General features: G+C 68.6%; 53 protein-coding genes (2 of these 53 running past the window's edge). 28 read left to right on the forward strand and 25 right to left on the reverse strand.

What is annotated here, in order from left to right:
- Positions 1-531 carry the 3' portion of a sulfotransferase family protein gene (locus tag ACSUZC_RS04435; RefSeq protein ID WP_439031697.1) on the forward strand. The gene continues 612 nt to the left of window position 1, outside the view, so only the last 531 of its 1143 coding nucleotides appear in the window; its start codon lies off the left edge, out of view; the stop codon is at positions 529-531.
- A 77-nt stretch (positions 532-608) separates the two neighbouring features.
- On the opposite strand, the gene ACSUZC_RS04440 is transcribed toward ACSUZC_RS04435, so the two are convergent.
- From ACSUZC_RS04440 to ACSUZC_RS04465, 6 genes are all read right to left on the reverse strand, one after another.
- The gene (locus ACSUZC_RS04440) at positions 609-1703 is read right to left on the reverse strand and encodes an acyl-CoA dehydrogenase family protein (RefSeq protein WP_439031698.1); all 1095 of its coding nucleotides are present in this window, start codon (positions 1701-1703) and stop codon (positions 609-611) included.
- Positions 1700-2668, reverse strand: a complete 969-nt coding sequence (locus tag ACSUZC_RS04445; protein WP_439031699.1) for an acyl-CoA dehydrogenase family protein — start codon at positions 2666-2668, stop codon at positions 1700-1702. Before ACSUZC_RS04445 ends, ACSUZC_RS04440 begins: the two co-directional genes overlap by 4 nt.
- Positions 2669-2673: 5 nt before the next feature.
- Positions 2674-3840, reverse strand: a complete 1167-nt coding sequence (locus tag ACSUZC_RS04450; RefSeq protein ID WP_439031700.1) for an acyl-CoA dehydrogenase family protein — start codon at positions 3838-3840, stop codon at positions 2674-2676.
- Position 3841: 1 nt separating this feature from the next.
- Entirely contained in the window at positions 3842-4759 is a 918-nt protein-coding gene (locus ACSUZC_RS04455; protein ID WP_439031701.1) for an enoyl-CoA hydratase, read from the reverse strand.
- Between the two features lie 110 nt (positions 4760-4869).
- Positions 4870-5343, reverse strand: a complete 474-nt coding sequence (locus ACSUZC_RS04460) for a hypothetical protein (RefSeq protein WP_439031702.1) — start codon at positions 5341-5343, stop codon at positions 4870-4872.
- 128 nt (positions 5344-5471) lie between these two features.
- Complete coding sequence (locus tag ACSUZC_RS04465) at positions 5472-6401, reverse strand: IclR family transcriptional regulator (protein WP_439031703.1); 930 nt, start codon at positions 6399-6401, stop codon at positions 5472-5474.
- 51 nt (positions 6402-6452) lie between these two features.
- Here ACSUZC_RS04465 and cysD point away from each other — a divergent pair, with 51 nt between their 5' ends.
- From cysD to ACSUZC_RS04480, 3 genes are read left to right on the forward strand one after another with little or no spacing between them, the layout of a single operon-like run.
- Complete coding sequence (cysD, locus tag ACSUZC_RS04470) at positions 6453-7400, forward strand: sulfate adenylyltransferase subunit CysD (RefSeq protein ID WP_439031704.1); 948 nt, start codon at positions 6453-6455, stop codon at positions 7398-7400.
- Positions 7400-9262 (forward strand): adenylyl-sulfate kinase, encoded by a 1863-nt coding sequence (gene cysC / locus ACSUZC_RS04475; RefSeq protein ID WP_439031705.1) that lies wholly within the window; start codon positions 7400-7402, stop codon positions 9260-9262. Before cysD ends, cysC begins: the two co-directional genes overlap by 1 nt.
- Positions 9263-9310: 48 nt before the next feature.
- On the forward strand, positions 9311-10090 hold the full coding sequence (locus tag ACSUZC_RS04480) for a 3'(2'),5'-bisphosphate nucleotidase CysQ (protein WP_439031706.1): 780 nt from the start codon (positions 9311-9313) through the stop codon (positions 10088-10090).
- A 6-nt stretch (positions 10091-10096) separates the two neighbouring features.
- On the opposite strand, the gene ACSUZC_RS04485 is transcribed toward ACSUZC_RS04480, so the two are convergent.
- The 3 genes from ACSUZC_RS04485 to eccA are packed head-to-tail and all read right to left on the reverse strand — an operon-like array spanning position 10097 to position 12889.
- On the reverse strand, positions 10097-10636 hold the full coding sequence (locus ACSUZC_RS04485; RefSeq protein WP_439031707.1) for a hypothetical protein: 540 nt from the start codon (positions 10634-10636) through the stop codon (positions 10097-10099).
- A 14-nt stretch (positions 10637-10650) separates the two neighbouring features.
- Positions 10651-11049, reverse strand: a complete 399-nt coding sequence (locus ACSUZC_RS04490) for a hypothetical protein (protein ID WP_439031708.1) — start codon at positions 11047-11049, stop codon at positions 10651-10653.
- A gap of 58 nt (positions 11050-11107) precedes the next feature.
- Entirely contained in the window at positions 11108-12889 is a 1782-nt protein-coding gene (gene eccA / locus ACSUZC_RS04495) for a type VII secretion AAA-ATPase EccA (RefSeq protein ID WP_439031709.1), read from the reverse strand.
- A gap of 257 nt (positions 12890-13146) precedes the next feature.
- On the opposite strand from eccA, the gene purL reads away from it, so the two are divergent.
- From purL to ACSUZC_RS04510, 3 genes are all read left to right on the forward strand, one after another.
- Entirely contained in the window at positions 13147-15477 is a 2331-nt protein-coding gene (purL, locus tag ACSUZC_RS04500; protein ID WP_439031710.1) for a phosphoribosylformylglycinamidine synthase subunit PurL, read from the forward strand.
- Between the two features lie 133 nt (positions 15478-15610).
- On the forward strand, positions 15611-15970 hold the full coding sequence (locus tag ACSUZC_RS04505; RefSeq protein WP_439031711.1) for a CD225/dispanin family protein: 360 nt from the start codon (positions 15611-15613) through the stop codon (positions 15968-15970).
- Positions 15971-16058: 88 nt separating this feature from the next.
- Positions 16059-16415: a DUF2752 domain-containing protein gene (locus ACSUZC_RS04510; RefSeq protein ID WP_439032988.1), complete on the forward strand. Its 357-nt coding sequence runs from the start codon at positions 16059-16061 to the stop codon at positions 16413-16415.
- On the opposite strand, the gene ACSUZC_RS04515 is transcribed toward ACSUZC_RS04510, so the two are convergent.
- Positions 16404-17336 carry a glycerophosphodiester phosphodiesterase gene (locus ACSUZC_RS04515; RefSeq protein ID WP_439031712.1) on the reverse strand — a complete coding sequence of 311 codons (933 nt, stop codon included), beginning with the start codon at positions 17334-17336 and terminating at the stop codon, positions 16404-16406. The two genes, ACSUZC_RS04510 and ACSUZC_RS04515, sit on opposite strands and share 12 nt — an antisense overlap.
- 95 nt (positions 17337-17431) lie before the next feature.
- On the opposite strand from ACSUZC_RS04515, the gene ACSUZC_RS04520 reads away from it, so the two are divergent.
- A complete protein-coding gene (locus ACSUZC_RS04520; RefSeq protein WP_439031713.1) occupies positions 17432-18511 on the forward strand; it encodes an NAD(P)H-dependent amine dehydrogenase family protein in 1080 nt (359 codons plus the stop codon).
- Positions 18512-18548: 37 nt separating this feature from the next.
- On the opposite strand, the gene ykgO is transcribed toward ACSUZC_RS04520, so the two are convergent.
- Both ykgO and ACSUZC_RS04530 read right to left on the reverse strand, forming a co-directional pair.
- Positions 18549-18671, reverse strand: a complete 123-nt coding sequence (gene ykgO, locus ACSUZC_RS04525; protein ID WP_238422245.1) for a type B 50S ribosomal protein L36 — start codon at positions 18669-18671, stop codon at positions 18549-18551.
- Positions 18672-18749: 78 nt separating this feature from the next.
- The gene (locus ACSUZC_RS04530) at positions 18750-20258 is read right to left on the reverse strand and encodes a glutamate--cysteine ligase (RefSeq protein ID WP_439031714.1); all 1509 of its coding nucleotides are present in this window, start codon (positions 20256-20258) and stop codon (positions 18750-18752) included.
- 46 nt (positions 20259-20304) lie between these two features.
- On the opposite strand from ACSUZC_RS04530, the gene ACSUZC_RS04535 reads away from it, so the two are divergent.
- From ACSUZC_RS04535 to purM, 3 genes are all read left to right on the forward strand, one after another.
- On the forward strand, positions 20305-20718 hold the full coding sequence (locus ACSUZC_RS04535; RefSeq protein WP_439031715.1) for a sterol carrier family protein: 414 nt from the start codon (positions 20305-20307) through the stop codon (positions 20716-20718).
- A gap of 161 nt (positions 20719-20879) precedes the next feature.
- Positions 20880-22490, forward strand: coding sequence for an amidophosphoribosyltransferase (purF, locus tag ACSUZC_RS04540; protein ID WP_439031716.1), 1611 nt, complete (start codon positions 20880-20882; stop codon positions 22488-22490).
- A gap of 96 nt (positions 22491-22586) precedes the next feature.
- Entirely contained in the window at positions 22587-23720 is a 1134-nt protein-coding gene (gene purM, locus ACSUZC_RS04545) for a phosphoribosylformylglycinamidine cyclo-ligase (protein ID WP_439031717.1), read from the forward strand.
- A gap of 363 nt (positions 23721-24083) precedes the next feature.
- Here the strand turns inward: purM and ACSUZC_RS04550 are convergent, their stop codons facing one another.
- From ACSUZC_RS04550 to ygfZ, 3 genes are all read right to left on the reverse strand, one after another.
- Complete coding sequence (locus ACSUZC_RS04550; protein WP_439031718.1) at positions 24084-24266, reverse strand: DUF3073 domain-containing protein; 183 nt, start codon at positions 24264-24266, stop codon at positions 24084-24086.
- Positions 24267-24359: 93 nt separating this feature from the next.
- Positions 24360-25037, reverse strand: a complete 678-nt coding sequence (locus tag ACSUZC_RS04555; RefSeq protein ID WP_439031719.1) for an MOSC domain-containing protein — start codon at positions 25035-25037, stop codon at positions 24360-24362.
- A gap of 3 nt (positions 25038-25040) precedes the next feature.
- Entirely contained in the window at positions 25041-26216 is a 1176-nt protein-coding gene (ygfZ, locus tag ACSUZC_RS04560) for a CAF17-like 4Fe-4S cluster assembly/insertion protein YgfZ (RefSeq protein ID WP_439031720.1), read from the reverse strand.
- A gap of 73 nt (positions 26217-26289) precedes the next feature.
- Here ygfZ and ACSUZC_RS04565 point away from each other — a divergent pair, with 73 nt between their 5' ends.
- From ACSUZC_RS04565 to cydC, 5 genes are all read left to right on the forward strand, one after another.
- Positions 26290-27156: an aminodeoxychorismate lyase gene (locus ACSUZC_RS04565; protein ID WP_439031721.1), complete on the forward strand. Its 867-nt coding sequence runs from the start codon at positions 26290-26292 to the stop codon at positions 27154-27156.
- A 216-nt stretch (positions 27157-27372) separates the two neighbouring features.
- Positions 27373-28953, forward strand: coding sequence for a cytochrome ubiquinol oxidase subunit I (locus ACSUZC_RS04570; protein WP_439031722.1), 1581 nt, complete (start codon positions 27373-27375; stop codon positions 28951-28953).
- 26 nt (positions 28954-28979) lie between these two features.
- Complete coding sequence (gene cydB, locus ACSUZC_RS04575) at positions 28980-30062, forward strand: cytochrome d ubiquinol oxidase subunit II (protein ID WP_439031723.1); 1083 nt, start codon at positions 28980-28982, stop codon at positions 30060-30062.
- Positions 30059-31759, forward strand: a complete 1701-nt coding sequence (gene cydD / locus ACSUZC_RS04580; RefSeq protein WP_439031724.1) for a thiol reductant ABC exporter subunit CydD — start codon at positions 30059-30061, stop codon at positions 31757-31759. Before cydB ends, cydD begins: the two co-directional genes overlap by 4 nt.
- Positions 31752-33461 carry a thiol reductant ABC exporter subunit CydC gene (gene cydC / locus ACSUZC_RS04585; protein WP_439031725.1) on the forward strand — a complete coding sequence of 570 codons (1710 nt, stop codon included), beginning with the start codon at positions 31752-31754 and terminating at the stop codon, positions 33459-33461. Before cydD ends, cydC begins: the two co-directional genes overlap by 8 nt.
- 99 nt (positions 33462-33560) lie before the next feature.
- Here cydC and ACSUZC_RS04590 read toward each other — a convergent pair whose 3' ends face one another.
- From ACSUZC_RS04590 to ACSUZC_RS04600, 3 genes are all read right to left on the reverse strand, one after another.
- Positions 33561-35060: an aldehyde dehydrogenase gene (locus ACSUZC_RS04590; protein ID WP_439031726.1), complete on the reverse strand. Its 1500-nt coding sequence runs from the start codon at positions 35058-35060 to the stop codon at positions 33561-33563.
- Between the two features lie 133 nt (positions 35061-35193).
- The gene (locus ACSUZC_RS04595; protein ID WP_439031727.1) at positions 35194-35829 is read right to left on the reverse strand and encodes an LON peptidase substrate-binding domain-containing protein; all 636 of its coding nucleotides are present in this window, start codon (positions 35827-35829) and stop codon (positions 35194-35196) included.
- A gap of 84 nt (positions 35830-35913) precedes the next feature.
- The gene (locus ACSUZC_RS04600) at positions 35914-36222 is read right to left on the reverse strand and encodes an antibiotic biosynthesis monooxygenase family protein (RefSeq protein WP_238422259.1); all 309 of its coding nucleotides are present in this window, start codon (positions 36220-36222) and stop codon (positions 35914-35916) included.
- Between the two features lie 109 nt (positions 36223-36331).
- On the opposite strand from ACSUZC_RS04600, the gene ACSUZC_RS04605 reads away from it, so the two are divergent.
- Positions 36332-37177 carry an alpha/beta fold hydrolase gene (locus ACSUZC_RS04605; protein ID WP_439031728.1) on the forward strand — a complete coding sequence of 282 codons (846 nt, stop codon included), beginning with the start codon at positions 36332-36334 and terminating at the stop codon, positions 37175-37177.
- A 92-nt stretch (positions 37178-37269) separates the two neighbouring features.
- On the opposite strand, the gene ACSUZC_RS04610 is transcribed toward ACSUZC_RS04605, so the two are convergent.
- A complete protein-coding gene (locus tag ACSUZC_RS04610; RefSeq protein ID WP_439031729.1) occupies positions 37270-38259 on the reverse strand; it encodes a hypothetical protein in 990 nt (329 codons plus the stop codon).
- Between the two features lie 143 nt (positions 38260-38402).
- Positions 38403-39302: an A/G-specific adenine glycosylase gene (locus tag ACSUZC_RS04615; protein ID WP_439031730.1), complete on the reverse strand. Its 900-nt coding sequence runs from the start codon at positions 39300-39302 to the stop codon at positions 38403-38405.
- On the opposite strand from ACSUZC_RS04615, the gene ACSUZC_RS04620 reads away from it, so the two are divergent.
- Positions 39301-39954 carry a carbonic anhydrase gene (locus tag ACSUZC_RS04620; protein WP_439031731.1) on the forward strand — a complete coding sequence of 218 codons (654 nt, stop codon included), beginning with the start codon at positions 39301-39303 and terminating at the stop codon, positions 39952-39954. The genes ACSUZC_RS04615 and ACSUZC_RS04620 overlap by 2 nt on opposite strands.
- A gap of 130 nt (positions 39955-40084) precedes the next feature.
- On the forward strand, positions 40085-40864 hold the full coding sequence (locus tag ACSUZC_RS04625; RefSeq protein ID WP_439031732.1) for a hypothetical protein: 780 nt from the start codon (positions 40085-40087) through the stop codon (positions 40862-40864).
- 44 nt (positions 40865-40908) lie between these two features.
- Here the strand turns inward: ACSUZC_RS04625 and disA are convergent, their stop codons facing one another.
- Complete coding sequence (gene disA / locus ACSUZC_RS04630) at positions 40909-41994, reverse strand: DNA integrity scanning diadenylate cyclase DisA (RefSeq protein ID WP_238422265.1); 1086 nt, start codon at positions 41992-41994, stop codon at positions 40909-40911.
- A gap of 139 nt (positions 41995-42133) precedes the next feature.
- On the opposite strand from disA, the gene ACSUZC_RS04635 reads away from it, so the two are divergent.
- On the forward strand, positions 42134-42664 hold the full coding sequence (locus ACSUZC_RS04635) for a PaaI family thioesterase (RefSeq protein ID WP_439032989.1): 531 nt from the start codon (positions 42134-42136) through the stop codon (positions 42662-42664).
- Between the two features lie 3 nt (positions 42665-42667).
- On the opposite strand, the gene radA is transcribed toward ACSUZC_RS04635, so the two are convergent.
- Positions 42668-44047 (reverse strand): DNA repair protein RadA, encoded by a 1380-nt coding sequence (radA, locus tag ACSUZC_RS04640; protein ID WP_439031733.1) that lies wholly within the window; start codon positions 44045-44047, stop codon positions 42668-42670.
- Positions 44048-44163: 116 nt separating this feature from the next.
- Entirely contained in the window at positions 44164-44868 is a 705-nt protein-coding gene (locus tag ACSUZC_RS04645) for a hypothetical protein (protein ID WP_439032990.1), read from the reverse strand.
- A 401-nt stretch (positions 44869-45269) separates the two neighbouring features.
- Between ACSUZC_RS04645 and ACSUZC_RS04650 the strand changes: the two genes are divergently transcribed.
- Genes ACSUZC_RS04650 through ispF form a run of 3 tightly spaced genes read left to right on the forward strand, consistent with a single transcriptional unit; the run spans position 45270 to position 46945 of the window.
- Positions 45270-45758 (forward strand): CarD family transcriptional regulator, encoded by a 489-nt coding sequence (locus ACSUZC_RS04650; RefSeq protein WP_074851259.1) that lies wholly within the window; start codon positions 45270-45272, stop codon positions 45756-45758.
- Between the two features lie 30 nt (positions 45759-45788).
- Positions 45789-46481: a 2-C-methyl-D-erythritol 4-phosphate cytidylyltransferase gene (gene ispD / locus ACSUZC_RS04655; RefSeq protein ID WP_439031734.1), complete on the forward strand. Its 693-nt coding sequence runs from the start codon at positions 45789-45791 to the stop codon at positions 46479-46481.
- Positions 46478-46945: a 2-C-methyl-D-erythritol 2,4-cyclodiphosphate synthase gene (ispF, locus tag ACSUZC_RS04660; protein ID WP_439031735.1), complete on the forward strand. Its 468-nt coding sequence runs from the start codon at positions 46478-46480 to the stop codon at positions 46943-46945. Before ispD ends, ispF begins: the two co-directional genes overlap by 4 nt.
- Here the strand turns inward: ispF and ACSUZC_RS04665 are convergent.
- On the reverse strand, positions 46942-48180 hold the full coding sequence (locus ACSUZC_RS04665) for a glycosyltransferase (RefSeq protein ID WP_439031736.1): 1239 nt from the start codon (positions 48178-48180) through the stop codon (positions 46942-46944). The genes ispF and ACSUZC_RS04665 overlap by 4 nt on opposite strands.
- Positions 48177-49535 carry a hypothetical protein gene (locus tag ACSUZC_RS04670; RefSeq protein ID WP_439031737.1) on the reverse strand — a complete coding sequence of 453 codons (1359 nt, stop codon included), beginning with the start codon at positions 49533-49535 and terminating at the stop codon, positions 48177-48179. The genes ACSUZC_RS04665 and ACSUZC_RS04670 overlap by 4 nt, the downstream gene beginning before the upstream one ends.
- A gap of 504 nt (positions 49536-50039) precedes the next feature.
- Here ACSUZC_RS04670 and ACSUZC_RS04675 point away from each other — a divergent pair.
- The 5 genes from ACSUZC_RS04675 to cysS form a co-directional block, all read left to right on the forward strand.
- Positions 50040-51068, forward strand: a complete 1029-nt coding sequence (locus ACSUZC_RS04675) for an alpha/beta hydrolase (RefSeq protein ID WP_439031738.1) — start codon at positions 50040-50042, stop codon at positions 51066-51068.
- A 113-nt stretch (positions 51069-51181) separates the two neighbouring features.
- Positions 51182-52693, forward strand: a complete 1512-nt coding sequence (locus ACSUZC_RS04680; protein ID WP_439031739.1) for a condensation domain-containing protein — start codon at positions 51182-51184, stop codon at positions 52691-52693.
- Positions 52693-54186, forward strand: coding sequence for a condensation domain-containing protein (locus ACSUZC_RS04685; RefSeq protein WP_439031740.1), 1494 nt, complete (start codon positions 52693-52695; stop codon positions 54184-54186). The genes ACSUZC_RS04680 and ACSUZC_RS04685 overlap by 1 nt, the downstream gene beginning before the upstream one ends.
- On the forward strand, positions 54183-55496 hold the full coding sequence (locus ACSUZC_RS04690; protein WP_439031741.1) for a condensation protein: 1314 nt from the start codon (positions 54183-54185) through the stop codon (positions 55494-55496). Before ACSUZC_RS04685 ends, ACSUZC_RS04690 begins: the two co-directional genes overlap by 4 nt.
- Positions 55497-55507: 11 nt before the next feature.
- Positions 55508-56766, forward strand: partial view of a cysteine--tRNA ligase gene (cysS, locus tag ACSUZC_RS04695; RefSeq protein ID WP_439031742.1) — the 5' portion only. Its footprint extends 133 nt past the window's final position; only the first 1259 of its 1392 coding nucleotides appear in the window; it begins with the start codon at positions 55508-55510; its stop codon lies off the right edge, out of view.

Consider the following 56766-nt stretch of genomic DNA (forward strand, 5'->3'; position numbering starts at 1 on the left):
GCCTACCTGCGCCACCGCCGGAACCTGCAGCTGATCGGTCTCAACGATCCGGGGAAGCGGTGGGTGCTCAAGAACCCCAGCCATCTGTTCGCGTTGGACGCGCTGATGGCCGCGTACCCCGACGCGCTCGTGATCCAGACCCACCGGCCACCGACCACGCTGATCGCCTCGATGTGCAGCCTGGCCGAGCACGCGACGTCCGGGTACTCCACGACTTTCACAGGGCCTCAGATCGGACAGGACCAACTCGAGCTGTGGTCACGCGGCCTCCGCGAGTTCTCCGCGGCGCGCAAGCGTTACGACCCGAGTCAGTTCCTCGACATCGACTTCACCGATCTGCGGAGCGATCCGATGGGCACCGTCGAGCGGGTGTACGCCGCGCTCGGAAGCCCGATGTTGGACGAGGCCCGCGCGGCGGTGACGGCGCTGGACGAGGAGAGCCAGTCGGGCGCCCGCAAACCCCAACACCGTTACCAGCTCTCCGATTACGGGCTGGACGAGGCGACGGTCGAGGCGGCATTCGCCGTCTGACCCCAGGGATTTCGTAGCGAGAATGCGGATATGGCGCGCATTGTCGCTACCGATTCCCGATCGGGCGGTTCAGCTGCCTAGCGGAGCCGGGCAGCGACGTCGGCGACCGCCGTGTGCGGCGCACCCAGCAGCTGCGAGGTGGCCTGCGCCCGTTTGAAGTACAGCTGGATGTCGTGCTCCCAGGTGATGCCGATCCCGCCGTGCAGTTGGATGGCCTCGCCGGCGACGGATCGGTACGCGTCGGAGCAGTGGACGTGAGCGGCCAGAGCCAGCTCGGCGGCCTCCGCGCTGTCGGTGGCGACCGCGAGGACCGCGGCACGGGAGATCGACCGTGCGGTCTCGACGAGCACGTACATGTCGGCCATCCGGTGCTTGAGGGCCTGGAACGAGCCGATCGTCCGCCCGAACTGCTTGCGCGACTTGGTGTAGTCGACGGTGAGATCGAGCGCCCGCTGTGCGCCGCCGACCTGTTCCGCCGACAGCAGGGCCCACCCGAGTGTCCGTAACCGTGCGGCGAGATCTCCCGGCGCCGGGATGACCGAGGCCGCCACCTCGTCGAACCGGACCGAGGACAGGCTCCGGGTGGGGTCCATCACGGGCATCGGCGACACCGACACGCCCTCGGCGTCCGCCGCGACCTCGTGCAGGGTGATGTGTTCACCCGGCCCGGACGCCAGCACCAGCAGCGTGTCGGCGGTTTCGGCGTCGATGACGTAATGCGCGGTGCCGGAGAGGAGCCCGGCGTCGGCGTGCGCGCCCGGCGTGTCCCATCCGCGGACGCCCGCCCAGCACACCGCGCCGACACGTTCACCGGAGGCCAGGCCGGGCAGCAGACGGTTAGACGCCTCGTCGTCACCGGCGAGGAGAACCGCCCCGGTGGCCAGCCCGGCGGAACCGAAGGCGGGCACCGGGCTCAGCGCGGCGCCGAGTTCTTCCAGCACCGCCGCCGTCTCGGCCCAGGAGGCGCCGGCGCCACCGAGCTCCTCCGGGATCGGCAGGGCGGCCACACCGATCTCGGTGCACAGCGTCTGCCACAGCGGTGCGTCGATCCGGCCGGTCGTGGCCATCGCGGCGCGGACCGACGTCGAGTCGCCACGGCGTTGAAGCAGGTCACGAACGGCCTCGGCAAGCGCCTCGCGTTCTTCCGGGCTGATCGCGGACAGAGCGGTCACAGGGTCTCCAGAATGCGTTGACGGTGGACGGCGGGGGAACCCCAGGCACTGAGCAGCGCGCGGGTCTTGGTGATGTACAACGAGATGTCGTGTTCGGCGGTGTACCCGATCGCCCCCATCACCTGAAGGGACCGCCGGGCCGAGAGGTCGGCGGCCTCCGCGGCCGCGACCTTCGCCGCCGACACGTCCCGTGAGACGTTCGTGCCCTCCGGGACCTGACCGTCGATCCCGAGTGCCGCCGCGTGCACGAGCGGACGGGCCATCTCGATGGCGATCGCGACATCGGCGAGGTGGTGTTTGACGGCCTGGAACGAGCCGATGGGTTTGCCGAACTGCTTGCGCGACTGAGCATATTCGGAGGCGATGTTGAGCATTGCCTGGCCCAGGCCGAGCAACTGTGCGGCCGTGGCGAGCGCGCCCGCGTCGGCGGCATCGGAGGCGTCGACGCCGGAGGCGAGCACCTCGCTGGAGTCGATCCGAGACAACGTGCGCGTCGTGTCCACCGAGGCGCTCGTGTCGCGCACCTTCGCGCGCGACAGCACACCGTCTTCGACGAGGTACACGTCGGCGGAGTCGGCGTCGGCGGCCAGGGGTTGCAGCGGCCCGATGGCGCATGTCGCGAGCCGGCCCTCGGCGAGATCGCTGAGCGGGGCGGACACGTCGGCGTCGTGGAGCAGGACCGGCAGGACCGCAACACTCTCGACGATCGGTCCCGGCGCGCAGTGGCGGCCGAGTTGCTCGACGGCGACGACCATCTCGACCGCGCCGGCGCTGCTGCCACCGTGCGATTCGTCGATCAGCAGGCCGCAGATGCCCGCGTCGGCGAGCTGCGAGTACACCTTGGTGACCGCCGCGCGGTCGCCCTTGGCCCATGCGCGCGTCGCGGCCGGCATGTCGGCTTTGCCCAGCATCGCGTCCACCGTCGAGGCCAGATCCGTGTGGATGTCGGTGAGTCGGAAGTCCATGGATATCAGCGATCTCCGCGGGGAAGGCCGAGCAGGCGCTCGGCGATGACGTTGCGTTGGATCTCGTTGGTGCCCGCATAGATCGGCCCCGACAGTGAGAACAGGTAACCGTCCATCCAGGGGTCGTCCAGTTCGGCGACAGGGCCGCGGAGATCGAGGGCGGTCTCGTGTGCGGCGATGTCCCACTGCGACCAGAAGACCTTGTTGATCGACGATTCCAAGCCCAGCGCGCCACCTGCGGCGAGACGGCTCACCGTCTGATAGGTGGACAGCTCGTATGCGCGCGAACCGATCCAGGCGTCGGCCACGCGCGCATCGGTGTTCGCGGTGGCGGGCACGGTGTCCCGGGAGGAACGCCACAGTTCGACGAGGCGGTCGGTGGTGGCCAGGAACCGGCCGGGCGCTCGCAGCGAGAGGCCGCGCTCGTTGGCCGCGGTGCTCATCGCCACCCGCCAGCCGTTGTCCACCTGCCCGATCACGCCCGATTCACCGGGGTCGGTCGGGTCGTCGGGCACGAAGACGTTCTCCAAGAACAGTTCCGCGAAACCAGCCTCGCCGTCGAGCTGTGCGATCGGCCGGACGGTCACGCCCTCGCTGCGCAGGTCGAACATGAAGTAGGTCAGGCCCTTGTGGCGTTGCGCCTCTTTGTCGGTGCGGAAGAGGCCGAAGGCCCGGTCGGCGAAACTCGAGCGCGAACTCCACGTCTTCTGACCGTTGAGCAACCAACCACCGCTGGTGCGGACGGCGGTCGACCGCAGGGACGCGAGGTCGCTGCCCGCCTCCGGCTCACTCCAGGCCTGGCCCCAGATGTCGTCGGCGTTCGCCATCCGCGGCAGGATACGTTCCAGCTGAGCCGGACTCGCGTGCTCGAACAGCGTCGGGGCGAGCAGGAAGATCCCGTTCTGGCTCACCCGACCGGGGGCGCCGGACCGGTAGTACTCCTCTTCGAAGATGACCCAGTGCAGGAGCGGGGCGTCACGCCCGCCGAACTCCACCGGCCAGCTGACCACCGACATGCGGTCGGCGGCCATCGTGCGCTCCCACTCGCGGTGGGCCTCGAAACCCTCGGCGGTGTCCATCGACGGGAGTGGCTCGCGCGGAACGTGATCGGCCAACCATGCCCGGACCTCGGCGCGGAAGGCGTCGGCGGCTTCGTCGAACAGCAGGTCCATGTCAGCTCCCCAATCCCGAAGCAGCAGCGGACGATGCCTTCATCGACTTCGCGTCCATGCCGCCGAGCGAGTCGCCGCCTGCCTCGGAGTTGGCGGCGTGGGCGAAGTGGTGCCAGCCGAAGACCGAGTCCATCGAATTGCGCAGGCCCATCTGGTCCTCGCAGATGTTGACGGCCTTCTTGCTGAGGAACAGGCCCTGCATCGGCATCCCCACGGCTTTCTCGGCGATCTCGTTCACCTTGGTGTCGAGGGCTTCGCGGGGGACGACGTGGTTGACCATGCCCCAGTCGGCGGCCTGCGTGGCGGTGAAGCGTTCGCCGGTGAAGAGGATCTCCTTGGCGCGACGGGGGCCGAGGGCGAAGGCGTGGGCGAAGTATTCGACACCGGGAATGCCCATCCGCGCGACCGGATCCGAGAAGAACGCGTCATCCGACGCCACGATGAAGTCGCAGATCCAGGCGAGCATGAGGCCGCCCGCGATGCAGGCGCCGTGGACCTGGGCGATCAGGGGCTTGGGGATGTCGCGCCAGCGGCGGCACATCCCCATGTAGACCTCCATCTCGCGGGCGAGACGCTGGTCGGCGCCGGTCTTGTCGGTGTGGTCCCAGTGCAGGACGGCGGCGTTCTCGTAGAAGGTGTCGAAATCGCGCTCGGGCGTGCCGATGTCGTGGCCCGCGGAGAAATGCTTGCCGTTGGCCCGCAGCACGATCACCTTGACCGACGAGTCCTCGACGGCTTTGCGGAACGCGGCGTCGAGCGAATACGTCATCACCGAGTTCTGCGCGTTGCGATACTCCGGACGGTTCAGCGTCACATAGGCGACCGCCCCCTCGGGGCCACCGGTCTCGTAGGCGACGGGCGAGGTGTCCGGGCCGAGATCATCGGGGCCGAGCGGGGGCGGGATGACGGCGTCACTCATGCCCACGAGACTAACCTAGCAAGTGCTTGGTTGGTAGTGGGTGCCTCGAGCTCCGCGCGGCACTGACAGAGATGCGCTACGCGCGAGACACGGTCCGGCGGTTCTTTGCCTCAGGGGACGACGACGGTCCCACCGCAACTCGTCGACGGCACACTCCAGAGCGCGTTGCGGTTGACGGCGCTGAAGGTGACGTTGACGCGGCCCCGGCCGATCTGGCTCACGGGGATCACGAAGTAGTGGACGCCCTGGTAGGGCGGGTTGACGCGAACGTTGCTGACCTTCGAACCACGCTTGCCGGTGGCGAGATTGTGCCAGTCGAGCCGTGCCGAGGACTGGTACCCGCCGGGGAAGTAGCTCGTGAAATCGGACGCGATGTAGGCGTTGCCGGCATAGGTGCTCACGATGGCGCGGCGGGCGAGGAAGGGGACGTCGACGACGTTCGGGCTCAGGCCGACGCAATTCGACAGCGGGAACTCGCGTGTCACCGCTCCCGCCTCGCCGGTGGCGGCGACGCCCAGTCCGGCGGCGGCTGTGAGTGCGATGGCGGCGGCGGCCAACCGGGTGCTGATCCTGGTGCTCGGCATGTCCGGACTCCCTTTGCGTGTGACGGTGATGGCGTGACGCGGGTCCCGGTCATTCTCGTCGACATGACCGATTCTGTGCCGATTTCGACGACATGTCATTCACCCGCCCGATGGTGCCCGGGCATTCTTCAGGTCGTCTGGCCGGACAACTCGTCTGCGGCGGCACGCGTCGCGTCACCGAGCTCCCGCAGTTCGTCGATGTCGAGGGTCGCGTTCGGGCAGGCGACGATCGCCGCTGCCACACGGCCGGCGGCGTCGAAGACCGGCGCTCCGATGGTCACCACCGGGATGCCCGTGCCGTCCACCGCGCAGGCGTCGAGTTCCTCGGGCAGGTAGTCGATCACCGACAGCTCGGTCAGCAGATCGCCGACCCTGGCCCGCAACGTCTCCGACATCGTGTCGAGCGAGCTCAGCGCTTCGATCATCGCGACGTGATCGTCGGTCATCCGCTCGATCGAGTAGCCGCGCTCGGCCACGACGTCGAGGACGAGCCGGAGCCGGGTGCGGGTGGATTCGGCGGCCTGCGCGACCCACTCCGACCGTGCGTCCGGGGGGTCCCACGCGATGAATTCACGGCAGATCGGCGGCCGCAACCGGATGCGGCTGCCGTTGCGGAGCCACGGGTGCGGCTCGGAATCGGGAGCCAGATGCGGGGGGAAGGCGTGCGATGCCAGCGTCACGGTGTCCGCCGAGGTGCGGCGGGCCACGAAGCACGGGATCTCGAAGCGTCGGCACAGTTCCCGGGCCGCCGAGGCCGCCCACCGGATGAGGTGATCGGCGCCATCGGCGTTCCGTGCCAACGCGACGAAGGCGGGACCGACGGAGAAGGTGCCCGCGACGGGATCGCGGACGAGCCAACCCGCCGAGACCAGTTCGGAGACGATGGCATGCGCCGTGGCGCGCGACAGCGAGGTCTGGCGAACGATCTCGGCGAGGGTCAGCGAAGGCTGGTCGGCGCGGGCGAGCAGTTCGACGATCGCCACGACACGGGACGTCGGAGGCGACGCACCACGTGCCGGTTGACGAGCGTCGGAAAGGTCGCCTACGGTTTGTGTCACATTGTCAACACTTAGTGTCGAATATTCGACATGTCAAGGGGGTTGCACCCGGTGACCATTCCACTCGACGCGAAGACCGGTCGACATCCGCATCACGGCTACGAGCTGTCGCACCTCGCGGCGCTCGAAGCGGAGTCGGTCCACATCTTCCGTGAGGTCGCGGCCACGTTCGAACGTCCGGTGCTGCTGTTCTCCGGCGGCAAGGACTCGGTGGTCATGTTCCACCTCGCGCGCAAGGCGTTCTGGCCCGCGCCCGTCCCGTTTCCGCTCATGCACGTCGACACCGGACACAACTTCGACGAGGTGATCGAGTACCGGGACCGCGTCGTCGAGGAGACCGGGGTCCGACTCATCGTCAGCTCGGTGCAGGACGACATCGACGCCGGGCGTGTCGTGGAACAGACCGGGCCGGGTGCGACCCGCAACCGGCTGCAGACCACCGCGCTGCTGCGCGGCATCACCGACAGCCGTTTCGACGCGGTGTTCGGGGGCGCGCGTCGCGACGAGGAGAAGGCTCGCGCCAAGGAGCGCGTGTTCAGCTTCCGCGACGAGTTCGGCGCGTGGAATCCGCGTGAGCAACGGCCGGAGCTGTGGCGGCTCTACAACGGACGCCACCACAAGGGCGAACACATCCGGGTGTTCCCGCTGTCGAACTGGACCGAGCTCGACATCTGGCAGTACATCGCCGCCGAGGACATCGACCTCCCGCCGATCTATTACGCGCACCAGCGCGAGGTGATCCCCCGCGACGGGATGCTGCTCGCGAAAACCCGCTTCCTGCAGGAACTCCCGGGTGAGGAGGTGCGTACGGAGACAGTGCGGTTCCGGACCGTCGGCGACGCCACGTGCACCGGGTGCGTCCTGTCGGCCGCCGACGACGTGGCCAAGGTGATCGAGGAGATCGAGGGGACGAGGCTGACCGAGCGCGGAGCCACCCGAGCCGACGACCGGATCTCCGAATCAGGGATGGAAGACCGCAAGAAGGAAGGCTACTTCTGATGGGGAACTCCAGCGTCGCCGGTGGCGCCACCGAGATGTTGCGCCTGGCCACCGCGGGGTCGGTCGACGACGGCAAGTCGACGCTCATCGGCCGCCTGCTCTACGACTCCAAGGCCATCTTCACCGACCAGCTCGAGTCGATCGAGCGCACGAGTGCCGAGCGGGGCGACGAGTACGCCAACCTCGCCCTGCTGACCGACGGTCTGCGCGCAGAACGCGAACAGGGCATCACGATCGATGTCGCGTACCGCTATTTCGCCACGCCGCGAAGGAAATTCATCATCGCCGACACGCCCGGGCACGTGCAGTACACGCGCAACATGGTGACCGGTGCGTCGACGGCCGATCTCGCCATGATCCTCATCGACGCCCGCAAGGGAGTGCTCGAACAGACCCGCCGTCACGCGTTCCTGTCGTCCCTGCTCGGCATCCCCCACCTGACCATCTGCGTCAACAAGATGGACCTCGTCGACTGGTCGCAGGAGCGTTTCGACGAGATCTGCGCGGACTTCGTCGATTTCGCGGCCAAGCTCAACGTCGTGGACCTCACCTTCATCCCGATGTCGGCGTTGCGCGGCGACAACGTCGTCGAGCAGTCGTCGGCCATGCCGTGGTACGAGGGCCGTCCGCTGCTCAACCACCTCGAGCACGTCTACATCGCCTCGGACCGCAACCTGATCGATGCACGACTGCCCATTCAGTACGTGATCCGTCCTCAGCGCAGCGACGGTGCCGACCACCGGGCCTATTCGGGGACCGTCGCCGGCGGCGTCTTCGCCAAGGGGGATGAGGTCGTCGTCCTCCCGAGCGGGTTCAGCACGACGATCACCGAGATCTGGGCGCCGGGCGGGCGGGCGGTGGACGAGGCCTTCGCCGAGATGGCCGTGTCCGTCGAACTCGCCGACGAGATCGACATCGTCCGCGGAGACATGCTCGCGCGTCCCAACAACCGGCCGTATGTGGGCCGGGATCTCGACGCGATGGTGTGCTGGTTCGCCGAGGACGCCGAACTCCGGCCCGGCAACCGATACCAGCTGCTGTGTGGCACGCGGTTGACGCGAGCGCAGATCAGCGGCCTCAACTATCGGCTCGACGTCAACTCGCTGCACCGCGACGAGGACGCCGAAGGCCTGTCGCTCAACGAGATCGGCCGGGTCGTCCTGCACACCCAGGAGCCGGTGTCCTTCGACTCCTACCGGCGCAATCGGGACACCGGCAGCTTCATCCTGATCGACGAGGCCACCAACCGCACAGTCGGCGCCGGCATGATCACCGCACCGGTGAGCCATGACAGCCACGTCGTGTGGCAGGCGACGAAGGTCGCTCGCGAGCATCGGGCACACCGGGGCGCGACCATCTGGCTGACGGGCCTGTCGGGGTCGGGCAAGTCGTCGCTGGCCGTCGAACTCGAGCGCCGTTTCGTCGCCGAAGGACGTCCGGCGTACCTGATGGACGGGGACAATCTGCGGCACGGGCTGAACTCCGATCTCGGGTTCTCCGATGACGACCGGCGCGAGAACATCCGCCGCACCAGCGAGGTCGCGGCCCTGTTCGCCGATTCCGGTTCGGTCGCGATCATCTCGTTGATCAGCCCCTTCGCCGAGGAGCGTCAACGGGCGCGCGAGATCCATGCCGAGCGTGGGCTGCCGTTCTACGAGATCTTCGTCGACACCCCGCTCGAGGAGTGCGAACGCCGCGATCCCAAGGGGCTGTACAGCAGGGCCCGCCGGGGCGAGATCAGTCAGTTCACCGGCATCGACTCGCCCTACGAACGTCCGGTGGATCCCGAGCTGGTCATCACCCCGGACGACGGTCCGCCGTCAGAGGTGGCCGACCTCGTGCTGCGTAACCTGGGACTGTGACGAGCGCGATCGCCGCGCGAGCCTCGTAACCGACCGAGAGGAACCCCCGTGACCGACGATCGTGCACTTGCCGGCGAACTGGCGACCGCAGCAGGCGAACTCCTGCTGGACATCCGCCGCACCACCGGGCTGACCGGCAAGGAACTCGGCAACGAGGGCGATCGACGCTCGAACGAGTTCATCCTCGGCCGTCTCGCCGAGGTGCGTCCCGACGACGCGGTGCTGTCGGAGGAATCGGCCGACGACTCCTCGCGCCTGTCCGCCCCGCGGGTGTGGATCATCGATCCGGTCGACGGCACCCGCGAGTACGGCACGTACGAACCCGGGGGCGGTCGAAGCGACTGGGCGGTACACGTCGCCCTGTGGTCGTCCACCGACGGGCTCATCGCCGGCGCGGTCGCACTGCCCGCGCTCGGCGTGACCTACCTCGACGACGACTCCGCCGTCGACCCCGTGGAAGGTCTGGCGTCGCGTCCGCGGACCGGCGTTCCGCGCGTCGTCGTGAGCAGTTCGCGCCCACCGGCTTTCGCCGACGAGGTGGCCGCGGCGGTGGCCGGGGAGATCCTCCCCATGGGGTCGGCCGGGGCCAAGGCGATGGCGGTGGTGCGCGGGGAGGCGGATGCCTACGTGCACGCCGGCGGTCAGTACGAGTGGGATTCGGCCGCACCCGTTGCCGTCGCGAAGGCGAAGGGCCTGTGGTGCGGACGCATCGACGGGACGCCCCTGGTCTACAACAACGAGGACACCTATCTGCCCGACCTCATCATCTGCCGTCCGGAGTTCACCGAGGCGATCCTCACGGTCACCACGGAGGGTGCCGGGGGCTGAGGGCCCTCAGTGCGTGACGAGGATCTTGATCACGACGATCAGGGTCGCGAGCAGGGTGACCGCGGCGGCGCTGAACAGCGTTGCCCGGCTGGGCCGCTCGTCGTTGAACCGATCGATGACGAACACCGTGCCGCCGATACGGAGCAGGATCACGATCTCGGCGACGAGTTGCGCGGTGCGTGGCTCGATCCAGCCGACGAGGCCGATCAGCAGCACGGCGCAGGGGACGAGCGCCGACGTCAGGATGGGCACGGAGTCGCGCAGGTGGGCGAGCGCCGATGCGGTCGTGGGGCGGATCGGCCCGACCTGCACGCGCCGCGCGACACCTTCGGCGAACACGTGGGCGATGAAGGTCGACGCCGCGGTGCCCAGCAGGATCGCAATGCCGACGAAGTCGTCGTGGACGTGCAGCGGGATGAGAACGGCGAGGATCAGGATGTTGCCGTAGATGTACGCGCTGATGCGGGGCGCCGCATGCTCGCGGTCGAGTGGCCGGCGGCGGGTGAACAACGGTCCGTGCAGCAGGGTCCACGGACGTTTGCTCATGGTTGAGGAAAGTATCAGCGTCCGAGGAGTTCGTCGACGACGTCGGACAGCTTGTCCCCGGGCCGGCTGAGGCAGACCGTCGCGGCGACGGTGGCGACCTGGCCCGCATTCGCTCCGGCGCCCAGTTCCGTCACGGCCTCGGTACGCGACCTGTCGTCGAGTGCCCGGAACTCCTTGCAGGTCATCGACGCTGCCGCTGAACTCGCGGCGTCTGAGGCGGTGGGTTGTGGTGAGCCGGCGGGCGCAGGGCGGGGCACCGAGGTGGCGGTGGGCGACGAGAGCGCCGACGTGACCGGCGGGTCTGATTCGGAGTCGTCGGAGGAGCAGGCCCCGAGCCCCGTCGCCACGATCGTGGCGAGCGCGGCGACGGTACCGAATCGCCACAGACGGGTACGACGGACGGATGTGGGCATGAGGCCACCTCTCATGATGTCGGGGGATGAGTCGACGACGATCGTCGGGGACACGGTGTCAGCGCATGAGTCCGGACAGCACACCCGAGATGGCCGCGCGGACGTCCTCGGTGTCGATCCGCATGAGATCGTCCTGACTGAGCGCTTCGAGATCGCCCGCCGCACTGAGACGGAACTCGCGTTCCTCCTCGGCGGCCTCGATGATGTTGCGGATGAAGCGACCGTTACCCGCGAGGTCGGTGGCCCGACGCGGGCTGCCCCGGTGCTCACGCACGTCGTGGTAGAGGGGTCCGCAGGCCTGCTCGATCTCGTTCATCGCCTCGGGTGTCAGCGACGAATCGCGTTTGCGCGCGATGAACTCGGCGATGCGGGCGAGTTCGCCGGGTGTGTAGGAGTCGAAGCGCACACGACGCGCGAAGCGTGATGCGAGACCGTCGTTGGCGGCCAGGAAGCGATCGATTTCCGAGTCGTAACCGGCGATGATCACGACCAGGCGGTCGCGATCGTCTTCCATCCGCGCGAGGAGGGTGTCCACGGCCTCGCGACCGAACGCGTCGCCACCGGACAATCCCTGCTGGATGAGGGTGTAGGCCTCGTCGATGAACAGGACGCCGTCCATCGCGGAGTCGATGAGGGCCGACGTCTTGATGGCGGTGCTGCCCAGATGTTCGCCGACCATGTCACGCCGGGTCGCCTCGACCACCTTGTCGGACTTGATGAACCCGAGTCCGCAGTAGATCTTCGCGACGATGCGGGCGACGGTCGTCTTGCCGGTGCCCGGAGGTCCGGTGAACGCCAGGTGCAGGCTGCGGGCCGATGTCGACAGACCGCGATCGGCCCTGACCTTCGCGAGGGTCGCCGTGGACTGCAGCTTGGCCACCTGCTGCTTCACCGAGTCGAGGCCGATCTGCTCGGCGAGTTCGCGCTGCGCCTCGGTGACGAGGCCGTCGGCGCCCGCGGGGTCGGCGGAGCCCGACAGCAGGGTCTCGGCGCGATCGGGGACCGACGCCGGGTCCCAGCGATCGGTGCGCTCGGCGATCTCCTCGGGCGTCGTGCGGGTGACCCGCATCGACGGCGACCGCATCGCCTCGGCCGCCGAGGCGAGCGACGGGTCCCGGGCGTAGGCCTGCTCGAACATCGCCTTGGCCTTGTCTTCGTGCCCCTGCTCGCGCAGGCCGAGGCCGTAGGCGAACATGGCCCGCGTCGAGCATGCCGCGATCGGACCCTCGATCGCGTTCTGAAGACGGCGCATGCCCTCGCCGAGCATGCCCAGATGCAGACACGACGAGCCGGCCATGAAGTCGGCGACCGCCTGCATGTAGGGGTCGTTCCACCGGTCGGATCGGGTCAGGGAGGCCAGGACGTCGGGCCAGCGCTGGGTGGCGAAGTGGAGCGAGGCACGGACGAAGTCGACGATCGGTGTGCGATGCGCGGGTGGGACGTCGTCGAGGACCTCCTCGGCGCCGGCGTAGTCCGCACCGCGAACGAGGCTGGCCGCGTAGGCCGCGGTCGCCTCGACAGCGCCCGACACCGGGTAGTCGATCATCATGCCCGTGTACCAGCGGCCCACGATGGTGCCCGGGGGCAGGCCGAGCCTGCGCTGCTCCACGCCGATCGACGCCCGGGCGCGGTAGAGGCCGAGGAGAACTTCGTTGCTGGTGTCGCCGCAGGCCAGGCGGCCGATCCAGGCATCCCCGAGCGACGGGTCCCATTCGGTGGAGCGGGTGAAGGCCTTGGCGGCCTGAGCCGGGTTGTCGATCGGTTCCTGGCCTTCGACCGGGATGTTCAGGGACAGGACGCCGAGTTCGAAGAGTGCCCTCGCCTTGCGGACATCGGCCATCGCATCCCCCTGTGTCAAACCGGACCTGCACGGACATCTGCTGCTCGAGCCCGTGTGGATCGGCCCAGACTGTTCGCCCCAGACTGTTCGCCCCAGACTGTTCGCTTCCCTGGCGCGTCGCCAGACAGAGTATCGCTACACCGAGCCGGTGCCGGTCGCAGACTTCCCAGGCCCGCGGCGTCTGTGTGTGGCGCCCGCAGGTGCTGCCTCGATGCCCCGTCGGTCGCGGGCGCCCGCACCCGCCTAGACTGATCAGAGTGAGTGCCCAGGTGGATACCGTCTCAGCCGCTGCCCAGACCCCGGATAATCCGCAACCGTTCCGCGAACTCGGACTCAAGGACGACGAGTACGCCCGGATTCGCGAGATCCTGGGCCGTCGGCCCACCGACGCCGAACTGGCGATGTACTCGGTGATGTGGTCCGAGCACTGCAGCTACAAGTCGTCGAAGGTGCATCTGCGGTACTTCGGGGAGACCACGACCGACGAGATGCGGGCCAGCATGCTCGCCGGTATCGGTGAGAACGCCGGTGTCGTCGACATCGGCGACGGCTGGGCGGTGACGTTCAAGGTCGAGTCGCACAACCACCCGAGTTACGTCGAGCCATACCAGGGCGCCGCGACCGGCGTCGGCGGCATCGTCCGCGACATCATGGCGATGGGCGCACGCCCGATCGCGGTGATGGATCAGCTGCGCTTCGGCGCGGCGGACGCTCCCGACACCCGCCGCGTCGTCGACGGAGTGGTCCGCGGCGTCGGTGGATACGGCAACTCGCTGGGTCTGCCGAACGTCGGCGGTGAGACCGTCTTCGACGCCAGCTACGCGGGCAACCCGCTGGTCAACGCCTTGTGCGCGGGTGTGCTGCGTACCGAGGACCTGCATCTGGCGTTCGCCTCGGGTACCGGCAACAAGATCATCCTGTTCGGCGCGCGAACCGGTCTCGACGGCATCGGCGGCGTGTCGGTGCTGGCGTCGGAGACCTTCGACGACACGGACACCGGGAGCGAAGCGGGCGGGTCCAATGGTGCAGTGGGGTCGCGTCCGAACCGCAAGAAGCTGCCGAGCGTCCAGGTGGGCGATCCGTTCACCGAGAAGGTGCTCATCGAGTGCTGTCTCGAGCTCTACCACGCCGGCCTCGTGGTGGGCATCCAGGATCTCGGCGGTGCCGGGTTGGCTTGTGCCACCAGCGAACTCGCGGCAGCGGGAGACGGGGGCATGCACATCGACCTGGAGAAGGTGCCGATGCGCGCCGAGGGCATGACCCCGGCGGAGGTGCTCTCCAGCGAATCGCAGGAACGCATGTGTGCCGTCGTCACTCCGGAGAATGTCGAGAAGTTCCTCGAGGTCTGCCGCAAGTGGGACGTTCTCGCGACCGAGATCGGTGAGGTCACCGATGGCGAGCATCTCGTCATCAATTGGCACGGGGAGACCGTCGTCGACGTCCCGCCGCGCACCGTCGCCCACGACGGCCCGGTCTACGAGCGTCCGGTCGCACGACCGGACTGGCAGGACACGGTGATCGCGTCGACGACCGAACCGCTGCTGCGACCGGGTACACCCGACCAGCTGCGCGAGACGCTCCTGGAGATGCTCGCCTCGCCTGCGCTGTGCAGTCGCAAGTTCATCACCGACCAGTACGACCGGTACGTCCGCGGCAACACCGTCCTGGCCGAACACGCCGACTCGGGCATGATCCGAATCGACGAGGAGACCGGGCGCGGGATCGCCCTGGCTACCGACGCTTCCGGCCGCTACACCTTCCTCGACCCCTACCGCGGTGCGCAGCTCGCCCTCGCGGAGGCCTATCGGAACGTCGCGGTGTCCGGTGCCACGCCGAAGGCCGTCACCAACTGCCTCAACTTCGGCTCGCCCGACGACCCGGCGGTGATGTGGCAGTTCCAGCAGGCGGTGCGCGGACTCGCCGATGGTTGCGCGCAGCTCGGCATCCCGGTGACCGGTGGCAACGTCAGCTTCTACAACCAGACCGGGGCGACGCCGATCCTGCCGACGCCGGTCATCGGTGTCCTCGGCGTCATCGACGATGTGCACCGCCGTATCCCGACCGGCCTCGGCACCGAGCCGGGCGAGACCCTGATCCTGCTCGGTGAGACCCGCGACGAGTTCGACGGTTCGATCTGGGCGCAGGTCAGCCACGACCATCTCGGCGGGGTGCCGCCGCAGGTCGATCTCGAACGCGAGCGGCTTCTCGCCGACATCCTGGCCGCATCGTCGCGCGACGGATTGATCTCGGCCGCACACGATCTCAGCGAGGGTGGCCTCATCCAGACCGTCGTCGAGGCCGCGCTCGCGGGCGAGACCGGGTGCCGGTTGCTGCTGCCCGAGGATGCCGATCCGTTCGTCTGGCTGTTCTCCGAGTCCTCCGGCCGTGTGCTCGTCGCGGTGCCCCGCACCGAGGAGTCACGGTTCACCGCGATGCTCGATGCTCGTGAGATGCCGTGGACGCGCATCGGCGTGGTCGACCAGGGCAGCGACTCGGTGGAGATCCAGGACTACTTCTCGGTGCCGCTGAGCGAGTTGCGGGAGACCTACGAGGGCACCCTGCCCAGGCTGTTCGGCGACGCAGTGTAGTTGCGCGGCGCAACGGCCTCACCTGCGGCGATCCGTTGTCTGTCAATGGAATCAATCTCGCTCGCAGACCTGCTGCGCGCGGCGAGGGTCGGTTACGCTCCTGGGGTTCTCGAACTGAGTCGAAAGGGCGCAGATGAGCTATCCCTATGATCCCAACCAGCCGCCGAACTACGGCGCCGGTGGGTACGGACAGCAGCCGTACGGGATGAACCCGGCCGGCCCGGAGCCGGACAACAACCTCGTGTGGGCGATCCTCGCGACGGTGCTGTGCTGCCTGCCGCTGGGCATCGTGTCGATCGTGAAGTCGACGTCGGTCAGCAAGCTGTGGGCCGCGGGCGATTACGCCGGTGCGCAGAAGGCCGCCGACGAAGCCAAGAAGTGGGCGCTGTGGAGTGCGATCTCGTCGGTCGTCATCTGGGTGTTGATCATCATCGTCTATGTCATCTTCTTCGTCATCCTTCTCGGCGCCTCCGCGTCGACGTCCACGTACTGAGCGCTTCGAGAGGGCCGTCCTCGGACGGGTCTCGGCCCTCTCGAAGCATCGGTTCCTCGGGCCGGCGACGGTGGTCGCCGGTACCGGGATGCTCTGTGCGGCCGTATGGTTCGGCGATCCGACGACACCGGGCGGCGCCCTTCCGATGTGTCCGACCAAGCTGATCTTCGGCGTGACGTGTCCTGGTTGCGGATCGCTGCGGGCGATCTATTCGCTGCTCCACGGCGACGTCCCGGCCGCTCTGCACTACAACGCGGTCGGTGTTCTCGCGATGGGGTTGCTGCTCGTCGCCTTCGGCGCGTACTGCGTCCGGTTGTGGACGGGTCGCCGGATGCGGAGCTGGCAGAACTTCCGCTACTCGGGCGTCGTCGTACTCGTCGTCGTCCTCACATGGTTCGTCGTGCGCAACATCCCTGTCGAACCATTCCGGTCCCTACGCGTCTGACGCGCCGGTGGCCCTCCGGAGCCAGCGGATCAACCGGGACCCGTGCTCGTCTGCGGAGCCATTCGGGTCGAGCGCAGCGAGTGCTTCGGGATCGTCGGTCGTGATCTGGTCGACCCGCAACTCCAACAGCCGCTTCAGTTCGGGCACTGTTCGCGGACCCACGCGGGTGATCGTGTACCCGTCGACGCGCCGCCCGCGCGCGTGGAAGGCGCCGACGATGTCGTACCCCCGGTCGTCGGCGGTCAGGATCAGCCGGTTCTCGAGATAGATCATCTCGGCGTTCGGCGACGCCGACACCGCACGCTCGACGAAGCCGTCGAAATCCCCGGACCGGATCGCCGCGTCAGCGGCACCGTGATGGCAAGGGTCGTAACCGATCCGGACGCCCGGCGCGGCGCGGGTCAGTGTCTCGACGGCGGCGGCGTCGCCACACGACAGGATGTAGTGCTCGGCGAGTGGGGCGACGCTGTTCGCGAACACCTCGACCGCCACCGGGTCGAGGGCGGCGTCGTCCTCCTTGAAATCCAGCTGGAGGAGCGCGCCGGGCGCGATCTCGATGCCGTCGAAGAGTGCGGTGAGGTCCTCGAGCAGCAGAACTCGTTCGTCGATCTCGGAACCGTCGTTGTCGCGCAACGACAATCCGCGCAGATACGACGCGGGCAACGCGGACACCGCGCCGGTACCGGTCGTGGCGTGGTCGACGATGCGGTCGTGCAGGACCGCGAAGCCCCGGTCGGCGTGGATCACCAGGTCCACCTCGACGCTCGCTCCGAGTCTCATCCCCTCGACGATGCGCGTCGCGGTGAAGGCGGGGTCGCCGGCCCGGCGTCGGCCCCGATGCCACTTGAGCATGGTGCGGTGCCCGTGGTGGTCGATGTGCAGCGGAGCCGGAGCTGCGCCGGTGGGTTGCGGTGGGGTCATCGTCTGTCGAGCCTAGCGGCGGAACGCACCGGCGGCCGCGATCGGTTCTGACCGATCCGGCCCGTCGAATTGCAACGTGTTCTAGTTTGGTCGGTATGACTTTGCGCGTGGTCGAGTGGTCGACCGGAACCGTCGGACGACATGCCATCGCCGGGATCGATGCCCGGCCCGATCTCGAACTCGTCGGCGTCTGGGTGTCCGACCCCGCGAAGGTCGGCAGAGACGCAGGCGAACTGGCCGGCCTCGGTCGTGAACTCGGCGTGGCGGCGACCGACGACCGCGACGCGCTGATCGCCCTCGAACCCGACTGCATCGTGCACACGGCGATGACCGACGACCGGGTCATGGAGGCCATCGAGGATCTGATCTTCTTCGTGGAGAACGGGATCAACGTGGTGTCGAGCGGTCCGGTGGTGCTGCAGTTCCCGCAGGGCATCCTGCCCGACTCGCTTCTCGAGCGGATCGCCTCGGCCGGTCAGGCGGGCAACGCCAGCCTGCACGTCAACGGCATCGACCCGGGTTTTGCCAATGACGCTCTGCCCCTGGCGATGACGAGCCTCTCCCAGCGGATCGACGAGGTGCGCTGCCAGGAGATCGCCGACTATTCGACGTACTATCAGCCGGTCGTCATGCGCGATCTGTTCGGCTTCGGCCAGCCCATGGACACCACCCCGATGCTGCTCTCACCGGGCATCCTCTCGATGGCGTGGGGGAGCGTGGTCCGTCAGATCGCCGCCGGGCTCGACCTCGTGCTCGACGAACCACTGGTGGAACGTGTCGAGCGGGTCGAGGCGGATCGGGACTACTCCACGGTCTCGGTCGAGATCCCCAAGGGCACGATGGCGGCCCTGCGCTTCGAGGTCGCCGGTCAGGTCGACGGCGTGGATCGTGTTGTCCTGGAGCACTACACACGCACGCACGCTGATCAGTGCCCGCAGTGGCCGTCGCCGCACGACGGTGACGGCTGCTACCGCATCGCGATCTCGGGCGAACCGGAGATGGTCGTCGAGTTCGGACATCACGGCGAACACGGCGACCACAACGTGTCCGGCATGATCGTGACGGCCATGCGGCTCGTGAATTCCGTTGCCGCGGTCGTCGATGCGAAGCCGGGGCTCGTGACGGCGCTGGATCTGCCGCTCGTGTCCGGCCGGGGGTTGGTCGCGCGAGAGTAGCCGCACGGCTGCGCACGCGGCCACGGGGGACTTCTGATCAGCCCTGCCGCGCCTTGAACCTGGGATTGTTCTTGTTGATCACGTAGATGCGACCCTTGCGCTTCACGACCTGCGACCCCGCTTGGTTCTTCAGCGAGCGAATGGATGCACGGACCTTCAACTGAGCCTCCTTAATGGAAATTGTTTCCATTAAAGCAGGCGTTGCCGACGCACTCGCGCCCGGGCCGGTCGGTGGCGGTCACACCTCCCACACGTGCACGGGCTCACCCTCGTGCATCTGCGTCACGTAATCGCGCAGCATGCCGCGCAGCGCGTCGGCGCGGCTCTCGCCGGCTCGTTCCCGGGCCGCGACGGCCTGCCGCTGCCACACCGAGCCGGTCTGGCGTGAGATGCACCGCCCCTCGATCACCGACAGGTACCGCTTGCGGGCCTTGTCGGAGACGCCGAAGCTGCGCAATCCGTCCTCGGCGAGGGTGAGCAGGCGACGCAGGACGAGTTCGTCGGGACGCACCCAGCCGACATCGGGCCAGTAGAGCTGCGATTCCATTCCGGTCCGGGCGCCGGACCGGAGGTTCTCGGCGGCGGCGTTGAACGACATCCGCGACCACAGCGGACGGTCGGATTCGACGAGGCCGCGCACGACGCCGTAGTAGAAGGCCGCGTTCGCCATGGTGTCGACGACCGTCGGGCCGGCCGGCAGCACGCGGTTCTCGACTCGGAGATGGGCATGTCCCTCGTGGATGTCGTACACCGGCCGGTTCCACCGGTACACGGTCCCGTTGTGCAGGCGTAGTTCGTCGAGCGTCGGGACGCGGCCTGCGTCGAGTTCGGCCAGCGGGTCGGTGTCGGTCGAGACCGGCAGCAGCGCGGGGAAATAGCGGGTGTTCTCCTCGAAGAGATCGAAGATGGTGTTGATCCATCGTTCCCCGAACCACACCCGCGGCCGCACCCCCTGGTTCTTCAGTTCCAGCGGCCGGGTGTCGGTGGCCTGCTCGAAGACGGGGATACGGCTCTCGTGCCACAGCGCGGTCTCGGCGAGGAAGGGCGAGTTGCCGGCCAGGGCGACCTGGACCCCGGCGATGGCCTGTGCGGCATTCCAATGTGCCGCAAAGTCTTCGGGGGCCACGCGTAGATGCAGCTGCAGCGATGTGCATGCCGCCTCCGGGAGTATGGAGTCGGTCGAGGTGCGCAGGTGTTCGGTGTGGTGACCGTCGGTGAGCGGTACCCCGGTGAGGTCGATCTCCAGGTCTTCGCCACGGGCCGCGAAGATCTGCTCGTTCAGCAGGTCGTACCGGGGATTGGCCGAGATCCAGTGATGGGCAAAGTGTTCGGACTTCAGCGTGGGCAGCATGCCGATCATCACCAGATGGTTCGACGTCTGGGCCGCGCGCTCCTCGGCACGATTGAGCGAGGTGCGCAGTGCCTGCTCAAGCGAAATCGTGTCGTCGGTGGTGAAGGGCCGTGGCGAGACGTTGATCTCGATGTTGAACTGGCCGAGTTCGGTCTGATAGTCCGGGTCGGCGATCGCTTCGAGAACGGTCGCGTTGGCCATCGCCGGACGCATCTGTTCGTCGACGAGGTTGAGCTCGACCTCCATCCCGAGCAGGGGGCGCGGCGGCCTGCCCTGGTCGGTGAACAGCCCGTCGGTGAGCATCCGCGCGATGGCTTCCGTGCCCCGTCCCACCTGCTTGCGGAAACGCACCCGGTCCTCGCCGGTGAATTGCTGTTTCGTCACCTCGGCTCCCATGCGGTCAATACTGCCCGATACGGGCGATCGGAAACCCTGATGCAAGATGGCTTCCGTGCCGCCGCGTAAGAGAGTGGACCCCGCCGAGGTCCGTGCCGCCGTACTCGCGGTGGCCGGATGGCTCACCGATGCCGCCGAGCCCGCACCCTCACGCACCGCCCTCGCCGCCGCTGTCCGGCTGTCGGCGCGCACTCTCGAACACCTCGCGCCGGGAAACTCCGTGGAGGTCCGGGTCCCGCCCTTCGTCGCGGTGCAGTGCATCGAGGGCCCCCGGCACACCCGGGGGACGCCGCCGAACGTCGTCGAGATGTCGTCACGCACCTGGCTGCGCCTCGTCACCGGCCTGGACACGTTCGACGACGCGCTCGCCGCGGGTGCGATCGACGCCTCGGGTCATCGGGCGGGTCTGATCGCCGAGCTGCTGCCCCTCATCCCGCTCGGGCCGGAGGCGGGGCGATGATCGCGCCGGGAGTGTGATCAGTCACTCTGAACCGCGGTCACGGAATCAACGGCCCCACGACACTGCTGCAAGATTCGCAATGGGAGCCGACCGACACGTAAACTCCCACATGTCTGCCAGCCCACTCGACGGACCGATTCGCAGCCCCAGGGAGCCAGTCGATGCCTGATCATTCGATCGCCAACGTGAACCTGCTCGCTCCCACGGCGCCGGCGGGCGGATGCTCCGCACGCGGTGCGGGCGCGCTCAACCCCGCTCCGCTGGACGAACCCGAGAACGAACCCCGCGAGGAATGCGGCGTCTTCGGCGTCTGGGCACCCGGCGAGGACGTCGCCAAGCTGAGCTACTACGGCCTCTACGCGCTGCAGCATCGTGGCCAGGAAGCCGCGGGCATCGCCGTCGGCGACGGCAGCCAGGTCGTCGTCTTCAAGGATCTCGGCCTGGTCAGTCAGGTCTTCGACGAGCAGACCCTGGGCGCGATGAGCGGGCACGTGGCCATCGGTCACTGCCGTTACTCCACCACCGGTTCCACGACGTGGGAGAACTCGCAGCCGATCTTCCGCACCACCGACGCCGGTACCGGTGTCGCACTCGGCCACAACGGCAACCTGGTCAACACCGCCGAACTGTCCGCCCGCGCCCGCGCCGAGGGCATCAAGAGCTCGGCCGCGACGTCGGACTCCGACGTCGTCGGCGCCCTGCTGGCGCACGGCGCGGCCGACAGCTCGATAGAGCAGGCCGCGATGGAACTGCTGCCGACCCTGCGGGGCGCGTTCTGTCTCACCTTCATGGACGAGCACACCCTGTACGCCGCGCGTGATCCGCACGGCGTGCGCCCGCTGTCGCTCGGCCGCCTCGACCGCGGCTGGGTCGTCGCGTCGGAGACCGCCGCGCTCGACATCGTCGGCGCGTCCTTCGTCCGCGACATCGAGCCGGGCGAGCTGCTGGCCATCGACGCCGACGGCGTGCGGAGCTCGCGTTTCGCCGAGCCGACCCCCAGCGGCTGTGTCTTCGAATACGTCTATCTCGCCCGGCCCGACTCGGTGATCCACGGGCGTTCGGTTCATTCGACGCGCGTCGAGATCGGCCGTCGCCTCGCCAAGGAACACCCCGCCGAGGGCGACCTGGTCATCCCGGTGCCCGAGTCCGGGGTGCCGGCCGCGGTCGGGTTCGCCCAGGAATCCGGAATCCCGTACGGGCAGGGCCTGATGAAGAACGCCTACGTCGGCCGTACGTTCATCCAGCCGTCGCAGACCATCCGTCAGCTCGGCATCCGACTCAAGCTCAACCCGTTGCGCGAGGTCATCCGCGGCAAGAAGCTCGTGGTCGTCGACGACTCGATCGTGCGCGGGAACACCCAGCGCGCACTCATCCGCATGCTGCGGGAAGCCGGTGCGGCCGAGGTCCACGTGCGGATCGCGTCGAGCCCCGTCCGGTGGCCCTGCTTCTACGGCATCGACTTCGCGTCTCCGGCCGAACTGATCGCCAACGGCATGGAGTCCGAGGCCGGGATGGTCGAAGGGGTCCGGCAGGCGATCGGTGCGGACTCGCTCGGCTACATCAGCATCGACGAGATGATCAACTCGACGGGTCAGTCCGCGTCGTCGCTGTGTGCGGCGTGTTTCGACGGCAAGTACCCGATCGAGCTGCCCAAGGAGACCTCGATGGGCAAGGCGGTCCTCGAGCAGATGCTCGCCAGCGCCGCCGGCGACCGCACTGCGGACCCGCTGACCGCGCAGAACGACAATGTCAGCGCCGTGATGCGGCCCTGACATCGCGCCGTCGGCCCTCCGGTAGCGTGTGATCCGTCGGCGAACACGCCGCCGAGATTTTTCGACGAGATTCTTCGAACAGGGAGTGCTGCGGTGATGACGGAGCGGGATGCTGCTGCCGACGAGACGGCAGGCGCCGCATCGACGTCGACGCCGGTGGGCGGGCCGCCGGCCTCCTACGCGGCGGCCGGTGTGGACATCGACGCCGGTGAGCGCGCGGTGGAACTCATCGCGCCCCACGCCAAGCGCGCTTCACGCCCCGAGGTGCTCGGCGGTATCGGTGGCTTCTCGGGACTGTTCGCGCTCAAGGGCAACTATCGCGAGCCCGTACTCGCAGCCGCCAGCGACGGTGTCGGTACCAAGCTGGCCGTCGCCCAGGCGATCGACAAGCACGACACCGTCGGCCGGGACCTGGTCGCCATGTGCGTCGACGACCTCGTGGTCTGTGGCGCGGAGCCGCTGTTCCTGCAGGACTACATCGCGGTCGGCAAGGTCGTCCCGGAAACCGTGGCGCAGATCGTCGCCGGCATCGCCGACGGTTGTGTCGAAGCCGGATGCGCACTGCTCGGCGGCGAGACGGCCGAGCATCCCGGCCTGATGCAGGACAACCACTACGACCTGTCGGCGACGGCGGTCGGGGTCGTGGAGGCCGACAACGTCCTCACTCCCGACCGGGTCCGTGCCGGTGACGTGGTGATCGGCATGGGATCGTCGGGCCTGCACTCCAACGGGTACTCCCTGGCGCGCAAGGTGCTGCTCGAGTGGGGCCACATGGACCTCTTCGGTCATGTGGAGGAGTTCGGACGCAGCCTCGGCGAGGAACTGCTCGAACCGACCCGCATCTACGCCCGGGACTGTCTGGCACTGATCGCCGAAGCCGATGTGCGCACCTTCGCCCACATCACCGGCGGCGGCCTGGCGGAGAACCTGGCGCGGGTGATCCCGCAGGGACTCGTCGCCGAGCTCGAACGCAACACCTGGACACCGGCGCCGATCTTCGCCCTGATCGCCCAGCGCGGCCGGGTCGAGCAGGTCGAGATGGAACGCACCTTCAACATGGGTGTGGGCATGGTCGCCGTCGTCGCCCCCGAGGACACCGATCGGGCCCAGGCCGTGCTGACCGCCCGCCACGTCGACAACTGGGTGCTCGGAACCGTCAAGCGCGACAACGACCCGAAGACTGACACCGGTTCGCGAGTGACGCTGGTGGGCGAGCACCCGCGCTTCTAAGGCGCACCCGGCACGCACGACGCTGCGCGAACGTACCGAATCATCATCTGCCTCAACAGGAGTCGTATCCGGAGGTTCTCCGGGTCGACCCTGGCCCTCGTGTACCCCGACGCACTGCACAAACACCGACGCTCGCCGATGAGACCATCGGCGAGCGTCGGTGTCTGTCCATGACGTGATCACCCCGCGTACGACAGCATGGTGCACGGACAGAACTGTGCACAGACGGACTGCGCACAGACTGAACTGCGCACCAAAAGAACTGCATACGAAAAGACAGGCCCGCGTCACCGCGGGTCCGCTCATGCGGAGAATTCGAGAGTGATCCCGGGCGTCGAGATCAACGCCCGTGGAGTGTGCGCGTCAAGCGCGTCGCCACTCCTCTTCGTCCACCCAGTCGTCCACCACCGGATCCGGTCGGTCAACGACCGGATCGCCCTGTCCGGAGAGCTCGCGTTGCAAGCTTTCCAAATCGGTGTTCGGAGTGGAGTACTTCAGCTGACGTGCAACCTTCGTCTGCTTTGCCTTTGCCCGGCCGCGGCCCATATGGGACCCCCTCGCACAATGACGGGGCGGCCAAACACTTGGCGGCCCCGTTCTCTTGAAGTAATTCTGTCGTGGGGCCAGTCTAGCGCGCCTCTAGGATTTGTGTTGTCCACCCTGGCTTGCCGCGCCGAGGCGTCTTTCTGCCTTGGTCACGACCTTGCGCGCCTCCCGCCGGACCTTGGCGGGCAGATCGTCACGGTCGAGCAGCAACCGGATGGCGTCGGCATCGCCGCCCACGAGCAGATCGCGAGAGCGCACGCCGTGATCCGGCCGGTCGACGACCCTGACACGATCACCCGCACCGACGCTGCCGTGGCGGACAACGCGCAGGTAGGTGCCGAAGTCGGCCTGATCCATGAAGCGTTTCATCCACCGCGGCTCACCCGCCCACACCGCGAAGGTCTTGCAGGGGACGCGGGGGATGGTCACCTCGAGCAGCAGACCGTCGGAGCCGACCTCCCACCGCTCGCCCACGAAGGCGTCGCTGACATCGATCCCGTCGATGCGCAGGTTCTCGCCGAACCAGCCGTAAGGAAGGTCACGTCCGAGCTCGTCCGCCCATCGCCGCGCCTCGGGCTCGGCGTAGGCATAGACGGCCTGATCGACACCGCCGTGATGCCTCTTGTTGCCGACGTGATCGTCGACGAGCCCCATCTCGTCGACGTGGAGTCGACCGGACCGGGGCCGTTTGTCGATGGCCGAACGGCCGATGCCCTCGAGGATCACGTCGTCGCCGGCCGCGCAGACGGCCAGCACCTCACCCGAGTCCACGCGTCAGGCCCCCCGGGTCGAACCGCCGCGCAGGCGTTCGACAGCAGCACGCCCGGCCTGGACCCGGTCGTCCTCCCGGATCGAGTCCGGGTCGATGCGGGCGCTCGTCGCGGCATCGGTGCCGACGGTCAGCTCGACGTCGGCGCCCACATTGCGCTTGACGAGGGCCAGCGCGATGGGTCCCCATTCGTAGTGGTCGACGACGGTCCCGACGCGGCCGACGGTCCGGCCGCCCGCGGCAACCGGGTCCCCGGTCGCGGGACGCTCGTCGACGCTGCCGTCCAGGTGCAGCAGCACCAGTCGGCGTGGCGATTTGCCCAGGTTGTGGACACGGGCGACGGTCTCCTGGCCGCGGTAACACCCCTTGTCGAGGTGCACTGCGCCGAGTTCGTCGGGTCCGCCGATCCAGTCCACCTCGTGGGGGATCGTCCGGTCGTCGGTGTCCACTCCCAGGCGGGGACGCCGCGCCGCCACCCGAAGGGCGTCGTATGCCCAGCTGCCGGCCATCCGTGCACCGGCCTCGGTCAGCGTGTCCCACCATCGGGTGAGGACGTACTCCGGCACCACGAGGTCGACGACGGGCAGATCGCGGCCCTCGCCGAGTGGGGGCATCCGGCGCCAGAAGCCGAGGGGCTCGTCTTCGTGATGGGATTCGGGGAGCCCGCCGGCCTGGTAGATGCGGGTCTCGGGACCGATTTCGAGGAGCTCGGCGATCGGGCCGTCGAGCACCCCCGGTCCGACGAGCGTCACGACCTTCATGTCCGGGCGTGCGGCCGGCTCGGCCTTGGCCCAGAAGACCATCCTGGTGAGGAAGGTCAGCAATGGTTCGCCGCGTGACCCCTCGGTGTCGATCCAGGTGATCCCGTCGATGTCGGTGAGGACGAAGTGCTCCTCCACGCGACCGTTGGCGTCGAGGGAGAGGTTCTCCGCGCTCGAGCGGTCGGGAAGATCGGTGATGTGCTGGCTGGAGATGGTGTGCAGCCAGCTCAGACGTTCGGCGCCCGGGATCTCGATGACCGCACGGTCCGAGCGGTCGATGATGATCGTCCCGCCGGATGCGGCCCGCTGCTCACCGAGGGGGTCGCCGTAGTGCCATGCGGTGTCGGGGGAGTGCTGATCTCCGGGTCCGGGTACCGCTCCGGCGTCGGAATGCCTGGTCAGGATGGGTGAACGGCTCACGTGTCGATTCTACGGGTCGACTCGCGCCGGGGGTCGGCGCGCGGGTTGCCGCGCGCATGGCAGCCTTCTCTCCATGGCGGATTCGATCCTTGTCTCCCTCGGCGGCACGCAGCACGACGCCGACGCACCGTTCCTGCACGCCGACGACCTTGCGGCCGTCCGCGGCGACGGCGTTTTCGAGACCCTGCTCGTGCGGTCGGGCCGGGCGCGGTGCGTCCGGCTGCATCTGGAGCGGCTGGTGCGAAGCGCGTCCGCGATGGAACTGCCCGCGCCCGATCTCGACGAGTGGCGCTCGATGGTCGACACCGCGGTGAAGGCATGGACGGAAGCGCACGGGACAACCCGCGAGGCGTTGTTGCGGCTGGTCTACACACGGGGGCGCGAGCACGGTTCCGCGCCGACCGCCTATGCCACGGTCGACGCCGTACCCGATCGGGTCGCGTCGGCGCGTACCGACGGCGTCCGGGTCGTGACGCTGGACCGGGGTTTCTCGATCGACCTGGCCGCGGCGGCGCCCTGGCAGCTACTCGGGGCCAAGACCCTCAGCTACGCGACGAACATGGCGGCGTTGCGCCACGCGGCGTCGGAGGGCTACGACGACGTCATCTTCGTCAGCAGTGAGGGTGCCGTTCTGGAGGGGCCGAGGTCCACGGTCGTGGCGATCTACGGCGACACTCTCGTCACCCCTCCCGTCGAGATCGGGATTCTCGAATCGACCACTGCGCGTGCGGTGTTCGACCTCGCCGCACAGGAGGGTCACAAGACCGAGACCGGTGTGCTGCGGCCCGAGGATCTCGTCGCGGCCGACTCGGTGTGGCTGCTCAGCAGCGTCACGCTCGCCGCCCGGGTCACGCATCTCAACCGGTACGCGATGCCCGTCCCGGCCGACACGGCTGCGTTCACCGCGCTGGTGGATCGCGCCATCGCCGTCGACGATTAGTCCGGTCCCCTCGAATCGCCCCGGGCTGCCGCACACTGCGCGTCCGGTGAGAGGAACGACACCGTCGCGCGGGGGTCTTGAGGACCTTTGGCGCTTGTCGAAGCCCGGTGACCAGGCGTAACGTCGCGCTCACGTCCTACTACTTTTCGTAGTAGGACTCCGGCAGGCTCAGCCCGTCCTCGCAGCCCGAGGACCGGCACGTCGATTCGAGGCGATATGGACGCTCTGGACGTCTCCCGATGGCAATTCGGGATCACGACCGTCTACCACTTCATCCTGGTGCCGCTGACCATCGGTCTCGCGCCGATGATCGCGGTCATGCAGACGGCGTGGCATGTCACCGGCAACGAACAGTGGCTCCGGGCGACGAAGTTCTTCGGGAAGCTCTTCCTCATCAACTTCGCGCTCGGCGTCGCCACCGGCATCGTGCAGGAGTTCCAGTTCGGCATGAACTGGAGCGAGTACAGCCGGTTCGTCGCCGACGTGTTCGGCGCACCACTCGCCCTCGAGGGGCTCGTCGCGTTCTTCCTGGAGTCGACCTTCATCGGCCTGTGGATCTTCGGCTGGGACCGCCTCCCGCGCCGGGTGCACCTTGCGTGCATCTGGCTGGCCTCCGCCGGCGTCATCGCCTCGGCGTACTTCATCATCGCCGCGAACTCGTGGATGCAGCATCCCGTCGGGGTGGTCTGGGACACCACCCGCGACCGGCCGCGAATGGACGACTTCTGGGCGGTGCTCACCAACAGCACGACCCTGGCCGCCTTCCCCCACGTGATCGCCGGGGCCTTCCTCACCGCCGGTACGTTCGTCGCCGCGATCGGCTGCTGGTGGATGGCCCGGAACTCGTGGCGTGCCAAGAAACTTCGCGAGGCGATCGAGACCGGTGACTCCTCGGAACTGCCGAAGGCGACCTCGCCCAGCCACATCGACGCCTCGCCCGAGGACCTCGAGCAGGATGCGCGACGGTTCTGGCGCCCGGTGACGCGGTTCGCGCTCTGGGTCACGGTGTTCTCCGGCGTCGCGCTCTTCATCACCGGCGATCTGCAGTCGCAGATCATGTTCAACCAGCAACCCATGAAGATGGCTGCGGCGGAATCGCTCTGCGAGACCGAGACGGGCGCCGGGTTCTCGGTCCTGGCGATCGGTCGGCAGAACAACTGCGACAACATCGAACACGTCATCGAGATCCCAAAGATGTTGTCGTTCTTGGCCGACCACAGCTTCGACAGCACCCTGCAGGGCGTCGAAGAACTGCAGCAGCAGTACACCGAGGCGCTGGCGGGGCAACCCGGGGTGCCCGCGGGGCAGAACTTCGCCCCCAACCTGTTCGTGACGTACTGGGCCTTCCGCGCGATGATCACCTGGGCGCTGGGATCGGTGGTCGTCGCTCTCGGCGGACTGTGGTTGACCAGGCGCAAGCGCGTCGTCGAGTCCCGCCGGTTCGGCCGGATCGCACTGCTGATGATCCCGACGCCGTTCCTGGCCAACAGCTCCGGCTGGATCTTCACCGAGATGGGCCGTCAGCCATGGGTTGTCGCGCCCAACTGGGAGAACGATCTCGACCCGTTGCGCATCCACATGCTCGTCCAGAACGGGGTGTCGAACCACTCCGCGGGGATGGTTCTGGTGACGCTGATCGGCTTCACCCTGCTCTACGGCGCGCTCGGCGTCGTCTGGTTCATGCTCCAACGCAGGTACGTGATCGAAGGCCCGGCGAGTTACGACTCGCGGCCACCGGGTCACTCCGATCCCGACGCCGACAGCGATGAGCCCAAGCAACTCTCGTTCGCGTACTAGCGAACCGCCACTCAGAGGAGAGACCAGTGGGACTGCCCGAATTCTGGTTCCTGATCATCACGGTGCTGTTCATCGGCTACTTCGTGCTCGAGGGTTTCGACTACGGGGTCGGCATGCTCATGCCGATTCTCGGCCGCAGCCACACCGGAGGTGACGCCCGGGTGTCGCCCGACGAGCCCGCGGCGCAACCCGACGTCCGCCGGCGTGTGTTGCTGAACACGATCGGTCCGGTGTGGGACGGCAACGAGGTCTGGCTCATCACCGCGGGCGGGGCACTCTTCGCCGCCTTCGGCGGTTGGTACGCGACGATGTTCTCCGCCTTCTATTTTCCGCTCTTCCTGATCCTGATCGGCCTGATCAGCCGCGTCTGTGCGATCGAGTGGCGGGGCAAGATCGACAACCCGCGGTGGCGCATGTGGTGCGATGTCGGCATCGGCCTCGGATCGTGGATCCCCGCCGTGCTGTGGGGCATCGCCTTCGCCAACGTGCTCCGGGGGCTGCCCATCGACGCCGACGCCCAGTACACCGGGGGCTTCGTCAACTTCCTCAACCCGTACGCGCTCCTCGGCGGACTGACCACGCTGCTGGCGTTCTTGACCCACGGCGCGGTCTTCCTGTCCCTCAAGACCGACGGGGTCCTGCGCGAGGACTCCATGCGCTATGCCTCACGGCTGGCGATCCCGACGTTCTTCGTCGCGGCGGGATTCCTGTTGTGGACGCAGCTCGCCTATGGCAGCACCTGGACGTGGGTCCCGGTCCTCATCGCCGCCGTCGCCGCCATGGTGATGGTCGCGGCCACACAGATGCGCCGGGAGGGAACGGCTTTCGCGGCCACGACGGTCGCCATCGCCGCGACGGTGGCCGCCCTGTTCGGGTCGCTCTTCCCCGATGTCCTGCCCTCGACCATCGACCCGGCCTACAACCTGACGATCGAGAACACGTCGTCGAGCCACTACACGCTCGTCGTGATGACCTGGGCTGCCGCGATCGTGACGCCGGTGGTCATCGGCTATCAGGCGTGGACCTACTGGGTGTTCCGTCAGCGACTGTCCGTCGAGCAGATGCCGAAGCCGTCCGGGCTGCGTTCGCTGCGGGCATTCGGCGAGTGAAGCGCCGGAGCGCATCGCGCTCGGGGCCGCCCGTCGACCCACGCCTGTTGCGCCATTCGCCGACGACCCGCCGTTACGTCGCGGTCACCGCGCTGTTCGCCGTGGCCGAGGTGCTCGCGATCATCGTCGCCGCGGGGATGGCCGCCTCGATCCTCTCCGAACTGATCGTGTCGCCGGCGTCGCGTTCGTTCGATGCACAGTGGGCGCACCTGGCCGTGCTCGCCGCGGCGATGACGGCCAGGACGGCGATGGCCTTCGGGCACGACCGGTACGCGCACCGGGCCGCCGAGCGCGCCATCGCCGAGCTGCGCGCCGAAGCGCTCGATGTCCTCACCGACCCGCGTCGGACGTCGTCCCGATCGCTGGCGGGCCGAAGGGAGCACGCGAGCACCGTCCTGCTCCGGGGACTCGATGCGCTGGGGCCCTACCTGTCCGGTTACCTGCCCGCGCTCGTGTCCGCGACGGTCCTCACCCCGGTGGTGACAGTGGTCATCGCCTTCGCCGACTGGCCGTCGGCCCTGATCATCCTGATCACGCTCCCGCTCATCCCGGCGTTCATGGTCCTGGTGGGGCTGATGACCCGAGACCGTACAACCCGCAAGCTCGAGACGATGAGCCGCCTCAGCGCTCAGCTCCTCGACCTGATCGCCGGCCTGCCGACCCTGCGGGCGCTCAACCGGGCCGAGGCGCCTGCGGCCCGCGTCGCCGAACTCGGACAGGCCCACCGCCGCAGCACGATGAGCTCGCTGCGGGTGGCGTTCCTGTCCGGCGCCGTGCTGGAGCTGTTGGCCACGCTGTGCGTCGCACTCGTCGCAGTGGGCATCGGCCTGCGGCTCGTGTACGGCGAGATGTCCCTCTATGCCGGTGTTTTCGCGTTGATCCTCGCCCCGGAGGCGTACCTGCCACTGCGGCGCGTCGGCACGCAGTTCCACAATTCGACGGACGGTCTGACCGCCGCCGCACAGGTCTTCGAACTGATCGACTCCGACGCCACGACGCAACCGGCGCCCGGGACCCGAGGGATCACCGTCGCCGGCGCACCGATCTCGTTTCTCGACCTCGGAGTGCACGGCCGCGACGGCTGGGCCCCGGAAGGGTTGCGGGCCACGGTCGAACCAGGCGCACTGACCGTGTTCAGCGGACCCAACGGATCGGGCAAGTCAACCGCGCTCGCCGCCGTCATGGGCCTGATCTCACCGGACGAGGGTTCGGTACTCATCGGATCGACGCCGGTCGCGCAGGCCGACCCCGCGGCGCTGCACGAGCAGATCGCCTGGCTCCCGCAGCAACCGGTGATCGTGCCCGGGACGGTCGGGGAGAACCTCGAACTGTTCGGCACGCTCGACCGCACAGCCCTCGAACACGCAGCCGCCGCCAGCGGTTTCGACGGTGTGGTGGCCGAGTTGCCGTGCCGTCTCGACACCACCCTGGGAACCGGCGGCGTCGGACTCTCGGCGGGACAGCGTCAACGACTCGCGCTCACGCGGGTTCTGGCCTCCCCGGCACCGCTGCTGCTCCTCGACGAACCGACGGCTCATCTCGACGGGGCCTCCGAACGCGAGGTGCTCGGCGTCCTGCGGGAGCGGGCCCGTGCCGGCGACACCGTCGTCGTGGTCGCGCATCGGGGTGTGGCGCGCGAATTCGCCGATCGGGTGGTCGAATTCCCGGCCGCCGGCTCGGAGGTGCTCAATGCGTGACGATCCGCTGATCCGCGCACTCGGATTCCTGGGCCTGCGTGGACGGCCCGTCGCCAAGGCGTTGCTCCTGGGAGTGGGTGGGTCGTTGTCGGCCCTCGGACTCGCGGCATTGTCGGCGTGGCTGATCACGCGGGCGTGGCAGATGCCGCCGGTGCTGTACCTGTCCGTGGCGATCACCGCGGTTCGGGCGCTGGGGATCTCGCGCGGACTGTTCCGCTATCTCGAGCGCCTGGCCACCCACGATCTTGCCCTGCAGGCGATGGCGACCGCCCGGGAACGGGTGTACGCAGCGCTCGCGACCGGGTCGCCCGCCTACTCGGTGACCCTCCGGCGAGGCGAACTGCTGAACCGGACCGGTGACGACATCGACGAGATCGGCAATGCGCTCATCCGGGGGCTCATCCCCGTCGGGATCGGTGTGACGACGTCGGTGGCCGCCGTCGTCGTGATGACCCTGGTGTCGGTGCCCGCGGCCGTCGTGCTGGCCGCGGCGCTCGTCGTCAGTGGTGTCGTCGCCCCGTGGCTGGCGGCCCGCGGTGGCGCGCACTCGATCCACGACGGCGCCCGAGCCGCGTCCGAGGTGGCCGAGGCGACGACCACCGCGCTGTGGCACGCGTCCGAACTCGTCGTCGCCCGCAGACGGCGCGAGGTCCTGGGCGCCGCGGCCGACGCCGACCGCAGACACCTGCAGGCCACCGACCGAGGTGTCCGGTGGCAGGCGTCCGCCGCAGCGGCCACGCCACTCGCGATGGGCGCCTCGATCGTCGCGGCGTGTGTGATCGCGATCCAGTTGGCCTCGCAGACAACGGGTTCGCTGGCCGGGGTGAGCTCGGGTGACGGTCTGACGCCGATGATCCTGGGCGTCCTCGTGCTGCTGCCGTTGTCGGCGTTCGAGTCCACCGCGCCGCTGAGCGAAGCCGGCGTGCAGCTCGAACGCAGCCGCCAGAGCGCCTCGCGGGTGATGGCACTCGTCGACGGTGCCCATCCCGGCGGCATCGCCGAAGGTGATGTCACCGTGTATCGGTTGCCGGTGGTGTTGGCGGGCGCCGGGTTGCGATGGGGGCATCCGGGACGCGCGGTCCTCGGACCCGACGAAGGCATGGACCTCGACCTGCGGCCGGGATCGCGGCTCGCGGTGGTGGGGCCGAGTGGCGTCGGCAAGTCGACACTCCTGCTCACGCTGGCCGGTCTGTTGCCCGTGGCCTCGGGCGAACTGGGCTGCGTCGACGCAGGGAGCGGCGAGGACGTCGAATTGCGTTCGGCGGTGTGCTATTTCGCAGAGGAGGGACACATCTTCTCGACGACCCTGCGCGAGAACCTCCGCGTGGCGCGCGGCGACGCCACCGACGACGAGATCACTGCCGCGTTGCGCGGGGTCGGGCTCGGCGGCTGGACGGATGCGCTTCCCGCGGGCCTGGACACGACCATCACCGGCGGTGCCGATGTCATCAGCGGAGGCCAGCGGCGCCGGCTGCTGCTGGCCCGGGCGCTCCTCCACCCCGCGCCGGTGGTGCTCCTCGACGAACCGACCGAACATCTCGACGCAACCGACTCCGACGCCCTGTTGCGCAGACTCCTCGGTGTCGACGACGACCTCTTCGGACCCGATCGGATCGTCGTCGTGGTCACGCATCAACCGCCGGAGGCCACCGGCCCCGCGGCCGTCGTCGAGCTGGTGGGGACCGTCGGCCTGAAGCCGTGACGACAGACAGGTTCCACACCGACAGACAGGGTCCACACGGACAGAAACGGGGCCGGACGTGACGTCCGGCCCCGTTCCCCCCTGTGAGAGGCGGGAGGTCTACCCGGCGGCCACCTCGTAGCCCATCGGCAGCATGGTCGACTTGTGCTCGAGGAAGGACTCGAGCCCCTCACGACCGTTCTCGCGGCCGATGCCGGAGTTCTTGTAACCACCGAAGGGTGACTCGGGATCGATGGCGTACCAGTTGATCCCGAAGGTACCCGTGCGGATCTTGGTGGAGATCTCGATGCCGCGCTCGACGTCGTTGGTCCACACGGTGCCGGCCAGCCCGTAGCTCGAGTCGTTGGCGATGGCGATGGCCTCGTCGACGTCGTCGTAGGCGATCACCGACAGCACCGGTCCGAAGATCTCCTCCTGGGCGATCGCCATGTCGTTGGTGACGCCGGTGAAGATCGTCGGGGTGAGGAAATAGCCCGAATCGAGTCCCTCGGGTCGCTCGCTCTCGAGAACCGCAGTGGCCCCGGCCTTCTTGCCGAGTTCGACGTATTCCTCGACCTTGTTGCGCTGGTTCTCGGTGATGAGTGGTCCGAGCTGCGCCTCCGGATCGGACGGCAGCCCGACCTTCATGGCCTTGGCGGCCTCGACCATGGCGGCGACGATCTCGTCCTGCCGGCTGCGCGGCACCAGGATTCGGGTTTGGGCGACGCATGCCTGTCCGGTGTTGAACAGGCCGAGGAAGGTCAGCATGAAGGCGTTCGCGGCGATGTCGACGTCGTCGAGGACGATGGCGGCGGACTTGCCGCCCAATTCCAGCGAACACCGCTTGAGCGACTCGGCGCACGCCGCGCCGATGGCCTTGCCGGCCGCGGTCGAACCGGTGAAGGTGATCTTGTCGACGTCGGGGTGGGCGACGAGCGCCTGGCCGGTCTCGGTCCCGCCGGTCACGACCGAGATCGCCTCGGCCGGAACGCCGGCCTCGATGAACAGCTGTGCGACGTAGTTACCGGTCATCGGGGTCTCGGGCGCGGGCTTGAGCACCACCGAGCATCCGGCGGCGAGTGCGGCGCCCATCTTGTTGCAGGTGATGAACAGCGGCACGTTCCAGGCGCAGATGGCGCCGACGACGCCGACCGGCTCGCGGGTGATGCGGGTGGTCCCGAACAGGCCGGTCCGGTACTCCTCCCATTGGTAGCCGCGCGCGGCGTTGGCATATGCGCGCAGGACTCCGGTGCCGGGAAGCTGCTGCAGGGTGCTGATCGCGCTGGGCGGCGCACCCATCTCGGCCGAGACCAGCGCGGTGATCTCATCGCCGCGCTCGTCGATCAGGTCCGCGACCTTGGCGATGATGTCGGCGCGCTGTGCGGGGGGCGTCGAACTCCAGACACCCGAGTCGAACGCCGAGCGGGCGGCGCGCACCGCCGCATCCACGTCGGTCGCGTCCGCGAGCGGCACAGACCCGACGCGCTCACCGGTGGCGGGGGAGTGGACCTCGAGGGTCTCGGTGGAATGGGGGTCGACCCACTGGCCGCCGATGAGCAACTGGGATTGATCGCCTCCGCCGGTGATGGTGGCGGGGTGTGACTCCACGGTCTCGGTCATTACGCGTGTGCTCCTCAGGAGGACGGGTCCTTGCCTGCGGGGAGGCGGCGGACAGCCGCCTGCAGACAAGTGTGAACTACGGCACACGCAATACTAGAACACGTTCTAACTCTTGTGCCAGGGCCCGCCCGGATCAGCTGCTGCCGAAGGCCGCCCGCGCCTCCATACCCGCCATCACGTCGTCGAGGATGTCGAGTTGGTCCGCGGGATCGTCGCTCTCGAGAAGGCGCTGCTGATCATGCGGCTGCGAGACCACGCGGGCCGCCCAGCGGTGGATGGGCGAGATGTCCGCGGTCGCCGGATCGGCGTCGATGACCGACAGCGCCGCGATGACCGGGCCCGGATCCTCGCCGGCGGCCTCGAGTCGCTGTCGCATCAGCGAGTGCAACCGGTCGTCGAGGGCGTCCAGCCGGGCCAGGTGCTCGGGGGAGGGTGCCCGTTCGGGAAGTGCCTCGACCCGCGCCCGCGGGTACGGGTCGTCGGACAACCATTCGACGACCCGGAAACGCTGCCGGCCCGTGCACCGCAGCGCGGCCCGACCGTCCGGCAGGAGACTGGTGATCTCGGCGTCGGCCATGGTGCCCACCGCGCAGCGGGTCTCGCCGCCGCCGACCTCGAAGCCGCGGGATATCAACACCACGCCGAAACGCACGCGCGGTGGCTCGGCGGAGTCGTCGAGGTGGTCGGTCAGCATCTGCCGGTAGCGCGGCTCGAAGACGCGCAGCGGCAGTTCCGCGCCCGGCACCAGCGCGGTGCCGAGCGGGAACACCGGCGCGACGAAGGACTCGCCGGCCGCCGGTTCTGAACTCAGGACCCGCTCATCTCAGCGCTCGCTCGTCTCGGGGCCCATGGGTCAGGATCTGGGTCGCGCGTCGAGCACGACCTCGAACTCGAGCAGGTCGGCGCCCGAGGCGACCGGCTTCGCGCGCTCGCCGGAGTGCGCCTCACGGGCGGGTCCCGCCGACCATGCCTGGAAATCCTCCTCGGACTCCCATTCCGTGACGACGAAGTAGCGGTCGTCGCCCTTGACGGGACGGAGGAGCTGGAACCCGAGGAATCCCTGGGAGCCGTCGACCGAGTGGGCGCGGTTGGCGAACCGCTTCTCCAGTTCGGGGCCTGCACCCTCGGGGACGGAGATGGCGTTGATCTTCACTACAGACATGGGTCCACCATAGGCGCTGCCCGTACGGGTCGGCCCCCGGAACTCCGGACACGTCCGGGCGCCTCGATCACAATCGTTCTGTCACTGCGGGTCCGGCTACAGTGCTGGCATGTTCGATGGCAGGCCCCCGGAGGAGACCGGACTCCGTGATCACGGGGGTCCGGTCGATCTCGGCGGACCCGGCCTCGGCGGCGCCTCGCAGCCGAGCGAACCGTCGGCCGCGGCAACACCCCCGATCGTCCTGCTGCACGGCCTGATGGGACGCGGGCGCACCTGGCGACGGCAGATCCCCTGGCTGCGCTCCTACGGGCGGGTGTTCACCTTCGACGCGGCGTTCCACACCGGCGCGGACGTCGACGAACCCTCTGACGCAAGCGAACTCGCGACCGAGCGGTTTGTCGCCGACCTCGCCGAGCTGCTGACGTGGATCGACCGGGGGCCGGCGATCCTGATCGGCCACTCGATGGGCGCGCTGCACGCCTGGTGTGCTGCGGCCGCCTATCCCGAACTCGTCGCCGCACTCGTCGTCGAGGACATGGCACCGGACTTCCGCGGACGGACGACCACGAGCTGGACCCCGTGGTTCGAGTCGTGGCCGGAACGGTTCGCATCCGTCGACGAGGCGATCGAGATGTTCGGGCCGGTGGCCGGACGCTACTTCCACGAGGCATTCGACGACGGCCGGTTGCACGGCCGGATCCCGTTGTGGAGTGCGATCGCCGCCGAGTGGGGTCGCCGTGATTTCTGGGCGCAGTGGCGGTCGGTCCGGGTGCCGTCGCTGGTGATCGAGGCCGAACACGGGGTCACCCCGCCGGGCCAGATGCGGACCATGTGCGAGGTCAACGACCGCGCCATCCACCTACGAGTTGCTGGGGCGGGCCATCTCGTCCACGACGACGCGCCCCGCACCTATCGCGGTGCGGTGGAGGCGTTTCTGTCCGGTCTGGAGTACTGACCCGCTCCTGCCGATCGAACGGTGCTCCCCCGAAACGGAACTCGGGGCGCACACGACGAATCGTGTGCGCCCCGAGGGGGAGGCGGGTTGGGTCAGGACGGATCGGCGGGTGCGATCGGCGCGCCGTTGAGCCGGCGCCAGCAGTGCACCAGGAACAGCTGGGCCACCGGGGCGGCGACGATCAGGCCGACGTAGCAGACGAGTACACCGACCAGATTGATCGCGTAGGTGACCAGCAGGGTCAGGATCGAATCGCCGACCTTCGACTTGGTCAGCTCGAAGGACGCCTTCATCGCGTTGATCGGCGACAGGTTCTTGTCGATGGTCGCGACGACGGAGAACATCAGGAAGAACATCGCCACGATGCCCGGGATGATGCAGAGCGCGTAGCCGATACCCGTGATCAGCCCGACCAGGATCGCGGTACCGATGACCGGACCGAAACGGATGGGTGTCAGGAACGACTTGGCGGTCACCGGTTCGCCGTTCGCGACGCGGACCGCACCCGAGATGATGCTGGCCTGGATGTAGAGCAGGCCGATGAACAGCAGCGCGTAGATGAGGATCATCAGGATTGTCCCGCCGGCGCTGAGCGAGGTCTGCTCGTAGTAGACCCCGTTGCCGTAATCGACGGTCTCGGTCGTGCTGAAGAGCGCCGCTCCGAAGATCGCGAGGGCGATGACGACCGCACCCAGCAGGAAGACCGTGAGGCCCGGCAGGATCATCGCGCCGACGTTGTTCTTGAACTTGCCGAACGCCCAGGAGAACGCGGTACCCACGTCGATCTTGCCCGAATCATACGGTGCGCCTTGCGGATCGGGGGAACCCGGGTAGGCGCCGGCGTCACCGTAATGCGGGCCGCCGGGAGGTGGCGGGGGAGGTGCCTGGCCGTACTGCGGCTGCGGCGGCTGCTGACCGTACTGCGGTGCCGGTGCCTGCTGACCGTAGTCGGGACCCGGGGGTTGCTGCCCGTACTGAGGCGGGGGCGGCTGCTGGCCGTACTGCGGTGGCTGCTGACCGGGGAAACCACCCGGTTGCTGTGGGTCCGATGGCGGGACAGGGGGATACGGCGGCTGGCTCATGGACCGGGACATTAGCAACGATCCGGCCGCAGTGGGAGACTATCTCCGAACGATCAAACGACTGGTCAATGATCGTGGCACGAATTATGGGTTCGGCGCGGCGGGTTGAACGCAGACGACCCGAGACCCCTCACCCGGACGGTTCACCCGCCGCCCTCGCCTGCGAGGCAGTAGCGGCCGTCGGCGGTGATCTCGACCAGGCCGTCGACGAGCAGGGAGTCCAGGGCGCGATCGCGCTGGGCGGTGTCGGTCGTCCAGACGACGTCGAGTTTCGAACGGTCGACCGATTCGTCGGTGCTGCGAAGGACATCCAGGAGCAGGCCGCGGACCTGACGATCGGTGCCCGCGAACTTCTGTGTCCGGCGCGGCGGACCCGCATACGGCGGCCTGCCGAGCCGGACCCAGGTGCAGTCGACGAGAGGGCAGTTGTCGCACTTGGGGTTTCGCGCCGTGCACACGAGCGCCCCGAGTTCCATCAGCGCCGCGGAGAACCGCGGCGCCGACGGGGCGTACGCGTCGTCGGCCGACCGTGGCAGCAGCACCTCCGCGTCCGCGAGATCTCTCCGCGACGGGCTGCCGGGCTGTTCGCGTCCGTGTACCGCGCGAGCGATGACCCGCCGGACGTTGGTGTCGACGACCGGGACCGCCTGGCCGTAGGCGAAGCAGGCAACCGCACGCGCGGTGTAGTCGCCGATACCCGGCAGGGTCAGCATCGTCTCCACATCATCGGGGACGCGGTCGTCGTGGTCGCGTGCGAGGACCTTCGCGCACTCGTGCAGGCGGAGTGCCCGGCGCGGGTAACCGAGCTTGCCCCAGGCGCGCAGGACCTCGCCGGCCGGCTCGGCGGCCATCGCCGACGGCACCGGCCAGCGACGAACCCATTCGCGCCACGGATCGACCACTCGGGAGACGGGCGTCTGCTGCAGCATGATCTCGCTGATGAGGATCTGCCAGCCGCTGCAGGAGGGGTCGCGCCATGGGAGATCGCGTTCATGGGTATCGAACCAGCCCAGCAGAGTGCCCGATGGCACACTATTGAGCATGACCGCAACGACACCACGGGACGCCTGGCGCATTCTGCGCGACGGCAACGATCGATTTGTGACAGGTGAATCTCAGCATCCCAGCCAGGGTATCGAGGATCGTGCGCGCCTCGCCGAGGGTCAGCACCCGCACGTCGTGCTCTTCGGCTGCGCCGACTCGCGACTGTCCGCCGAGATCATCTTCGACCAGGGCCTCGGCGACATGTTCGTGGTCCGCACGGCCGGGCACGTCATCGATTCGGCGGTCATGGGATCGCTCGAATACGCCGTCGAGGTCCTCGAGGTCCCCCTGATCGTGATCCTCGGTCACGACAGTTGCGGTGCGGTGAAGGCGACGCTGGACGCGCTCGACGACCTGCAGATCCCCGGCGGCTACATCCGTGACGTGGTCGAGCGCGTGGCGCCGAGCATCCTCGCCGGTCGTCGCGAGGGCCTCACCCGGGTCGACGAGTTCGAGGCCCGCCACGTCGTCGAGACCGGTCAGCTGCTGATGCAGCGCAGTCGGGTCATCGCCGACCGGATCAGCACCGGCAGGCTTGCGATCGTCGGCCTGACCTATCAGCTCCACGAGGGCAAGGTCAGCGTGCAGGGCGTGTACGGCGACATCGGAGAGCGTCCGGCCCCGACCGCGATCACCGTCGAGTCCGCCTGACCGAACCCACGGAAGCGGCTCCGAGCCTGAAGGCGAACTCTAGACTTTGCCTGCTCGGAGCCGTTTTTCGCGTGCGACACGCCGCACGTGATCAGCCGGAAGTCAAGACCCGGCCGTTAGCGTGGGGGGCGTGATCGAACCCCAGGGCCCGCTGCCACCCGAGATCTACTGGCGACGCCGTGTCGTCGCCGCGGGTGGCGCGCTGGTCGTCGTCGGGTTGGTGGTCGCCCTGATCGTGTGGATGACCTCGAGCGGGGACGATCCGCAGAACACCGCATCGTCGCAGAGCGTCGCACCGAGCTCATCGGCATCCGCGTCGGAATCCGCACCGCCGGCGTCGGAGCCACAGGCCGGGGGTGCCTCGGGCGCCCCCGACGCCGGGGGCTCCGGAAGCGGTGGCGCGGGCGGCGGTTCGGGTGCTCCCGCCGGTCCTCCTGCGGGCGCGTCAGCCCCGCCCGAATCGGCCAGTCCCGCAGGCGTTCCCGGCGCACCCGGTCCGGGTCTCTGTCCCGACCAGGCGATCTCGGTGGTGCTCTACACCGACAAGCCGACCTACACGATCGGTCAGAACCCGGTGTTCACGATCGTGACCACCAATGCCGGTCTGTCCGAGTGCACCCGCGATGTCGGCAAGGCCGTCCAGAACGTGATCGTGCGGACCCTCGACGGCACCCGGACGCTGTGGTCGGCGCGGGACTGCTCGCCGGTAAACACCGTCAACAACGTGGTCCTCAAGCCCGCTCAGCAGGTCAAGGACACCATCACCTGGTCGGGGACCACCAGCAGTCCCGGCTGTGAGCGCCCGCGGACCCAGGTCCCGGCCGGCTCGTACTCCGCGATCGGCAAGATCGGCGAGCGCGAATCGTTTCCGATCACGTTCAACATGGTCGCACCCGCGCAGCAGCCCTGAACCCCTGGATCTCTAGACCCCTGGACTCCTGGACCGGCCGGTTTCTAGTCGTAGCGCTCGATGCTGGTCTCGGCCAGGCGTGACAGGCCCTCGCGGATGTGGCGGGCCCAGATGCTGCCGATGCCCTCCACGGCCTGGAGATCGGCCGAGGAGCTGGCGAGCAACGCCTGCAGCGTGCCGAAACTGCGCACGAGGCGATCGACGTGGGCGAACTGGAGCCGCGAGATCCGGGCCAGCAGACGATAACCGCGCGGACTCATGGCGGTGTCCTGGGCGTCGATGGTCGTCGGATAACCGAAGGCGCCCGCGAGCAGCGTGAGATCGAGCAGGTCTGCGTCGCTGAGGTTCTCGACGACCTCCAGTGCCTGTCGGACATCCTCGGCGGTGGCCGGCTCGGGACTCGCGTAGTAGTCGCGGACCAGCAACTCGCGCATGGTGTCGTTGTCACTGATCAGTTCTTCGAGCTGCAGGCTCACCTGTCGCCCGTTCACACCGAGTTCGAGCACGTACTCCTCGATCTCGACCGACACCCGCCGGACCATCTCCATGCGCTGGGCGGTGGACATCGCATCGCGCAGCAGCACGTAGTCCTCGATCTCGGCGCGCGACAGCGCGGAGATCACCTCGTCGAGCCGGGCCTTGTAACGCTCGAGGGTCGCGAGGGCGACGTTGGCACGCGACAGGATCGGGTCCGGGCTCTCGACGACCCGGCGCGCACCGTCCACATAGACGCTGACGATCGACATCGACGCACTCACCGAGATCACCGGGTGACCGGTCTGGATGGCCGTACGTTCGGCGGCGCGGTGGCGTGTGCCGCTTTCTTCCGTGGGGATCGACGGGTCGGGGACCAGTTGGACGTTCGCCCGGACGATGCGTTTGCCGTCGGTCGACATCACGACCGCGCCGTCCATCTTGGCGAGCTCGCGGAGCCGGGTGGGAGCGAACTCGACGTCGAGATGGAAGCCGCCGTCGCAGATCTTCTCGACGTCGGAGTCGTGCCCCAGCACGATCAGCGCGCCGGTGCCGCCACGCAGGATGCGCTCGAGACCGTCGCGCAGGGGGGTTCCCGGCGCGACCCGCGCCAGCGTCTCGCGCGTCAGTTCCGATTTCAGCGCTTCGGTGATCATGTCTCCCCTTCGGCAACCACATCGCCGCGTGGGACGTGGCCGACCGCACGCAGAGCCGCTGCCCCGCGACACCGGCCCCTTCACCGTGACCGGGCAATGGTGACTAGGGTACCGGGATGTGAAGAGCAGCAGTTTTGCGGTGCCCGACGAGCTCGACGTGCTCGTGCGTCATCCCAAGACCTCGAAGCCCGGCGAGCCCATGCGCAGGCACAACCAGTCGTGCTTCGGCTGCGGCGAGGAGTCCCCGCGTGGGCTGCATCTGACGGTGTACGCGGGGGAGGGGTTCACCGTCGATGCGCAGATGCCCGTCGAACAGTGGATGGAGGGCGGCCCTGGCGTCATCCACGGCGGGATCCTGTCCAGTGCCTTCGACGATGTGATGGGCATGCTGCCGCGCCTCATCGGCCCGACGGCAGTCACCGTGCACCTGCAGGTCGACTTCCTCGCGCCGATCCCGGTGGGCAAGACGCTGCACATCCATGCCTCGATCATGGGCAAGCAGCGGCGGAAGATCTACGCGGAAGCCGTTGCGCACCTTGGTGATCCGGAACGTCCCGTCGCCCGAGCCCATGCGGTCTTCGTGACCATCGACGCGCGCGAGCACTTCGCCGAGCACATCGACAACAGCGCGAAGGCCCGGGAGTACCGCGAGCGGATGGATCGGGCGTAACCGTCAGAACGGCGCGTCCGCCGGGTGGGCGGAGCGCAGCGCGACAGCGTCCGCCAGGGTGCCGACACGCAGGATCCTGAGGCCCTTGGGTAGTTCCTCGTCGGTGGCGGCCGGGACGATCGCCTCGCGGAACCCGAGTCGTCTGGCCTCGGCGAGACGACGAGCGACCGCCGACACGCGACGGACCTCTCCGCCGAGTCCCACCTCTCCGATCACCACCGTCGACTGGGGGATCGGCTTGTTCTTGACCGTGGAGTAGACCGCGAGCGCGATGGCCAGGTCGGCTGCGGGTTCGGTGACGCGCATCCCTCCGACGGTCGACAGGTAGACCTCGCTCTTGGCGATCTGCGTCAGGCCCGCGCGGGCCTGCAGCACGGCCAGGACCATCGACACGCGGTTCATATCGAGCCCGGAGACCGCGCGCCTCGGATTGTTCATCTCGGTGCCGTTGGCCAGGGCCTGCACCTCGCCGACGAGGGCCCGCTTGCCGTCCATCGTGACCAGCGTGGCGCTACCGCTCACGTCAGAGTCCCGCTGGTGCAGGAAGATCCCCGACGGGTCGGGTACCTGATGGATTCCGTCGTCGCGCTGTTCGAAGCATCCGACCTCGTCGGCCGCCCCGAATCGGTTCTTGACCCCGCGCACCATGCGGAGGGTCGAGTGCTTGTCGCCCTCGAAGGCCAGGACGACGTCGACGAGGTGCTCCAGCGACCGGGGGCCGGCGACGGTCCCTTCCTTGGTCACATGGCCCACCAGGATGACGGCGACACCGCGGTTCTTCGCCAGGGACACCAGCGCGGTGGTGACGGCGCGGATCTGTGTCACGCCACCGGTCACACCGTCGGCCCCGGACGCGACGACCGTCTGGACGGAGTCGACGATCATCAGCGACGGCGCGACCGAATCGACGTGACCGAGAATGGTCGCGAGATCGGTCTCGGCTGCCAGGAACACGTTGGGGTGGACCGCGCCGGTGCGCTCGGCGCGCATCCGGACCTGGCCTGCGGACTCCTCGCCGGTGATGTACAGCGCGGTGCGGTCGCGTTCGGCCCAGTGCTTGACCGTCTCCAACAGCAGCGTCGACTTGCCGACGCCCGGCTCACCCGCCAGCAGGATCACCGACCCGGGGACGACGCCCCGGCCGAGGACCCGGTCGAGCTCGCCGATACCCGTGGGGACCGCGGCAGTGGCCTGCGCGTCCACCTCGGTGATGCGCACCGCCGGACTCGTCGGTGCCACGGACGCGGTCGATCTCGACGACGTGGCCACCCCGGAGACCTCGGCGACCGTGCCCCACTCGCCGCACTCCGGACAGCGCCCGACCCACTTGGGCACCTGATGGCCGCAGCCGGTGCAGCGGAACGACGACTTGGGTTTGGCCACCCGGTCAGCCTAGGTGGGGGGGCCGACAGAGCACGCGTCCGGTCCTCAACACGAGAATCGGGGCCCGGCGATGCCGGACCCCGATCTTCGGGTACTGCAAGTCGATTCGGCGCGGGTCAGTGACCGCCGCCCTCGCTGTTGCCGCCGTCTTCGCCGTGGCCGCCGCCACCCTCGTGGCCTTCGCTGCCCTCGTGCTCGCCGCCGCCCTCGGCGTGACCGCCCTCGCCGTGGTCCTGGTTGTAGAACGTGGGTTCGGCGTTGCGGGCGACGTCCTGGCGCTCGAGCTCGGCGCCGCCGTCGACCGGGGTGTCGACGGTGATCTCGCCGGCGTCGACCCAGCTGCCGTCGGCTTCACGCTTCTCGAACCGGAACGTCAGATCGGTGGTGAGGCCGGCCGCGACGGTCTTGCCCGCGTTACGGAGCTCGGCGGTCACCTTCTTCTCGATCTCGGCGTTCGCGCCGACCGGGGTGCCGCCGCGCAGAGCGAGCCCCGGCGGGATGATGCGGTCGTTCGATTCGGTGCCCTCGATGAATTCGATCTGACCCTGTTCGGCCTTGATCTCCTTGAGGCGGTAGTAGGTCAGCGGGTCGGAGTTGGCGACCACGAAGGCGATCTCGAACGGACCGCCGCTGCCGAAGACGGTCGGTGCGTCCTGCTCGGGGTAGAGGATCTGCACGTCGCGCAGCTGCAGGGCTTCGAAGTTGACGTTTGCGCCGTTCACGGCAGGCAGCTGGTTGGCGGTCTGCGAGATCTGTCCCGCACCGCAACCGGTCGTGCTCAGGGCGACGGCGATGCCGATGGCGGCCACCGCGGTCACCATGCGAGATGGCGCAACCGCCGACCGCCGTGCGGAAAGTGAAAGCACTGACACCCGATCCTCCCAGGTCATACGAAGCCGACATGCAGCGCGCGAAACCCTGCACTACGCAGCGTAGTGGGGTCGGTCGGCAAAAGTGCGCCCGGGTACCCGATTGGTCGCCGATGGCGGCTGCCCGCGAACGCTGTCCGGCCGTGCCGGGGGCGTCCCTCGCGTCGTCCGCGAGTGGTGCCCGCGGCGTGGCGCCGACGGCGCGTCGTGAGGCCGCGCACCCTCACCCGAGACCCCTTGCGACCTCGCAAGAGCCCGCTCTGGAACCTGTTCACCGCGTTGACCTGCACCGTTGGGTGGGTGCCCTGAAACGCCCGTGCTAGACTGGCTCTACTCGAAAGGGGCAAGGAACATTGAATTTCAAAGTTGGCGACACCGTCGTTTACCCCCATCACGGTGCTGCTCGGGTCGAAGACATCGTGACCCGGACCATCAAGGGTGAGCAGATCGAATACCTTGTTCTCAAGGTTGCCGACGGTGACATGACCGTTCAGATTCCCTCGACGAAGCTCGAGTACGTGGGCGTTCGCGACGTGGTCGGACAGGAAGGCCTCGACCAGGTCTTCCAGGTTCTGCGGGCCCCGCACACCGAGGAGCCGACGAACTGGGCACGCCGGTTCAAGGCCAACCAGGAGAAGCTGATCTCGGGCGACATCATCAAGGTCGCCGAGATCGTGCGCGACCTCTGGCGTCGCGAGCAGGACCGTGGCCTGTCGGCCGGTGAGAAGCGGATGCTGACCCGTGCCCGTCGTGTTCTGGTCGACGAGCTGTCGCTCGCCCAGAACACCAACGACGAGAAGGCCACCAGCATCCTGGACGAGGTCCTCGCCGCCGCTTCCTGATCGCGGATCGTATGTGATCCAGGATCTATAGTGACCCCTACGCCGGATGGTTCCGGCGCAGAAGTCTGCATCATCATCCCGGCCGCCGGGTCGGGAACCCGACTCGGCGAGCCGGTACCCAAGGCCTTCGTCGACCTGTGTGGTCGGACGATCATCGAGAGATGTGTCGACAACATCCCCGCATCGTTGGGGGCGTCCGTCGTGGTGGTCGTGCCGGCCGATCTCGTCGATCGGGCCCGTGAACTCATCCCGCATGTGACCGTCGTGGCCGGCGGTGCCCATCGGTCGGAGTCCGTGCGTGCCGGCATCGCCGCGGCGGGAGCCGCTCGGATACTCCTCGTCCACGACGCGGCCCGGCCGCTGACGCCGGCCCGTGTCTTCACGCAGGTGGTCGACGCGGTCCGGTCGGGCCGTCCGGCAGTCGTCCCGGGCGTACCCGTGGTGGACACGCTCAAGAAGGTCGAGCCCGCCCCGGATGGTCTCGTCCGCGTCTCTCGCACCGTCGACCGCGAGGAGCTCCGTGCCGTTCAGACCCCGCAGGGGTTCACCCGAGACGCCCTGCTCCGTGCCCATGCCGACGACACCGGTCTCGCGACCGATGACGCCGGCCTCGCCGAGAGATGCGGGATCGAAGTCCACGTCGTACCTGGAGACCCACTGGCGATGAAGATCACCACCCCCTGGGACCTGCGCATCGTCCGCGACGTCGTGGGCGAGTCATGAGGGTCGGCATCGGGACCGACGCCCATCGCGTCGACACGTCCGCTCAGTGTTGGATGGTCGGTCTGCACTTTCCCGACGAACCCGGTTGCGAAGGGCATTCCGACGGAGACGTCGGCGCCCACGCCCTGTGCGATGCCGTTCTCTCCGCCGCGGGACTCGGTGACCTGGGTTCGGTCTTCGGGACCGGCCGTCCGGAATGGGAGGGCGTCTCCGGCCTGGAGATGCTCGCGCACGTGCGGACTCTCGTCGAAGCCGACGGTCTCCGGGTGGTGAACGCGGCCGTGCAGATCGTCGGCAACCGGCCGAAGATCGGGCCGCGGCGCGCCGAGGCGCAGCAGGTGCTTTCCGACGCACTCGGTGGTCCGGTCTCGGTGTCGGCGACCACCACCGACGGTCTCGGCATGACCGGCCGCGGCGAGGGCGTTGCTGCCGTCGCCACCGCCCTCCTCGACTCGGCCGGCTAGCGGTCGGCCGCCACACCCGTCAAGATCTCGCACGCCCGGCCGACCGCCTCGGCGGGCGGGGTCAGCTGTTCGGCGAGACGTGCGGCGCCGGTGGCGATCACGGGATCGGTGAGAGGGTCGAGGTCCGCCGGACCGAACCGAGTGAGCCGATTGCCCGCCCCGGCACCGGATCTCCGCAGCGCCGCGGCCCACATGGGCTGATCGGCGCTGAGCCACGCGATGACCGACGGGATTCCCGCGCGGGTCACCGCGGCCGTTGTGCCTGCGCCCCCGTGGTGCACCGCGCCCCGACAGCGGGGGAGCAGAACCTCGTGGTTCACCGGCCCGGTGATGTGGAGCAGCCGATCATGTTGCGGCAGTTCATGATCGGTGTGCCCGATGACACGTAGCCCGCGATCGAGCAGGGCGGTCACGATCCCGGATATCTGCTCGGCGGTGATCTTCATGCTGCCGAAGCCGACGTAGACGGGCGGCTCATCGGCGTCGGCCCATTCGACAACGGCCGGTGTGGCGTCGGTGCCTGACGTCATCGCGTGTCGAGTGGCGGTGTCGGGCAACAGGAAACCGACCAGCGGTCGTTGTGGGCCCCAGTCCTCGGCCAACCCGGGGAACAGGGTGGCATCGTAGGCCTGGATCTCGGGGACGCCCCGGTTACGGAGTCGTCGTCCGAGCGGCCCTTTCGCCTGCGGGACACCCAGTTGTTCGCGCAACCGCCGATCCGCGCCCCGCACCGTCATCCAGTAGACCCGGTCGGCCAGTTGCCACATCGCTCGGGAGACGGGGCGGGGGTAGGCGCGGTAGCGGACGTCGAGGCTCGCGTTGGGCCGCAGCGGACAGTAGTGCAGGGGAACGAAGGGGATACCCCGGCTCTGGGCGATGGCATCGGCACGGTCCTGGGCGAGCGGGCCGGTCACGAGCAGGTCCGATGCGTCGGCCAGCTCGCCCATCACCTGCTCCGAGGTGGCGCGACCGTGGTCGGCCACCTCGCCCAGGGCACGTAGCCGCACCCGCGGGTTCTTCGACTTCAGCCGCTCCTTCACCAGAGGGCTCGCCAGCAGGTCCGCGGTCGACGGTGCGAGGACCTGGGTCGGGAGGCCCGATGCGGCGGTCAGTTCGACGAGATCCTCGGGTACGGCGATGCGGACCTGGTGGCCGCGTCGTGCGAGTTCGGCGCCGACCGCGACCGCAGGCTGGACGTCGCCGCGACTGCCGTGAACCGCCAAAGCGAATCTCATGCGCCCCAGGGCTTTCCGGAGATACCCCAGGCGCCGAGTTCATCGTCGACGAGGGTGCGCAGCGTGGCCGCGTCCGGGATGCGGACCGGGTCCAGTGAGCTCACGCTGAACATCACGTGACCGTCGTCGATGGCGAGCCAGCCACTGATGCCGCCCTTGCGGTCGCGGAGCCTGCTGGGATCGTCGGTCGCGGTGACCGCGCGGATCGACAGTGCCCCATGCTTTCCGGTTCCCAGGGTGGCGAACTCCTCGGGCGCGTGACCGACGTTGGAGGCCAGGCACAGCGGCGTCGTGACGTTCGCCGCGAGCCTACGGGTCATGGACTCGGTCAGCGCCTGCAGGACGACGGCTCGCTGCGCCACGGCTCCCGAGCCGGCCGCGAGGCGGCCGTACGCCTCCTTGCAGGCCTTGCGGACCGCGGTCAGATCCTCATAGCGCTCGGGCGCCACCTCGACGAAAGCCGTCGCGCCGGAACTGGCGTTGGCGCGCCGGTCGTCGAGGGTGCGGGACGAGACGGGCAGGGAGACCGGAACGACGTCGCCCGGCGACACCCGCCCGCAGCGCTCGAGAATCCCGACCATGAGTGCGGCGAACAAGCTGTTGTCGGTCCCGCCGCGTGTCTGTGCCGCTCCGGCGAAGTCGGCGAGCGGGATGAGAACGGTGACGTTCGGGGCCGTCTCCACGGTGGACATGTCGGTGTCGGGCGCAGGCCTGCCGGTCACCCGCACCGGCGACGCCGGGGCGGCGGCGGAACGGCTCGCGCGCCACATCCGGAACGCGGTGCCGCCGGCGGTCCACAGGAGGTCTGCCGCGTCCCGCACATTCGAGACGAGGTCCGGCTCATCGCCGAGGCGGTAGTCGATGCCGTGGAGGGCCTCGATCACCGCGACCGCACCGGTGCCGCCGTCGGCGATGACGTGGGAGATCGTGAGGGAGACGAGCACGGACGCCTCGTCGGCGGTTCGGGCGATCGTGAGTCGCCACGCCGGTCCGTTCTCGATGTCGAGAGGGGCATCGGCCTGGTCGCGGCCCCACGACTGTTCCGCACCGGCCGGCACGGGGTCGGTGAGGACGTCGACACGGCCGGCGTCGGGTGTGTACCGCCAGTACGCGCGTCCGGGGCCGGGGTGCGTGCCCACGAGCCGGCTGAGGCGGCCGTGGCGCAGCTTCTCGCCGAGCGCGGTGATCGCCTCGACGTCGACGTCGCCCGGAAACTGCCAGAGGGTCTGATTCACGACCGGGAGTCCGAGGATGACGTCCATGCGGACGAAGAGGTCGTCGTCGGCGGTCAACCGGTCGACCACCGTACCCGCCTCCGCCCCGGTCTCGTGGCGGACGAGAGATCCGAAATTCATGCCTGTCCCTGCCGTTCGTGCCTGCCGATGAGGTCGGTGACCTGCGCGGACGACCGTCCGCAGCTGCGGGGGCCGACTCGCCGCCGGGGGCCGGGACGACCCCTCGGCCGAGTGCCGGCCAGGTGTTCGTTCCGCTCCGGAGGCCATGCTAAGGTAAGCCTTACCGAGGTAGATCCGCGGGTGTCGACGTCGGCCACCGCGCTCCATCCTCTACCAGAAGTCGTGTTCCACCACCCGTCGGCCGATCATCGTGGCTCGTCCGACAATGTTCGATTAGCTCGCCGAACTATCAATTCAGGTCGATTCGGGTTACTGTCGTGGCCATTGTCGAGACCTGTTGAAATGTGCGGCGCAATACGAGTTCGGATCTCTTCGCCGGCAATCCCGGCAGATATCCGAACGCCAGAGCTCGAACCCGCGACTCGACAGCAAGTTCGTTGACAGCAACTTCCAGACAGCAACTTCTCAGACGACATTCTCGCAGAATTCGGAGGACGCGACGACATGACGGGTGCCGCCCGCCGTACGACCCTTCGCCGCGGATCGATGCGCATGACGACGCTGGTCGGGGTGATCGCTGCTGGTCTGGGCGCCTTCACCGGCCTGGCTGCGGCCGGCGACGCGAGCGCGTCCCCGTCCCGTCCGGTGATCGAGCGCGTGATCGCGCAGGGGCCGAACCTACACGCCGTGGACGTCTATTCCGCAGCGATGGACAAGACGATCAAAGTGCAGGTCGTGACGCCGCGAATCGACAGCGGCCCGCGCCCCACGCTCTATCTTCTCGGCGGGCTGAACGAAGAAGACCCGAATAACAGCATCTGGAACATCAAGACAAATGTCGCGGAGTTCTACGGTGACAAGAATGTGAACGTCGTGATGCCGATCGCGGGCGACGGCAGCATGTACACCGACTGGCAGCGGGACGACCCGAAGCTCGGTCGATACAAGTGGGAGACATTTCTCACTCGCGAACTCCCGCCGCTGATCGAGCAGCGGTTCGACGGGAACGCCGTGCGCGGCATCGCGGGCCTGTCGATGGGGGCGGGCGCATCCCTTGTCCTCGCGGTCCGCAATCCGGGCTTCTATCGTGCGGTGGCTGCCTACAGCGGTTGCTACACGACGACCGGCCTGGCAGGGCAGGCATATCCCCGCGGGATCGTCGCCGGCTTCGGCGGGAACGCCGACAACATGTGGGGACCCCCCACCGATCCGGCCTGGGCGGCACACGACGTGGTCTCCAGGGCGGCGAACCTCCGGGGCTCGACCGTGTACGTGTCGACCGGCACCGGTCGATCGGGCCGCTACGACGCGCCCGGATATCCCGGGAACGAGAACCCCACCGACCGGCAGGTCATCGGGGGTGCCATCGAGGTCGGCTCCCTGCTCTGTACGCAGCAACTCGACGCCCGCCTCGATCAGCTGAAGGTCCCGGCAACCGTGCGCTACGTCGACCCCGGCACGCATTCATGGCCCTACTGGGTGGACCAGCAACGCGAGAGCTGGCCGACCCTGAGTCGCGGACTGGGCTTGTGACCCGCGACGGCGCAGTCCGTACCCGATCATCACGGTGCACCCGGACCCATCCCATGCACCAGCCCCCGTGCACACGACACACCCCATGCAACCTGGAAGGCAGGTGAGTTGCGATGGAATACACCGAGCTGACTGACTATTCGATGCCCGGCGGCACTGTGACCGCGTGGGAGCCGCAGGTCGACGCCGAGGAATGGCTCACCGATTCGCGGCAGCTGTCCTACATGCACCTCGAACACGCCCGTCGAGCGGTCCGCGAGGGATCGGACTGGTACAGCCAGTGGATCGGCACCGCCTTCCGCATCGAGCGCCCGCTAGACCGGGAAGCACTGTCGCGCACGCTCGTCGCGTGGTACCGCCGACACGAAGCCTTCCGGACATCGGTGCGGGTCCACGAGCCCGAGCACCCGCAGGGCGACCTGACCCGCATCACCGTGCCCGCCGACGCGGTCACCGTGCTGGAGAAGGACTTCGGTGCCGATCTGGCGGCCGCCGAGGTGTCCGACCTCGTCGTCGACTACTTCAACCGGACCGTCACCCCGCTGAGCTGGCCGCACTGCATCGCCGTGACAGTCGAGCCGACCGGCGACGACACCGGCTTCCTGCTGGCGTTCGCCGCCGATCACACCGTGATGGACGCCTACACACAGGTGTTCGCCATCCGCGAGCTCACCGCGCTGTACACGGCCGAGGTCTCCGGCGAACCGCACGCGCTGGCCGACTTCGGCAGCTACTTGGATTTCAGTGACGCCGAGCGCAAGCTGGGCGAGCAGATCGACGCGAACAACGCCGCGGTCAGCCAGTGGCGCAGCTTCTTCGACGACACGCCGACCGTCACCCAGCCCGAACCGATCCCGCGCTTCCCGCGCTTCGACGTGCCCGCCGATGCACCGCGCACGATCACGGCGGATCGTGTGCCGGACAACGGATTCCAGGCGACCCTGTCGCACTGGCTGCTCGACGCGGCCGAGACCAAGGCCTTCGACACCGTGTGCAAGGGCGCCGGGTCGTCGATGACCGCGGGCATCTACACGGCGCTGTCCATGACGTCGGCCGCCCTGTCGGGCAATGCCGATCTCCGGTTCATCGGCCCGGTCCACACCCGCAGCGCCATCGAATGGGGCGAGGCGGTGGGATGGTTCGTGGGGATCATCCCGGTCGCGGTCCGTCCCGGGCAGCCCTCGAGGTTCACCGACGCCCTCACGGCCGTCGCCGCCACCTCCGCGCAGTACAAGGGTGTGGGCGCAGCGCCCTTCGCGCCTGTCGCCGAACTCATCGGCGGCGACGTCACCCCGCCCGGGTTCGTCGTGTCCTACATCGACCTCCGTCACGCCGAGGGCGCGGCCGAGTGGACGCCGCGCCAGGCGCGCGTCCTCCGCAGCGCGACACGGGATGCCGACGAGGTCTACTTCTGGATCAACCGGATCCCGACCGGGCTGAACGTGTCCGCGCGTTTCCCGGCCGACGACGGTTCGGCCGAGGCGGTCGAGGTCTTCCTGTCGACCTTCCATCAGATCCTGAAGAAGATCGTCGCCGACGGGGACTGCGACTACGTCTACCGTCCGGCCCAGTCGGTCACCGCCGGCGCGACCACCGCAGGATCGACGGCCGCACTCGGCAGTTGATGACCGGTGCCGCGGAGTCCGCGTCCGCCCCATCACGATTCAGCCGGGCAGGCTCGTCGGTCGTCGCGCTCCGCCCCCATCTGCTCGACCCGGATCACCTCGGCCCGTACCCCGGACGACGGACGGTCGAATGGGAGCTGCGCGACGCCGAGCGGGTCGGGCGCGCGGCGAAGCGTTGGGGTGAAGGCGTGTCGTTCCTCCAGTCCGACCACCTCGCCACGATGACGGGCAGGAGTGCCGTCGGCGAGGTACACACCGGTTTCCTGCTCGCCGCAGCGCGATTCGACGCGCCCCTCGACGAGGACGCGATGGCGCGGGCTCTCACCGGGTTCATCCGTAGGCACGAGGAACTGCGTGCCCACTACCGTCCGGAGCCGGACGGTCCGCAGCGCTGGGTGGCGCCGTCGGAGGTGTTCGACGTCGACGTCGCATCGTCGGGTGACGCCGTCGCCGACGCCGAAGCGGTCGAGCACTGGGTCGGACGTCGCGCATCCGAACGGGCACGCGCCGAACTGATTCCGGGATCTTGGTGGGGTGCCGTCGCCGGTGACGCGGGCTTCACCTTCTTCCTCGCCACCGACCACGCCCACGGCGACGGGTATTCGTCCGTGCTCGCGCTGATCGAGATCACCGCGCTCTACCGCGCGCAGTGCACGGGCACACCGGCGGAGCTGCCCGACGCCGGAGAATTCGGGGACGCCGTGCTCGCCGAACGTGTCGCCGCGGCGGGCGTGACGTCCGAGGACGAACGGGTCGCGGTGTGGCGGGATGCGCTCGCGGCCAACGACGGTCGGGCGCCACGCTGTCCGCTCGACCTGGGACTCGTCGGGGACCAGCCGCAGCCGGCCGTCGCGGTGGAGCAATGGTTGCTCGATCCGGGGGCATTGTCGCGCTGCGACGCACGACTCGCCGCTTCGGGCGGGAGCTTCGCGGGACTCATCTACGCGGCACTTGCTGCGCGACACCACGAGACCTCCGGCGAGGACCGGTTCTTCGTGTCGACCGTGCTCGCCTCCCGGGGGCCCGACCATGCCCGCACCCAGGGCTGGATGTGCAACTTCGCCCCGATCGTCGTGAACATCCCCACCGACGAGGACGCGGTGTTCGACGACCTGGTGCGGGCGGCGGGCGAGAGTGTGCGGGTCGCGCGCCGTGCGTCGTCTCTGCCGGCTCACGGCGTGCTGGCGCGGCTGGCCGCCGAGGGCGTTTTCCGCGGGCTCGACGGAAGCCCCTACATGGTGTCCTACACCGATCTCGCGCGTCTGCCGGTCGGTGACGATCCGGCACTGGCGACGATGCAGACCTCCAGTGGGGTCGGGACCACGCGGAACGCGAACCTGTGGTTCACGCGTACCTCGGCCGGTCTGGTCGTACGCTGCCACTTCCCCGACAACGAGGTGGCCCGCGCGTCGGTCGTCGACCATTTGGCGCGAGTGAGAACGATCCTGACCGGGTACGCAACGGGGAGCAGCCAGGAGAGGAGTCCGCGGTGAAGCTGTCGAGTTCGGAGACCTGGGAGGTCGAGCCGGGAGAACTGGTCCGATGGCAACCGGTCCCCGGGGGCGGGGTGGTCCATTCGGGCGCTCCCGTGTCGGAGAACGAACGGTTCCATCTGGACTCGGTGTCGCAGGGTCAGCCGGGATGGATCGCGCTCACCCTCGACTTCGCGGAACGGCTCGACGACGAAGCGCTCGGCGAGGTGGCGGCGACGGTCATCGCCCGGCACGACGTGCTGCGTAGTCACTATGTGCGGGCCGCCGAGGGGTATCAGCGCGTCCTGCACGCCGGCGTCGACGTGAAAGAGGCGGTCCGCGAATCGGATTCGGGTCTCGGTCCCCGAGCGTTCGCCGAGCGGCTGACCGGTTCCATCACCGCGACATGCGATCCGTTCGAACCGATGCCGCACTTCCTCGCCGCGGTCCTGCGGCCGTCGACCACGACGCTCGTCTGCGGTTTCGACCACTGCTATGTGGATGCGCGATCACTCGCCCTGCTGTCCGACGAGATCTGCGAACTGCTCGCCGGCCGCACGCTCTCACCACCGGAATCGGGTCTGGATGCGTTGCGGCGGGTCGCCGAGGTGGAGGCGTCGGTGACCGCCGACGACCCGCGGCTCGGCGGGTGGGGACAGTTCCTGGGAGCTGCCGGGTGGACCGTCCCGGAGTTCCCCCTCGACCTCGGGGTCGACCAGGGAGCGACCGCGGACATGCACACGCTGGTCGCGACGCTGCTGCCGGCCGATGCCGCACGGGAGTTCAGTTCGACGGTCCACCGGCACGGCGCGCGGACCTATCCGGCGATCCTCACGTGTGCGGCCAGGGCGATCGAGTCCCTCGGCGGTCCCGGCGAGGTGCCGACCGTCGTCCCGACCGGGACCGGCGCCGGCCCCGGTTGCGTCGGATGGTCGGTGGGCAATGCGCCCCTGCGGATCGCGGCGGGCGCCGACGACCTGTTCACCGCGATGCGGGTCAACACCGAGCGGCTGGCCGCGGCCCTGCCGCTCGCGGAGATCGGCCTCACGCCCGTCTACGGTGCCTTCGGGCACCTGCTGCGTCCCGGCCGCAACGACGTGTTCATGATGTCCTACGTCGACTACACGCGACTGCCCGGACCGCACCCCGGCGTGCGCGCGGAACAGGTGTCGAGTTCCAAAGCCACCGACACCGCGCAGTGGTGGTTCTGGCGGGACGCGGACGGCATCCACGTGCGGGTGCGGCATCCGCACACCGACCGCGCGGTGGAAGCGCTGACCGCCACCCTCCGGGAGATGAGCGCGCTGATCGCCCAGGTCGTGGTCCGGTAGGATGGCCGGTCGTGACCCTGCGCCTGTATGACACCGACTCCCGAGAGGTGCGCGACTTCGTGCCGCTGCACCCAGGACAGGCGTCGGTGTACCTGTGCGGGGCGACGGTGCAGGGTGTTCCGCACATCGGTCACGTGCGCAGCGGTATCGCCTTCGACATCCTCCGACGCTGGCTGACCCACAAGGGTCTCGACGTCCTGTTCGTCCGCAACGTCACCGACATCGACGACAAGATCCTCCGGAAGGCGGCCGAAGCGGGCCGGCCCTGGTGGGAGTGGGCGGCGACGCACGAGCGCGCCTTCGACGACGCCTACCGCGCGCTCGGGGTGCTGCCCCCGTCGGCGGAGCCCCGCGCGACCGGGTTCGTCACCCAGATGGTCGAGTACATGGAACGGCTCATCGAGCGCGGGCACGCCTACGTCGCCGACGGCAACGTGTACTTCGACGTGCGGAGCCTGCCCGACTACGGGTCGCTGTCCGGGCACAAACTCGACGATGTGCACCAGGGTGAGAGCGCGGGCACCGGAAAGCGTGACCCGCGGGACTTCACCCTGTGGAAGGCGGCCAAGCCCGACGAGCCGTCGTGGCCGACTCCGTGGGGCCCCGGGCGCCCCGGCTGGCACCTCGAATGCTCGGCCATGGCCACCAGCCTTCTCGGTCCCGAGTTCGACATCCACTGCGGTGGCATGGATCTGGTCTTCCCCCATCACGAGAACGAGATCGCCCAGGCACACGGTGCGGGAGATCCGTTCGCGCGCTACTGGTTACACAACGGCTGGGTCACCATGGGTGGCGAGAAGATGAGCAAGTCGCTCGGCAACGTGGTGTCGATCCCCGCGATGCTGCAGCGGGTGCGCGCCGTCGAACTGCGGTACTACCTGGGCAGTGCACACTATCGGTCGATGCTCGAGTACTCGGCGGGAGCGCTGACCGAGGCGGCCGCCGGTTATCGTCGGATCGAATCGTTCGTCGAACGGGTCGCCGCGCGAGTCGGTGACGTCGTCGTCGGCGATGTCGATCCCGAATTCGCTGTCGCGCTCGACGACGATCTGGGTGTACCGGCTGCGCTTGCTGTGGTGCACAACGTGGTTCGGCAGGGCAACACTGCCCTGGAAGCCGGTGACGGCGCCGCGGCGCTGACGGCGGCCTCGTCGGTGCGCGCGATGACCGGCATCCTGGGGGTCGATCCGCTCGACGACCGGTGGGCGGGCACCGCCGACGATTCGGCCGCGACCTCGGCACTCGATGTGCTGGTGCGAGCGGAACTACA

This window comes from Gordonia terrae, assembly GCF_051789125.1.
In the GTDB taxonomy this organism is placed as follows: domain Bacteria; phylum Actinomycetota; class Actinomycetes; order Mycobacteriales; family Mycobacteriaceae; genus Gordonia; species Gordonia terrae_A.

Bases quoted from the DNA above. Each gene is read 5' to 3' on its own strand.
- ACSUZC_RS04510 (WP_439032988.1), top strand. From the start codon at position 16,059: ATGCTCTGTGCGGCCGTATGGTTCGGCGATCCGACGACACCGGGCGGC.
- ACSUZC_RS04490 (WP_439031708.1), bottom strand. From the start codon at position 11,049: ATGCCCACATCCGTCCGTCGTACCCGTCTGTGGCGATTCGGTACCGTC.
- ACSUZC_RS04665 (WP_439031736.1), bottom strand. From the start codon at position 48,180: ATGAGATTCGCTTTGGCGGTTCACGGCAGTCGCGGCGACGTCCAGCCT.
- ACSUZC_RS04460 (WP_439031702.1), bottom strand. From the start codon at position 5,343: ATGCCGAGCACCAGGATCAGCACCCGGTTGGCCGCCGCCGCCATCGCA.
- ACSUZC_RS04520 (WP_439031713.1), top strand. From the start codon at position 17,432: ATGACTTTGCGCGTGGTCGAGTGGTCGACCGGAACCGTCGGACGACAT.
- purF (WP_439031716.1), top strand. From the start codon at position 20,880: ATGCCTGATCATTCGATCGCCAACGTGAACCTGCTCGCTCCCACGGCG.
- ACSUZC_RS04505 (WP_439031711.1), top strand. From the start codon at position 15,611: ATGAGCTATCCCTATGATCCCAACCAGCCGCCGAACTACGGCGCCGGT.
- ACSUZC_RS04600 (WP_238422259.1), bottom strand. From the start codon at position 36,222: ATGTCTGTAGTGAAGATCAACGCCATCTCCGTCCCCGAGGGTGCAGGC.
- cysC (WP_439031705.1), top strand. From the start codon at position 7,400: ATGGGGAACTCCAGCGTCGCCGGTGGCGCCACCGAGATGTTGCGCCTG.
- eccA (WP_439031709.1), bottom strand. From the start codon at position 12,889: ATGGCCGATGTCCGCAAGGCGAGGGCACTCTTCGAACTCGGCGTCCTG.
- ACSUZC_RS04565 (WP_439031721.1), top strand. From the start codon at position 26,290: ATGGCGGATTCGATCCTTGTCTCCCTCGGCGGCACGCAGCACGACGCC.
- cydC (WP_439031725.1), top strand. From the start codon at position 31,752: ATGCGTGACGATCCGCTGATCCGCGCACTCGGATTCCTGGGCCTGCGT.
- ACSUZC_RS04620 (WP_439031731.1), top strand. From the start codon at position 39,301: ATGACCGCAACGACACCACGGGACGCCTGGCGCATTCTGCGCGACGGC.
- ACSUZC_RS04450 (WP_439031700.1), bottom strand. From the start codon at position 3,840: ATGGACCTGCTGTTCGACGAAGCCGCCGACGCCTTCCGCGCCGAGGTC.
- ACSUZC_RS04670 (WP_439031737.1), bottom strand. From the start codon at position 49,535: ATGAATTTCGGATCTCTCGTCCGCCACGAGACCGGGGCGGAGGCGGGT.
- ACSUZC_RS04605 (WP_439031728.1), top strand. From the start codon at position 36,332: ATGTTCGATGGCAGGCCCCCGGAGGAGACCGGACTCCGTGATCACGGG.
- ACSUZC_RS04535 (WP_439031715.1), top strand. From the start codon at position 20,305: ATGGCTTCCGTGCCGCCGCGTAAGAGAGTGGACCCCGCCGAGGTCCGT.
- ACSUZC_RS04515 (WP_439031712.1), bottom strand. From the start codon at position 17,336: ATGACCCCACCGCAACCCACCGGCGCAGCTCCGGCTCCGCTGCACATC.
- purM (WP_439031717.1), top strand. From the start codon at position 22,587: ATGACGGAGCGGGATGCTGCTGCCGACGAGACGGCAGGCGCCGCATCG.
- ACSUZC_RS04570 (WP_439031722.1), top strand. From the start codon at position 27,373: ATGGACGCTCTGGACGTCTCCCGATGGCAATTCGGGATCACGACCGTC.
- ACSUZC_RS04445 (WP_439031699.1), bottom strand. From the start codon at position 2,668: ATGGACTTCCGACTCACCGACATCCACACGGATCTGGCCTCGACGGTG.
- ACSUZC_RS04455 (WP_439031701.1), bottom strand. From the start codon at position 4,759: ATGAGTGACGCCGTCATCCCGCCCCCGCTCGGCCCCGATGATCTCGGC.
- ACSUZC_RS04550 (WP_439031718.1), bottom strand. From the start codon at position 24,266: ATGGGCCGCGGCCGGGCAAAGGCAAAGCAGACGAAGGTTGCACGTCAG.
- ACSUZC_RS04530 (WP_439031714.1), bottom strand. From the start codon at position 20,258: ATGGGAGCCGAGGTGACGAAACAGCAATTCACCGGCGAGGACCGGGTG.
- disA (WP_238422265.1), bottom strand. From the start codon at position 41,994: ATGATCACCGAAGCGCTGAAATCGGAACTGACGCGCGAGACGCTGGCG.
- ACSUZC_RS04645 (WP_439032990.1), bottom strand. From the start codon at position 44,868: ATGGTGACCGCGGTGGCCGCCATCGGCATCGCCGTCGCCCTGAGCACG.
- ispF (WP_439031735.1), top strand. From the start codon at position 46,478: ATGAGGGTCGGCATCGGGACCGACGCCCATCGCGTCGACACGTCCGCT.
- ACSUZC_RS04485 (WP_439031707.1), bottom strand. From the start codon at position 10,636: ATGAGCAAACGTCCGTGGACCCTGCTGCACGGACCGTTGTTCACCCGC.
- ACSUZC_RS04615 (WP_439031730.1), bottom strand. From the start codon at position 39,302: ATGCTCAATAGTGTGCCATCGGGCACTCTGCTGGGCTGGTTCGATACC.
- ACSUZC_RS04590 (WP_439031726.1), bottom strand. From the start codon at position 35,060: ATGACCGAGACCGTGGAGTCACACCCCGCCACCATCACCGGCGGAGGC.
- ACSUZC_RS04680 (WP_439031739.1), top strand. From the start codon at position 51,182: ATGGAATACACCGAGCTGACTGACTATTCGATGCCCGGCGGCACTGTG.
- ACSUZC_RS04675 (WP_439031738.1), top strand. From the start codon at position 50,040: ATGACGGGTGCCGCCCGCCGTACGACCCTTCGCCGCGGATCGATGCGC.
- ACSUZC_RS04685 (WP_439031740.1), top strand. From the start codon at position 52,693: ATGACCGGTGCCGCGGAGTCCGCGTCCGCCCCATCACGATTCAGCCGG.
- ACSUZC_RS04610 (WP_439031729.1), bottom strand. From the start codon at position 38,259: ATGAGCCAGCCGCCGTATCCCCCTGTCCCGCCATCGGACCCACAGCAA.